This is a genomic window from Lentzea sp., from assembly GCF_036380075.1.
Lineage (GTDB): Bacteria > Actinomycetota > Actinomycetes > Mycobacteriales > Pseudonocardiaceae > Lentzea.
Map to the genome: position 1 here is coordinate 1 of NZ_DASVFL010000170.1, position 52051 is coordinate 52051.

Consider the following 52051-nt stretch of genomic DNA (forward strand, 5'->3'; position numbering starts at 1 on the left):
TCGAATGGAGCAGCGAATAACCCGGCGTAACGGCCGTCGGACAGCCACTCCACGTAATCGAAACCGGCTCGTTCCGCCGATTCAGTGATTTCGTGACGAGTATTTTTCCGATGCCGTTCCTTGTCCACGACGCGGCACCGCGGCCGTCAGATCAGCTCCTCGACCCCCACCGAGGTCCGCAGCTTCGCCAGGGCGCGGTGCTGGGCCACCCGCACGGCACCCGGCGTCGAGCCGGTCGCCTCCGCCGTCTCCTCGGCCGTCAGCCCGGCGACGACCCGCAGCAGCAGGATCTCGCGCTGCTTGTCCGGCAGCACCCGCAGCAGCTGCCCCAGCCGCACCGAGAGGGAGCCGAGCAGGGCGCTCTCCTCGGGGTCGATGGCCAGCGACGGGCCGTCCGGCACCTCGGCGACCGGTTCGGACCGGTTGCGCGCCGACACCCGGTGGGCGTCCGCCACCTTGTGCGCGGCGATGCCGTAGACGAACGCGAGGAACGGTCTGCCCTGCTCGCGGTAGGTCGGCAACGCGGTCAGCACCGCCAGACAGACCTCCTGCGCCACGTCGTCCGCGGACGCGTACGCGCGTTCATGACGGCCAACGCGCGCACGGCAGTACCGCGCCACGAGCGGACGCACGGACGCCAGCAGCCGTTCCACGGCATGCCGGTCACCCGCGACGGCCTCGTTGACCAGGGAGGCCAGCAGGTCGGAACTTTCCATCTCGTCGGTTTCCCTCTTCGGCAGCGGAAACATCATCATTCGCCACCGAGTCGTCCGGGACCACCACTCGAGAAGGGGAATCTCGAATGTGAACGCTGTCAGGCGGTACGGCGGGCCAGCACGTGCAGGCGGGCGGCGACGTCGCGCAGCGGTGACCGCGTGGCGGCAGCCAGCTCCAGTTCGGCGAGCGCCTCCGCGGCACCGGGGTTGGCGTCGAGCACCACACCGGGCACCAGGTCAGAAACTACGCCGTGACCTTGCAGGATCTCGACAGCCAGACCGGATTCGAGGACGAGTTTCTCGAGACCCGCGACGTCGAACCGGCGCTGCAACGGGTCGCGCGTGCCCGCCAGCTGACCCGCGTCGTCGTCGAGGAGCCTGCGCGCGTCGACGATCCGGCCCGCGATCGCGCGGTGCAGGATCGCGGCGAACCGGTTCGCGACCAGCACCGACACCGCGCCGCCGGGCGTCGCGGCCGCGGCCAGCGCGGACAGCGCGGCCGGTGCGTCGTCCACCACTTCGAGCAGGCCGTGGGCCAGCACCAGGTCGGCCTCGCCCGCGTGCGCGCCCAGCGAGTCCGTGTCGCCCTGGACCGCGTCGATCGTCACGCCGGCCTCACGCGCACGGGTGTGCAGCGTGGCCAGTGCGTTCGGTGAGGGGTCCACGACCGTGACGGCGCATCCGGCCGCCGCGAGGGGCACCGCCCAGACGCCACTGCCCCCGCCGACGTCGAGCACGCGAGGCGGTTCGCCGCCTCTGCGCTCCCGCGCGGCGGCCAGTTCGGCGTCGAGCACCCGTTGTACGGCGTCCGGTCGCATGGCTTACAGAGTAGGAGACCCTAGAGTAGGTCTGTGCATACGGTGTCCGTGCTCAGCCTCAAGGGAGGCGTCGGCAAGACGACGGTGGTGCTCGGCCTCGCCTCGGCCGCCCTCCGTCGCGGCGTCCGCACGCTGGTGATCGATCTCGATCCGCAGTGCAACGCCACGTCGACGCTGGAACCCGAGGAGTCCAAGGCGAGCATCTACGACGTCCTGCAGGACCCGTCGGAGGAGAACCTGGAACAGGCGATCCGTCCGAGCAGGTGGGGTGACGGCATCGACGTGCTGTCCGGGTCCGAGGACGCCGAGCTGCTCAACCACCCGGATCCGAACGAGTCGCGGCTGCACCGCCTGAAAGACGCGTTGCGCACGCTGCGCGACATGTACGACGAGTTCCCCTACCAGCTCGTCCTGCTCGACTGCCCGCCGTCGCTGGGCCAGCTGACCCGGTCCGCGCTGGTGGCGGCGGACCGCGCGCTGCTGGTCACCGAGCCGACGATGTTCGCGGTGGCGGGCGTGCAGCGCGCGTTCGAGGCGGTGCAGAACGAGCGCGAGGCCAACAACGCCGACCTCCAGCCGCTGGGCGTCGTGGTGAACCGGGTGCGGCCGCGGTCGCACGAGCACCAGTTCCGCATCGAGGAGCTGCGCGACATCTTCGGCCCGCTGGTGATGCCGGTGGCGCTGCCGGACCGGCTCGCCGTGCAGCAGGCCCAGGGCGCGTGCATGCCGATCCACGAGTGGGGCACGCCGGGCGCGCGCGAGGTGGCGCTGGCGTTCAACCTGCTGCTCGCGCGCATCCAGCGGATCTCCCGCAGCCGGCGCCGCGCCGTGCACCGCGACTTCGACGACGACGAGATCCAGGAAGCGGTGGATGCCTGAGGGCGACACCGTCTTCCTGGCGGGCAGGCGCATGCACGACGCCCTCGCCGGGAAGACGCTGCTGAAGGGCGAGCTGCGCCACCCCAGGCTGGCCGAGATCGACCTCGCCGGCTTGGACGTGCTCGGCGTGCGCACGTACGGCAAGCACATGTTCACGCACTTCTCCGACGGCACCAGCCTGCGCAGCCACTTCCGGATGGACGGCTCGTGGCACCTCTACCGGCCCGGTGAGCGGTGGCGCCGGCCCGCGCACCAGGCCCGCGCGGTGTTCGAGGTGGACGACCGGCAGGCCATCGGGTTCGCGCTGCACGACATGGAGATCGTGCCGACCGCCCGCGAAGACGAGCTCATCTCGCATCTCGGTCCTGATCTTCTCGCCGAGGACTTCGACGCCGCTGAGGCCGTTCGGCGGTTGACCGCCGATCCTTCCCGGCCCATCGGGATCGCATTGTTGGACCAGCGCGTCATGGCCGGTGTCGGCAATCTCTACCGCGCGGAGGTTTGTTTCCTGTTGCGCGTTCTGCCGACTGCGCCGGTGTCGTCCGTGGACGCCGGTCGCGCGGTCGCGCTGTCCCGAAAGCTGTTGCAGGCCAACCAGTGGCGGCCCGAGCAGTCGACGACGGGCGACCTGCGCATCCAGCACTACGTATTCGAGCGCACCGGCAGAGCGTGTTTGCGATGCCGCACAAGAGTCCGATCGGACGAGATCGAAGGCAGATTCGTGTACTTCTGCCCAAAATGCCAATCCGGTTGAACCGAGACGCTGCTGCGGCCGTGTCCTTCGATATGGCGGTAAATCTGGATGCGCTGCGCCCGGGCTTCACCGACGACCCGTACTCGGTGTTGAAGAGCCTGCGCGAGTCAGGTCCCGTGCACCGGGTCGAGACCCTCGGTGTGCCGATGTGGCTCGTGACCCGGTACCCCGACGTGCGCGCGGCACTGGACAACCCGCTGCTGTCCTCGCACGGCTCCGCGCTCGCCGAACCCCTCCGCGGCCACCCGCACTTCGCGTCGTGGTGGTTCGGCGACCTGTCGGACCACATGATGAACAGCGACGCCCCCGACCACACGCGGCTGCGGCGCGCGGTGTCGAGCGTGCTCACGCCGCGCCGCATCGCCGCCCTGCGCCCGCGGGTCGAGCAGCTCGCCGCCTCGCTGGCCGACGGGTTCGCGGACTCCGGCGGCTGCGACCTGATCGCGGACTTCGCGGCCCCGCTGCCGATCACCGTGATCATGGAGCTGCTCGGCGTCCCCGCGGTCGACCAGGAGAACTTCCGCTACTGGGCCGACGTCGTCACGGGCCTGGCCGACGGTGACGCCGCCTCGGCGCGGGAGGAGACCTCCGGCTACCTGCGCGACCTCGTGGCGCACAAGCGGACGTCCGGCGACGACGACCTGATCGGCGGCCTGGCCCGCGCGACCGGTGAGACGGCGCTGACCGACGACGAGCTGGCGTCGCTGTCGTTCCTGCTGCTCGTCGCGGGCTACACGACCGCCGTCGACCTGGTCGGCAACGGCACGCTCGCGCTGCTGCGCAACCCGGAGCAGCTCGAACTGCTGCAGCGCTCGTCGTCGCTGCTGCCGGGCGCGATCGAGGAGTTCCTGCGGTTCGACGGACCGACCTCGCACGTGCTGCGGTTCGCCGCGCAGCCGCTGACGATCGGCGGTGTGCAGATCCCCGCCGGTGACGTGGTGCTGCTGTCGCTGGCCTCCGCCGAGCACGACGACGCGCGCTACCCGCGGGCCGACCAGCTCAACATCGAGCGGGCGGACCGGCAGCACCTCGCGTTCGGGCACGGCATGCACTTCTGCCTCGGCGCTCCGCTGGCCCGGCTGGAGGGCGACGTGGCGTTCCGGACGCTGCTGGAGCGGTGCGCCGGGCTCGCGCTCGACCCCTCGCAGCCGCTGGGCTGGCGGGTGTCGCTGGGCAGCCGCGGGTTGCGGGCGTTGCCGGTGACGTTCCGGACCAAGCTCAGGATGCCGTTGGACGAGCAGGCGACCATCAAGGTGCCCAAGCCCATGTAATGACGCCCTGAACTGGCGTTATAGGGTGGGCGCGTGGTCTACAAGCAGGTGGTTCGCAGGGCGTTGTTCGGAATGCACGGCGGCGACGCGGAGCGGGTCCACGAGACCACGCTCGCCGTCATGGCCCGGCTGAGCCCGCTGGCGCGGTTCGCCCGCGGCCAGGACAACCCGCGCACGGTCTTCGGCGTCCGCTTCCCCAACCCCGTCGGGCTCGCGGCCGGCCTGGACAAGGACGGGCGCGCGCTGCCGGCGTGGGCCGCGCTCGGGTTCGGGTTCGTCGAGGTCGGCACGGTCACCTGGCACGCCCAGCCCGGCAACCCGAAGCCGCGGCTGTTCCGGCTGCGCGAGGACGAGGCGATCATCAACCGGATGGGCTTCAACAACGCCGGTGCGCAAGCGCTTGCCGCCAAGCTGGACCGGACGCCGTTGAAGGCCCCGCTGGGCATCAGCCTCGGCAAGTCGAAGATCACGCCGGTCGAGGACGCCGTCCAGGACTACCTGAACTCGCTGAACGCCCTGAAGGACCACGGCGACTACTACGCGATCAACGTCAGCTCCCCCAACACCCCCGGCCTGCGCAGCCTGCAGGACAAGGGCGCGCTGACCGAGCTCGTCCAGGCGCTGACGCGGGCCACGACCAAGCCGATGCTGGTCAAGATCGCGCCGGACCTCACCGACGACGCCATCGCCGAGGTCATCGGGGTGTGCGTCGACAACGGCGTCAAGGGCCTCATCGCCACGAACACCACCCTCAGCCGCGAGGGCCTGAAGGGCGCCCATCGGGACGAGACCGGCGGTCTGAGCGGCAGGCCGCTGACTCAGCGCGCGAACGACGTGGTCCGCTTCATCACCAAGAACAGCGACCTGCCCGTCATCGGCGTCGGCGGCATCGCGACCGCCGACGACGCCAAGCGCATGATCGACGCGGGCGCGAGCCTCGTGCAGATCTACACCGGGTTCATCTACGAGGGACCGGGGCTGGTCTCGCGGATCAACCGGGCACTGAGGTGAGCGTGCGCTCGACGTGCTCCCAGCGGCCGACGGGCCGATAGCCGCGCAGCACCGTGAACAACGACCGAAGCACCGCCACGAAGTCCACGAACACGATCACCATCAGCAGCGGGTACGCCAACGGCGCCAAGGCCAGCAACGGCGCCTTGGCGCGCCACGACTCGGTGAGATCGCCGACGATCGTGAACACCGCCACACCCGTGTAGACCGAGCACAGCAGCACGATGCCGGTGAACCAGCCCGTCCGGAACGTCGCGCTGATGACGACGTAGATGAAGAGCGGTTCGAACAGCACCAGCACCTCCCCCGCCGCCGTGTACGGCAGGTGCACCCACGAGAGCAGACGCGAGCACGTCGAGCCGAAGAACAGCGAACGGTGCTTGTAGAACGCCTGCAGCCGGCCGAACTTCCACCGGAACCGCTGCCGCAGCAGGCCCTTGAACGACGGCACCGCCTGCGTGTAGGCGATGGCGTCGGCCGCGAAGATGATCCGCCAGTCGAAGTTGCCGCGCTGGGAGAGGATCTTCATCGAGAAGTCGATGTCCTCGGTCATCGTGTCGGTGTCGAAGTAGCCGCACGCCCGCACGATCGACGTGCGGAACATGGACCCGACACCGCCGATGACGTACTCGCAGTTGAACACCGTGTAGCCCTGCTTGAGGCGGTGCACCACCGCGTACTCCAGGCGCTGCACCCACCCCAGCACGCCGCGCTGCCCGGCGACCTTCACGTTGGCCGCCGCGGCGAGCACCACCGGGTCCGCGAAGTGCGCGACCATCTTCGCGACGGCCGTGCGAGACAACGTCGAGTCGGCGTCCAGCACCATCACGAGCCCGTCGCCGACGAGCCGCATGCCGGTGTTGATCGCCGCCGCCTTGCCCGCGTTCTCCTGCGAGACCACGTGGACGCGGTCACCGAACCCGGCCAGCGCTTCGAGAGTTCCGTCGGTCGAACCGTCGTCGACCACGACCACGGAGACGTCCGGATAGGAGCTGTCCACAACGGACTGCACCGCGCGGGCCACGCACAGTTCCTCGTTGTAGGCCGGGATGACGACCCACACCGGCGGCTCGTACGGCAGCGGACTGGACCTGTGCAACGAGAGGTCGTAGACATCAGCCGCCACGAGGACGACGCACACGCGCACGATGCCGATCATGGCGAGCGGCACCATCAACCACACCAGGGTCGTCATCGGCGGTGACGCAGCAACCGGATGCGGGACGCGACCAGGCTGCCCGTGATGACAGCGCAGGCGAAGAAGAGCACCACGTAGTACGCGGCGACCATGACGAGACTCCCTCCGAGGACCGGATGCAGGATCGGTCCGATGTGGAGGGACGAAAACCACTCGATGGAGTGGGCGCTAGTTACGCCTCGCAGCCCTGAGCCAGCGCATGACCGGGTGCAGGATCACGACGAGCAGCGAGCCCCACACCATGCCGCCCATCTCCAGGTCGCCGATCCCGATGGTCAGGTCGCCGACGCCGGCCACCAGCGCCGCGCCGCCCACCATGGCGTTCGCCGGGTTCGACAGGTCGACGCCGCGGTCCATCCAGATCCGCACGCCGATCAGCACGATCAGGCCGTAGAGGATCAGCGTGCAGCCGCCGAGCACGCCCGGCGGGATGGTGCCGAACAGCGCGATGGCCTTCGGGGAGAACGCCAGCGCCGCCGCGAAGACGCCGGCGAACGCGAACGCCGCCGTCGTGTAGACGCGGGTCACGGCCATCACGCCGATGTTCTCGGAGTACGTGGTCGTCCCGACGCCACCGCCGAGGCCGGACAGGGCCGTCGACAGCCCGTTGGCGATGATCGCGTCGCCGGCGCTGCCGTCGAGGTTGCGGCCCGTCAGCGCGGCCACCGCCTTCACGTGCCCGACGACCTCCGCGACCAGCACGATCACGACGGGCAGCATCAGCAGCACGACGGACGGCCGCAGCTCGGGCTGGTGCAGTTGCGGCAGCCCCACCCAGGCCGCCTCGCGCAGCTCGGTGAACCTGGCCCCGGGCACCGCGCCCGTCAGCACGCCGCCCACCCAGACGGCGACGAAGCCCAGCAGGATCGAGAACCGGAACAGCAGCCCGCGGCCGAGCACGCCGGCCAGCAGGATCACCGCGGTCGTGACGGCCGCGAGCAGGGGCTGCTCGGCGAAGTTCGAGGTGGCCTGGTGCGAGAGGTTCAGGCCGATGATGATCACGACCGCGCCGGAGACGACCGGCGGCATGACCGACTCCAGCAGCCGCACGCCGAGCGCCTTGACCGCGATGCCGACGACGATCACCAGCAGACCGGCGGCGACGACCCCGCCGAGCTGGGCGGCCGTGCCCTGTTCGCGGGCAGCCACCAGCGGCGCCACGAAGGCGAAGGACGAGCCCAGGTAGCTCGGGACGCGGTTCTTGGTGATGACGAGGAACAGCAGCGTGCCCAGGCCGGAGAACAGCAGCGTGGTGGCGACGGGGAGGCCGGTGGCGGTGGGGACGAGCACCGTCGCGCCGAACATGGCGACCAGGTGCTGCACTCCGAACCCGATGGTGAGCGGCCAGCTCACCCGCTCCTGGGGTGCGACGGTTTCACTGTCGGTGATCCGACCGTCCCCGTGCACGGTCCACAACGCCAACGCACTGCCTCCCGGCGTTTCAGCCGGTCTTCCCGCAGACCGACCCCGGAATCCTGCCACGCCATGTAGTGGCTACGGCTAGATAACGGTCTGATAATCACACGATCGCCCTAAAGATCTCCAGAGAGAACCGCCGAATAGGCGCATGTGACTACAGAGAGTTACGTTTCAGTGCGCTGAATAGCCTGAGACGTCCCGCATAGCGGACGCCAGCCCGGCCAGGTGGTCCGTCGCGTCGTCGAGCACCGCGCGCGGGTCCTGGAACTGCGTGCTCGCCGCCAGGGCCTTGCCGGCCTCGGCCACCAACGCGCAGTAGCGGTCCACGCCGTCCGCCAGCTGGATGCGCAGCACCCGCACGCCCTCGACCAGCTGGGCACGCTCCAGGTGCGGCGCCGTGTCCCGGGCGCGCTCCACGGCCTGCAGCTGCCCGGACACCGCGCGGATGGCCCAGGAGGCCTCCTGGGCGGTCTGGCGGGCGTGCTGGACGGACTCGGTGGGCATCGTGGTGAGCGCGGGCGAGTCGAGCTGGCGCAGCAGCTCGGTCATCGCGTCCTCGGCGCTGTGCAGCTTCTCCATCGGCACCCGCGCCGACGAGATGTGCGCGGGCAGCGGCGGCCGGGGCGGCGGTGGCGGCGACAACGCCAGCCGCTGCCGGGCGGCGGTCAGCTCGCGCAGCTTGAACCCGCTGCGCACGGCGAGCAGACCGGGCACGGCCGCGCCGATCGTGCCGCCGACCGCGGCCCACGTGCCGAGCACGCCGGTGAAGCCGAAGACGGCGAGCGTGCCGAAGATGGTGATCAGGATCAGCCAGAACGTGAGCACGGCGTTCGTGCGCTTGCGCTTGCGTTCGAGCTTCGCGACCGGGTCGTTCCACTTCTGCATGCGGTAGCGCGCCTGCTCGGCCAGCGGGTGGCCCTGGAGCGACGCACCCAACTCGCCGACGACCTTGCGGACGATCTCGTTGTTGGGACGGTTTCTCCAGGGCTCCATGATCACCTGCTGACTCCTCCTGCCCCGCTCAGTTCTGAGCCGGCGGGACCTGGTGCTGCGTGGTCTTCTGCTCCTGCTGGACGCGCTGGGCGATCTCGGCCTGGATCTGCGCCGCGGCGCTGTTGCCCGCCGTGACCTGCTGCGGCGTGCCGGCCTGGCCGCCGTGCATGGACGCGCGGATCTGCTCCAGGCGCGACGAGCCGGCGAGCTGGGTGGTCGAGGCCTGCACCTCGAGCATCCGGCCCTGCACCGAGTTCTGGGCGAGCTCGGCGGACCCGAGGGCCGTGGAGTAGCGCTTCTCGATCTTGTCGCGGACCTCTTCGAGCGACGGCACGTTGCCGGGAGCGGCGAGCTCGCTCATCTGGTTGAGCGACGCGGAGACCTGCTCCTGCATCTTCGCCTGCTCCAGCTGGCTGAGGAGCTTGGTGCGCTCGGCCAGCTTCTGCTGCAGCATCATCGAGTTGCGCTCGACGGCCTGCTTCGCCTGCGCGGCGGCCTGCAGCGACTGGTCGTGCAGCGTCTTGAGGTCCTCGATGCCCTGCTCGGCGGTGACGAGCTGGGTGGCGAAGCCCTGCGCGGCGTTCTCGAACTGCGTCGCCTTCTGCTCGTCGCCCTTCGAGCGCGCCTCGTCGGCCAGCACGAGCGCCTGACGGGCGGAGGCCTGCAGCTTCTCCACGTCGCCCAGCTGGCGGTTCAGCTTCATCTCCAGCTGCCGCTGGTTGCCGATGACGGCAGCGGCCTGCTGAGAGAGCGCCTGGTGCTGACGCTGCGCCTCCTCGATGGCCTGCTGGATCTGCACCTTCGGGTCAGCGTGCTCGTCGATCTTCGTCGAGAACGATGCCATCAGGTACTTCCAGAACTTCACGAACGGACTGGCCATCTCCTACGCCTGCCTTCTCGGTGCCGGTGTTGGATCCATCGTCTCAATTGTGCGTCGGCGTATCCACCGACACGGGGAGATATCCGGGAACACCCTGACCCACCCCGGGACTTAGGAGTACACGTCCGACGACGTGCCAATCCTGCCCGCACCCGCGTCCGGGGACGCGGTGACCCAGCGCGCTGTGGCCAAGCCGTTGCCTGGCGTCCGGCACGCTGCCGTCGTTGTCAGTTGAACGTACGACGGGCCGTTCTTGTTGCAGACGGTCACGTGGCCCGGACCACAGACCCCCCGGACGCAGGCGGCCCCGCACGCCTGGTGGCGTGCGGGGCCGGGACGACGGGGTGGTCAAGCAGCAACTACCGCTTTGGGCGTCTCGCCGATCTTGCTGGTGAGCCGGTGGCTCAGCATGGGCTGCAGGCGCAGGTCGGACAGGTCGTCCGACAGCGTGGACGGCAGCACGCGGCCGCCCTCCAGCTTGCCGCGCTCCGGACGTCCGTCCGGGACGGTGTCCGGCACCGTGTCCGGCGTCTGCTGGACGGCGCCGATGTCGGAGGCGACGTGGTGCAGCAGTTCGGACAGCGGCAGTTCCAGTGCTTCGCAGATGGCCGCGAGGAGCTCGCTGGACGCCTCTTTGCGGCCGCGCTCCACCTCGGACAGGTACCCCAGGCTCACGCGGGCGGTCCGAGAGACCTCGCGCAGCGTGCGGCGTTGGTTGGTGCGGGCATGGCGAAGCCGATCACCGATCGCCTCGCGCAGCAGCACGGTCATCGCGCGCCTCCTTCCGGCCGGCCGTGTCCCTACGTTACCGATCGACACCGACAACGGGCAGTGACTTCCGAACACGTCCGCCCAGGGCGAACGAACGGCCGGTCATCGTTTGTTCCCGTCCGGCGTGATCAGCAAGTATTCCGAGAGCAGGACCAGCGCTTTTTCCACGGCTGTGAAACGCACCGCTTTTCTGTCACCACTCACGGTGATCGTCCGCACTGTGGACACTCCAGGCCCGCTCAAGCCGATGTGGACCGTGCCTGGAGCGACTCCGTCCTGCGGGTCGGGTCCGGCGACGCCGGTGAGCCCGATTCCCCAGTCCGATCCGCACCGCGTCCGAGCGCCGTCGGCCAGCTGGACCGCGACGTCCGGGTGCACGGCACCGTGCTCGTCGAGCAACCGCTGATCCACGCCCGCGAGCTCGTGCTTGAGCTCGGTCGCGTAGACGATCAACCCACCGCGGACCACGGCACTCGCCCCCGGTGTGTCGACGATCGTCGCGCACAGCAGACCCGCGGTCAGCGACTCGGCCGTGGCGACGGTCTGCCCGCGCGCTTTGAGCAGCTCGACGACGTCCGTCACAGAACCGCCCTGCCCGCGCGGGCCTTCAACTTGAACGCCCGGATGACGTAGTCGATTCCCGTGACGACCGTCAGGACGAGCGCGACCGCCATGATCACCCAGGCGATGAGCTGGAGCACGTCGTTCTGCGGGAGCACGAACAGCCCGATCGCGATGACCTGGGCCAGCGTCTTGGCCTTGCCGCCGCGGCTGGCGGGGATGACGCCGTAGCGGATCACCCAGAACCGCAGCAGCGTGATGCCGATCTCGCGCACGGCGATGGTGATGGTGATCCACCACGGCAGCACGTCGAGGATGCTCAGGCCGACCAGCGCGGACCCGGTCAGCGCCTTGTCCGCGATCGGGTCGGCGATCTTGCCGAAGTCGGTGATGAGGCCGTGCTTGCGGGCGAGCGTGCCGTCGATGTGGTCGGTGAAGCTCGCGATCGCGAAGACGGCGAACGCGATGAGCCGCCACGTCGTGTCGAAGCCGCCCGCTTCGAACAGGGAGAACAGGAAGACCGGAACGAGTGCCAGCCGCGCCATCGTGAGGACGTTGGCGACGTTGAGCAGCGGGACCTTCCTGGCCTCTGTCATGTCGGGATTACCTCGACGATCAGGTCGACGCCCTCGGAGTCGACCACGCGGCACCGCACGAAGTCGCCGCGCTTGAGCCCCTCCGCCTCCAGCACGATGCACTCGCCGTCGACCTCGGGAGCCTGGTGCTCGGCGCGGCCGACGCAGTCGCTCTCGTCGTCCTCCTCGGTCTCGATCAGCACCGTGACCTCGGTGCCGACCCGGTCCTCGGCGCGCTGGCTGGTGAGCTCCTCGACGAGGTTGCCGATGCGCTGGACGCGTTCGGCGACGGTGTCCGCGTCGAGCTTGCCCTCGAGGCCCTCGGCCTCGGTGCCGTCCTCGTCGGAGTAGCCGAAGATGCCGACGGCGTCGAGGCGGGCCTCGGTGAGGAACCGCTCCAGCTCGGCCAGGTCCTCCTCGGTCTCACCGGGGAAGCCGACGATGAAGTTGCTGCGGATGCCGGCCTCGGGCGCGTGCTCGCGGATCTGCCAGACGAGCTTGAGGAAGCTGTCGGTGTCGCCGAACCGGCGCATGCGGCGCAGCACGTTCTCGCTGGAGTGCTGGAACGACATGTCGAAGTAGTTCGCGACCTTGTCGGTCTTCGCGATGGCGGCGACGAGGCTGGGCTTGGTCTCGGCGGGCTGCAGGTAGCTCACGCGCACCCGTTCGACGCCCGGGATGGACGCCAAGCGCGGCAGCAGCTGCTCCAGCGCGCCCTGCTCGCGCGGCAGGTCCTTGCCGTAGCTGGTGGAGTTCTCGCTGACGAGGAACAGCTCCTTGACGCCGTTCTCGGCGAGCCACATGGCCTCGGACACGACCTCGTCCGGGTGCCGCGACACGAACGCGCCGCGGAAGCTCGGGATGGCGCAGAAGCTGCACCTGCGGTCACACCCGGACGCGATCTTCAACGGCGCCACGGGGGCGTCGTCCAGGCGCTTGCGGGGCGTCTTCGTGGGACCCCAGCCGTGGCCGGGCACCTGGACCGCGTCCTTGGCGTCCTGGCGCTTCACCGGCGTGATGGGCAGCAGCGTGCGGCGGTCCACCGGCACGTGCGACTCGACGGGCTTGCCGTGCAGCACGTCCTGCAGCCGCTCGGCGAGGTCGTTGTACTGGTCGAAGCCGAGGACCGCGGCCGCCTCGGGGAGGCTGTCCGCGAGCTCCTTGCCGTAGCGCTCCGCCATGCACCCGACCGCGACGACCTTGGCGCCGGTGTCGGACGCGGCGAGCAGCGTGTCGACCGAGTCCTTCTTCGCCTGCTCGACGAAACCGCACGTGTTGACGACGACGACGTCCGCGCCCTCGTCCACCAGCTCCCAGCCGCCTTCGCCGAGCCGCCCGGCGAGCTCTTCGGAGTCGACCTCGTTGCGGGCGCAGCCCAGGGTCAGCAGCGACACGCGTCGCGGAGTGGTGGGAGAAGACACGGCGCTCAGAGTAACCGGCTCCGGTCCCCGGGTCTGAACCGCGCCGCGACCTCTGCCCGCAGGCCTCGCCGGGGCCCCGCCCATACTTGATCCTCGTGACCAGTGGGGTAGTCGTGCGGCGCGCCCGCACCAGTGACGTGCGCGCCATGAAGGCGTTGATCGACGGGTACGCGGGCAAGGTCCTGCTGGCGAAACCGCTGGTCACGCTGTACGAGGCCGTGCAGGAGTTCTGGGTGGCGGAGGAGGACGGCGAGCTGCTCGGCTGCGGTGCCCTGCACGTGATGTGGGAGGACCTGGCCGAGATCCGCAGCGTCGCGGTCTCCCCCGTGGCGCTGGGCAAGGGCGTCGGGCACCGGATCGTGGCGCAGCTCATCGCGACGGCGCGGGAGCTGGAGCTCGCGCGCATCTTCTGCCTCACGTTCGAGACGCGGTTCTTCAGCAAGCACGGGTTCGTGGAGATCGACGGCACGCCGGTGAGCCCCGAGGTCTACGAGGAGATCATGCGGTCGGTCGACGAGGGCGTCGCCGAGTTCCTCGACCTCAGCTACGTGAAGCCCAACACCCTCGGCAACAGCCGGATGCTCCTGGAGTTGTAACTCTTCGAGTGATCACTCGAAGAGTCTTGACTCGACGAACCGACCAGCGCCAGGATCGGTCCGTGTCCGAATCGCTGACCGTCGACGAGCTCGCCGCCCGGATCGGCCTGCCCAGCAGCACCATTCGCATGTACCAGACGAAGGGTGTGCTGCACGCGCCGAGACGGCAGGGGCGCGTGGCGTACTACGACGCCTCGCACGTCGAGCGGTTGACGCTGGTCCAGCGGTTGCAGCAGCGGGGGTTCTCGCTGCCCGCGATCGCGGAGCTGATCTCGGCGCGCGAGAAGGGCGAGTCGGTCGCCGCGGTGCTCGGCATGGGCGAGACCGAGGGGCCCGACGACTGGGTCCGGATCAAGGTGCGCGACATCCGCCACCTCGTTCCGATGGGAGACGTCCAACCGCGACTCCTCCTCCGGGCCATGCGGTTGGGCTTGGTGCGGTGGAAGTACGGCTGGCCGCACGCGCGTCGCTGGGCACTCGAGGCGGGCGGCAGGCTCGCCGGTCTCCGGGTGCCCAGCGATGACGTCATGGACAGCTTCACGCGCCTGCGCACGGCGACCGACGCGGTGGCGGCGGACTTCGTGCAGTTGTTCGAGCGGCAGTTCTGGCCGGAGCTCGCCCGCAAGGCCGGGGACGAGAACCAGCTGGAGAACGTGCGGGCGTTGCTCGTCGAGCTGACGTACACGGCGGAGACCGCGGTGGTGGGAACGCTGCGGGAGTCGATCAGGGACGCCGCCGAGGAGTTCGCGTCGCGGCACGGGTTGCTGCCCAGCGACGACTTCCAGCCCGCGTGGGCCGAGCAGCCGCTGCCGCCGATCGCCGAGAACATCGTGGACCCGGCGGGGGACCTGCCGAGCGAGCAGGAGATCGAGAACTTCCTGAAGCGGGGGGACGAGGACGAGCCTGGCCGCTGATCCCGCCGGCACGTGGCCCAGCTGAGGACTCGGGTGGCGCCGGGAAGTGGTGTCACAGCTCCACCCCCTTGCCGCGCAGTCTGTCCGATGTGGACTCCGAAGGCCGGGCGGCAGCAGCAGAACCGTTCGCGACCGGTGGCACGTCGAAGGTCGTGGCGATCGCCGAGGCACTGGGACGGCACGCGGTCGGGTAGCGCTCGGCCCCGGATCACCGCTACCGCAAGGGATGCGTCGACACCCGCTGCACGACCGCGCGGACGTTGCCCGACGGCGTCCGGGCGTTCGACCTCACGCCCGCCTACAGCCCGCATCAAGGGGCCTCCGCGACCGCCTGCGGCCACGTGATCACCTGACGTTCACCGGATCGTGTCTACCGGCGGTGATCGACCACCGGCTACAACTGGGCGAGACCCTGCCCGCACACCGAGGAGCTCGCCATGTCGAAGACCCTGCGCTCGGCGTTCGTCGGTGTCGCCGCCACCGTGGCCCTGATCTTCACCGGCACCCCGGCGCACGCCGTGGACGCCGTCGCGGTGACCGACGACTACCTGTTCTCGAAGTCCCTCAGCCAGTTCACGACACTGCGGGCCCAGCAGCCCTACGCCGACCAGCTCGACTGGTCGTCCGACGGCTGCTCGTACTCGCCGGACAACCCCTTCGGCTTCAAGTTCCTGCCGGCCTGCCACCGCCACGACTTCGGCTACCGCAACTTCAAGCGGCAGGCGCGGTTCAGCGAGACGAACCGGCTGCGCATCGACAACAACTTCAAGTCCGACATGTACAACCAGTGCGGCAGCAACTGGGCGTGCAAGCGCACGGCGGACATCTACTACGCGGCGGTGCGCCAGTTCGGTGGCAGCGGGTCGTCCACGGCGGCGATCATCCAGCAGGCGGGCGTGAGGTAGGCGCTCACTATCCTGCGTCGATGACGGTGACTGCCGACGACCTCGACGCGGTCGTCTCCTGCCTGGCCGACACGCTCGGCCAGGCAACCGGCCGGGACTGGACCGCCCCGCCGGGCACCGGCGAGTGGAACTGCCGCGACACGGCCGAGCACGTCGGCGACTGCCTGCTGTCCTATGCGGCGCAGCTCGTCGCCCGGCCCGACGGCCGCTACGTGCGCTTCCTCGCCGTCGCCGACAAGGAGGCGAGCCCGGCCGAGCTGCTGGAGTTCGCGGTGGCCGGCGGCCGCATCCTCGCCTCGGTCGTGCGGACGACTCCGCCGACCGTGCGCGCCTACCACCCCACCGGCACGGCCGACCCGGCGCACTTCGCCGGCATGGGCTGCGTCGAGGTGCTGGTGCACGGCGAGGACATCGCCCGCGGCCTCGGCCTGGCGCTCGACCCGCCGCGCGACGTCTGCGCCCGCGTGCTCGCGCGGATGTTCCGGCACGACGACCTCGGCGTGGATCCGTGGACCGGCCTGCTGTGGGCGACCGACCGCGTCGCGCTGCCGGGCCGCGAGCAGCAGACCGGCTGGCGCTGGCAGGGGCCGCCGGACTGAGCCGAGCGGCTCGGGCCGCTACTCCTCGCCGCCCGGACCGCCGCCGCGCATCAGGTAGACCACCGACTCCAGCTCGTCCGGCTTGATCAGCACCTCGCGCGCCTTCGAGCCCTCGGACGGGCCGACGACGCCGCGCGTCTCCAGCAGGTCCATCAGGCGGCCTGCCTTCGCGAAGCCGACGCGGAGCTTGCGCTGCAGCATCGACGTCGAGCCGAACTGCGACGTCACGATCAGCTCGGTCGCCTGCACCAGCAGCTCCAGGTCGTCGCCGATGTCGGCGTCGATCTCCTTCTTCTCGCCGGCCTTCTGCGACGTGACGCCGTCGGTGTACTCGGGCTGCGCCTGGTTCTTGGTGAAGTCGACGATCTGCGAGATCTCCTCGTCGCCGACGAACGCGCCCTGGATGCGCACCGGCTTCCCGGCGCCCATCGGCAGGTACAGGCCGTCGCCCATGCCGATCAGCTTCTCGGCGCCCGGCTGGTCCAGGATGACCCGCGAGTCGGTCAGCGACGAGGTCGCGAACGCCAGCCGCGACGGCACGTTGGTCTTGATCAGGCCGGTGACGACGTCGACGGACGGGCGCTGCGTCGCGAGCACCAGGTGGATGCCGGCGGCACGGGCCTTCTGCGTGATGCGGACGATCGCGTCCTCGACGTCGCGCGGCGCGGTCATCATCAGGTCGGCCAGCTCGTCGACGATCGCCATGATGTACGGGTACGGGCGGTACTCGCGCTCGGAGCCGGGCGGCGCGGTGATCTCGCCCGACTTCACCTTGCGGTTGAAGTCGTCGATGTGGCGCACCCGGTTGACCTGCATGTCCTGGTAGCGCTGCTCCATCTCCTCCACGAGCCACGCGAGCGCCGCCGCCGCCTTCTTCGGCTGCGTGATGATCGGCGTGATCAGGTGCGGGATGCCCTCGTACGGGGTGAGCTCGACCATCTTCGGGTCGATCAGGATCATCCGGACCTCGTCCGGCGTCGCACGGGCCAGCAGCGACACCAGCATCGAGTTCACGAACGACGACTTGCCGGAACCCGTGGAGCCCGCGACCAGCAGGTGAGGCATCTTCGTCAGGTTCGCGGTGACCATGTGGCCCTCGATGTCCTTGCCGAGGCCCACCACCATCGGGTGCGTGTCGTTCAGCGTGGACGGCGCGCGCAGCACGTCGCCCAGGCGCACCATCTCGCGGTCGCTGTTCGGCACCTCGATGCCCACGGCCGACTTGCCGGGGATCGGGGCGAGGAGGCGGACGTTGTCGGTGGCGACGGCGTAGGCGATGTTCTTGGTCAGCGCGGTGATCTTCTCGACCTTCACGCCGGGGCCGAGCTCGACCTCGTAGCGCGTCACCGTCGGGCCGCGGGTGAAGCCGGTGACCTGGGCGTCGATCGAGAACTGGTCCAGCACGCCGGTGATGGCCTCGATCATCTGGTCGTTGGCCTTGCTGCGGGCCTTCGGCGCGTCGCCGTCCTTCAGGATCCCCGGCGGCGGCAGCTGGTAGTCGCCCTCGACGGCGCGCACGGCCATCGTCTGGGTGGGAGCGGCCGCCGCGGCGGCGGCCTTCTTCGACGGCGCGGGAGCGGGCTTCGGGACGACGGGCTCGGGCTCGTCCAGCGGGAGCTCGGCCTGCGGCTCGTCCTCGACGGGCTCGGCGGCCTGGCGGCGGCGCGACGGACGGCGCAGGCGCACCGGCTTCGGCTCCTCCTCCAGCGGCTCCTCGTCGCCGAAGGGCGGGGCGGTGGGCTCGCGGTGCACGAGAGCGCGAAGTCGTTGCGGCACCTCGCGAACCGGCCAGTGCAGCACGCAGAGCAGGCCGAAGACGAAGATCAGCAGGAGCAGCGGGCCGGCGACCCACGAGGTGAGGCCCTGGGCGAGGAACCCGCCGGCGAGGTACCCCAGCGCCCCGCCCGCGTCGCGCCGGGCGACCGGGTCCATCGGCAGACCGCCGATCAGGTGGAACATGCCCAGCACGCCGATGGTCATCAGCACACCGCCGACGACGAGCCGGAACCGCTCCTCGGGCTTCGAGTCCGTGCGCATCAGCGTGACGCCGATGCCGAGCAGCACGACCGGGACGATCACCGCGGGGAACCCGACGGAGCTGCGCACGGCGCCGTCGACCCACTGGCCGACCGGGCCGCCCGCCTGCCACCACACGCCCGCGCCCGTGATGAACGCGAGCGCGATCAGGAACAGGCCGACGCCGTCACGCCGGTGTTCGGGTTCGAGACCTTTCGTGCCGGTGATCGCGCGGACCACACTGCCGACCCCACGCCCCAAAGCACCCCACACGGTGCTGATCGCACCGCCGCCCTTGCGCGGTGCGGGCTTTCTGGACGCGGTGGATCGCGCCCGCGGCTTCGCTGGTGCTTTGCCGCGTGACGTGGTCTTTCTCGAAGTCCCTGTACGCCCGGCCATGTCTACAAGGTAGTCCCTTGCGTCTCACCAGCCCCATTTGCAACCGAGACGCGTGCGAAACCCCATGGTTCCCCCGATCGTGCACGGTGTCCGCGCGACACGCCGTACGCTGCCCCGCGTGTCCACACCGCTCTTCTGGCGCGTGCTCATGGTGGTCGACCGTGGCCTGATCGCGCTGACCGGCAAGCTCGAGGTCTCGGGCGACATCCCGCCGGAGCTCGTCGGCAAGCCGTTGCTGCTGGCGTCCAACCACATCGGCAACCTCGACCCGATGGTGCTCATCGCGGCGTGCCGCGAGGTGGGCGTCAACCCGCGGTTCATGCTCGCCGGCGGCCTGCTCGACGCGCCGGTCCTCGGCCCGGCCCTGAAGGCGTGCGGCCACCTGCGCGTCGACCGGCGGTCGGCGAACGTCGGCGAGGCGATGCACCGCGCCGTCGAGGCGTTGAGCGGGGGCGGCGACCCGATCGCGGTCTACCCCGAGGGCAAGATCACGCTGGACCCCGGCATGTGGCCCGAGCGCGGCAAGACCGGTGTGGCGCGCATGGCGCTCGGCGGCGGCATTCCGGTGATCCCGATCAGCCAGTGGGGTGCGCACGAGGCCGTCTACTGGGGCAACCTCAGCGTCGGCGGCTGGAAGGACGTGCTGCCGTACCTGACGTCGTGGCTGCGCGCGGTGCGCAGGCGGCCGACGTTCAAGGTCCACTTCGGCAAGCCCGTGGAGCTGTCGGACCTCAGGGCCGACACGATGGGCGACGCCCGCCGCGCCCACGAGCGGATCATGCTCGCCATCACCGAGGGCCTGGTGCCGTTGCGCCTCGACGAGCCGGACGTGCCGAAGTTCCACGACCCGACGCGACCGACGACCGGTTCCTCCCCCTGGCGGCCCGCGTGACCGCGTAGGCGATCACCGTGACGAGCATGAACAACGGCCTGGGCCCGCCGCTGTAGAGGCTGACCGCGAAGTCCGCGGCCGGAACCACCAGCGCCACCACGAACATCGTCGTGCTCGCCGTGGGCAGCTTGACCTTCGGGTCCGCCCACGGCGTGCGGCCCCACGGCTTGGCCACGCTCATCCACGCCTGGAACGCGATCGCGCCGATCATGAGCGACGTGCCCACCGGCATCCACACCGTCACGTGCCCCTGCGCGGCCGCTTCGAGGTTGCCGCTCAGGATGAAGATGCCGACGTAGAGCTGCACCACGGTGATCACGAACTTCGCGAGCACCCACCAGTGCCGGAAGAAGCCCCACGGCGTCAGCGCGCTCAGCATCATGCCGCTGAACGCGCTGATGTTCGCCATGACCGCGAGCACCCGGTGGTCGAGGAAGCGCGCCATCTCGAACGCGCTGACGTCGCCCGTCCTCATGCCGTACAGCAGCAACGCCAGCAGCGCGACGGCCTGGCTCATCCAGCCGACGGACGTGATGACGTGCAACCACACCAACAGGGTTCGTGCTCGCTTCTGCATGACATGTAGCTTGCCTACCTATTGCGGCGCGCACATCCGGGATGCCCCCTAGGAGAGCTCGTGGAGCCTCGCCCGCACCTCCGGCATGAGCGGGTGGTCGTAGTCCTCGTAGATCGTCAGCGCTTCCAGCAGGTGCGTCCGCGCTACCTCCGGCTGGCCCGCGCTGGACTCCCCCACGCCGTGCAACGCCTCCGCGAGGCTCTTGCGGTCGCCGAGCACGCGCAGGAACCCCACCGCCTCACGGAACGAGTCGCGCGCCTCGACTCGTTGACCGAGCTTCAGGCGTGCCCAGCCGATGCTCACCAACGCCATCGCTTTGGCGTGCACGGCCTGATGCGCGTCCATCACCTCGTACGCCCTGCGTGCCGACGCCAGCGACTCCTCGTGCTGGCCGGCCAGCCGCAGGATGTCGCTCAGGAACAGCCTCGTGCCGCCCTCGCCGAACCACGAGCCGACCTCCGCGTGCCGGTCCAGGGCCTCGCCGAACCGGTCGACGGCCAGGTCGAACTGGCGCAGGCCGCCGTAGGCCATGCCCAGGCCGGTGAGGCTCCACGCGGCCCCGACGCGGTCGCCGATCTCGCGCCGGATCGCCAGCGCGCGGTCGAACAGTTCCAGCGCGTCGGCGAAACGCTGCCCGCGGAACGCCGCGAGTCCTTGACCGTGCACCGCCCACGCGCGGGCGGCCTGGTTGCCGTCACGCGCGGCCATGCGTTCCGCGACGCGATACGTGTGAGTCCACTCGTCGAGTGCGCTCGACACGATGAAGTAGTTCCACAGCGCCACCGGGATCTGCCACGCCGCCGGCGAGTGCTCGTCCTCGGCGAGCTTCGTGACGGCCAGCAGGTTCGCGGACTCCGCGCGGCACCAGCCGAAGGCCTCGTCGTGCGAGCGGAAGTCCTGAGTGGACAGAGGGGGCAGCAGGAACGCCGGGTGGTCCGGTGGCCCGATCGTCGCCCCGGCGGCGTTCGCGGTGTCGAGGTACCACCGCAGCAGGCGTTGCACGGCCTCGTCGCGGCCGTCGGACGACTCCTCGGTGGCGCTGAGCTCGGTCGCGTACAGGCGCAGCAGGTCGTGCAGGCGGAACCGGCCCCGTGCGAACTCCTCCAGCATGTGTCCGCCCGCCAGCACGTCGAGCAGGATCCGCGCCCTCGACGCCGGCACGCCCGCCAGCGCGGCGACGGCGTCCAGGCTGATCTCCCCGCCGGGGTGCAGGCCGATGAGCCGGAACGCCCTGGCCGCGTCGGGTTTCAGCGCCAGGTACGACCACGAGAACGCCGCGCGCACGGCCGTGTCCTCGTCGTCGCCCGTGGCCAGCACGTTCAACCGGTCGCGCTCGTCGGCGAGGTCACCGGCGAGGTCGGCCAGCGTGAGGTGCGGGCGCGTCACGACGCGTTCGGCCGCGATCCGCACCGCCAGCGGCAGGTGCCCGCACAGCTCGACGAGCTTGGCCGCTGCGGCGGGTTCGGCGGTGACGCGCTCCGTTCCGACCGCGGACGTCAGCAGCGCCAGCCCCTCGTCGCGGGTGAGCGTCGACAGCGTCACCGAGTGCGCGCCGTCCCGCGCGACGAGCCCGCCGAGGTGGTTGCGCGAGGTCACGAGGACCATCGACGACGACCGGCCCGGCAGCAGCGGGCGGACCTGCTCGGCCAGCCGCGCGTTGTCGAGCAGCACCAGCACCCGTTTGCCCGCCAGGACACTGCGGTAGAGCGCGGACTTCGCCGCCAGGTCCTCCGGAACGCGTTCGGGCGGCACCCCGAGGCTCTGCAGCAGCTGCAGCAACGCGGCGGCGGGCTGCACCGGCGGCGACGACGCGTCGAACCCGCGCAGGTCGACGTGCAGCTGACCGTCCGGGAAGCGGGACGCCACCTGGTGCGCGAAGCGGACCGCGAGGGCGGTCTTGCCGACGCCACCGGTGCCCGCGATCACGACGAGCGCCGGGGAGTGGTCGTGCGGGACGACCTCGGCGAGCTTCGCGAGCTCCTTCTCCCGCCCGGTGAAGTCGCGAACCCCGTGCGGCAGCTGCACGGGAACCAGCACGGGCTCGGCGGGGTCGGGCTGCGGTTCGTGGCGACCGGCGAGCAGCTGCTCGTGCAGCCGCCGGAGCTCGGGACCGGGCTCGATGCCCAGTTCCTCGACCAGCAGCCGGCGCAGGTCGCTGAAGACGGCGAGGGCCTCCGCCTGTCTGCCGCCGCTGTACAGCGCGGACATCAGCAGCCCGTGCAGCCTCTCCCGCAACGGATGCGCGCTCACCAACGTCGTCAGCTCCGCCGCCACCTCCGCCTCGCGCCCGACGGACAGCATCAGCGCCGCACGCTGCTCCACGGCCGTGAGCCGCAGTTCGGCCAGGCGCGCGCGTTCGACCGCGGCGAACGGACCGGGCACGCCGTCCAGCGCGATTCCCCGCCACAGCCCCAGTGCTCGGTCGAACGCGGAGAGCGCCTCCGCCGGGTCGTCGCGCAGCCGCCCCGCCTCGTCCAGGTAGGTGCGGAACAGGGCCGCGTCGGAGCTGCCGGGTGGAAGCCGCAGCAGGTAGCCGGAGTCGGTCGACAGCAGCACGGAGCTCGGTGCGCGCGAAGCCCTTCCCGGTTCGAAGAGCCGCCGCAGCCCGGCGACGTAGGTGTGGATGCCGTTGTCCGCGCTGGCGGGCGGGTCGTCCCCCCAGACCGCGTCGATCAGCTCGCTGCGGGACACGACGTGGTTGGCCCGCAACGCGAGGACGGCCAGCACAGCCCTCTGCCGCGGCGGACCCAGCGTGAGCTCCTGGCCGTCGAGCGTCGCGGCGAGCGCGCCCAGCAGGCTGACGCGCACCTCGTTCTGCACTTCTCGTCTCACTTCGTCGCTGTCCGCAGTCGTGTAGCAACCTACCGTCAGGAATCGTCCAGAAGCCATCCAGAAGGCGTGCAGAGGGCTTCTCCACACTTCACTCAGGTGGATTGGGCCGAAATGAGGGGGCGGAGATGAACGCGGCCGAGGTCTTCGACACGCTCGGACTGGAGTACCAGCGGGCGTGGTCGCACCAGCCCGCCCTGCACGGCACCCTGGCGTGGTTCTCGGCCACCCGGCCCTCGGGCTCGCGCGTGCTCGACATCGGTTGCGGCACCGGCGTTCCCGTGGCGCGCACGCTCGCCAAGGCCGGCATGAGGGTCACGGGCATCGACGTCTCCCCGGTGATGGTCGACCTCGCGGCGACCCAGGTCCCCGACGCCACGTTCCACAAGATCGACGTCCGCGACTTCGAGTCGCCGGCCGGTTCGTGGGACGTCGTGTGCGCCGTCTTCTCCTTGTTGCAGATGCCGCAGGCCGAGATCATCAAGACCCTCGGCCAGGTCTCCGCGTGGCTGCGGCCGGGCGGGCACTTCTTCCTCGCGACCGTGCCGATCGACGTGGAACAGGTGACGGTTCCCTGGATGGGCCAGGAGATCCAGGTGTCGTCGTTCTCCGAGGAGAACTACGAGAAGCACCTCGGCGACGTCGGCCTGCGGGTCGTGCGCCGGAGCCGGCCGGTGTTCACCCCGTCCTTCCCCGGCGCCACGCCCGAGGAGTCGCTGCACCTGGTGTGCCAGCGCCCCTAGAACCGTTGCGGCCCAGAGCAGATGCGGCTCAGTGCTGCTCGGCCAGCGCGCGGCCGATGAAGTGCGCCGACAGCAGGGCGAAGATGTAGGCCTGCAACACCTGCACCAGAGCCTCCAGGAAGAACAGCGCGATCGCGAGCGCGAACCCGATGGCGGACACCGGTTTCAGGTAGATCGGCGCGTTGAGGAGCAGGAACTCGCTGCCGAGCGTGAACACCAGGATCAGCAGGTGGCCCGCGAACATCGCGGCGAACACCCGGATCGCGAGGTTCACCGGGTCGAAGAAGAACTTCAGGATGACCTCGGTCGGGATCAGCAGACCCCACAGGACGGGCTTCGGCACGTCCGGGATGACGAACTGGTTGCGCAGGTAGCCCCGCAGGCCGAACTTCCTGATACCCACGAAGTGGTAGAGCGGGAAGATGACCAGCAACGCCACGGCGAACGGGAACCCGCTGTGCGTGAACGTCGGGAACTGCACGAACGGGATGATCCCGTAGAGGTTGTTCACCAGCACGAAGCAGAAGATGCTGACGATCAACGGCACGTACGGCGCGAACTCCTTCGCGCCGATCTGCTCGCGCGCGATGGTGTTGCGGCCGAAGTCGTAGACCGACTCGGCGGCGAACTGCCACCGCGACGGCACGACCTTCAGGTTCCTGGTGACGACCAGGAAGAACGTCAGGACGATCAGCACCGACAGGACCAGCAGCGCCTGCGGCTTGGTCACCGAGAGGTCGAACGGCAGTCCGAACGGCTCGTGCCAGGTGAGGATCGGTGGAAGGAGGATGTCTTCCTTGCCCGGTGGGGAGAAGACGTCGGAACCGGCCATTGGGCGAACCCCCTCGTCCATGGTCTGGGACCAAACCTTAGCGGACGAGAGCGACGCAGGTCACAGCAGGGTCACGAGAACGGCCTGCTGTCACCCGGAGGTGTCAGCAGGCCGTCCTGAGGAAGATCAGACGGGGATGACCGTCGGCACGATCATCGGCCGGCGGCGGTAGGTCTCCGCCACCCAGCGCCCGACGACCCGGCGCACGGCCTGCGCCACGCGGTGCGTGTCGGTGATGCCCTCGGCCTCGGTGCGCGCCAGCTCCATCTCCACCAGCGGCACGACCTGGTCCAGCGCCTTCGGGTCGTCGGAGAACCCGCGCCCGGAGATCGTCGGCGACGACACGGGACGGCCCGTGGCGGTGTCGATGGCGACGGAGATCGAGATGAACCCGCCCTCGCCCAGCACCAGGCGGTCGGACAGCGTGGACTCGCCGACGTCGCCGACGGACAGGCCGTCGACGTAGACGTGGCCCACCTCGACGCGGCCGGACACCGACGCCTTGCCGTCCACCAGGTCGACGACGACGCCGTCCTCGGCGATCACGACGTGGTCCTCGGCGACACCGGTGGCCACGGCCAGTGCGGCGTTCGCGCGCAGGTGGCGCCATTCGCCGTGCACCGGCATGACGTTGGACGGGCGGACGGCGTTGTAGAGGAACAGCAGCTCGCCCGCCGGCGAGTGGCCGGAGACGTGGACCTTGGCGTTGCCCTGGTGCACGACGGTCGCGCCGAGCTTGGCCAGGCCGTTGACGACGTTGAAGACCGCGTTCTCGTTGCCGGGGATCAGCGACGACGCGAGGATGACCGTGTCGCCCTCGCGGATCGAGATCTGCCGGTGCTCGCCGCGGGCCATGCGCGACAGCGCCGACAGCGGCTCGCCCTGCGACCCGGTGGAGACGAAGATGACCTCGTCCTCCTCCATCCGCATCGCGACGTCGAGGTCGACGAACAGGCCGTCGGGCACGTTCAGGAAGCCCAGCTCGGACGCGATGCCCATGTTGCGCACCATCGAACGGCCGACGAACGCGATCTTCCGCTTGTACTGCACGGCCACGTCCAGCACCTGCTGCACGCGGTGCACGTGCGAGGCGAAGCAGGCGACGATGACCCGCTGGTCGGCCTTGCGGATCACGTTCTCGAGCACCGGGCCGATCTCGCGCTCGGGCACCACGAAACCGGGCACCTCGGCGTTGGTCGAGTCGACCAGGAACAGGTCCACGCCCTCGTCGCCCAGGCGGGAGAACCCGGCCAGGTCTGTCAGGCGGCCGTCGAGCGGCAGCTGGTCCAGCTTGATGTCGCCGGTGTGCAGCACGAGCCCGGCGGAGGTGCGGATGGCCACGGCCAGCGCGTCCGGGATCGAGTGGTTGACGGCGAAGAACTCGAGGTCGAACGGCCCGTGAGAGCGCCGTTCGCCTTCCTTCACCTCCACCAGCCGCGGGGTCTGGCGGTGCTCGCGGCACTTGGCGGCGAGCAGCGCCAGCGTGAAGCGGGAGCCCACGACCGGCACGTCGGGGCGCAGCTTCAGCAGGAACGGGACCGCGCCGATGTGGTCCTCGTGGCCGTGCGTCAGGACGATGGCGTCGATGTCGTCGAGCCGGTCCTCGATGGCGCGGAAGTCGGGCAGGATCAGGTCCACGCCCGGTTGGTCGTCTTCGGGGAAGAGAACGCCGCAGTCGACGACGAGCAGCCGTCCGGCGTGCTCGAAGACGGTCATGTTGCGGCCGACCTCGCCGATTCCGCCGAGTGCGACGACGCGGAGGCCGCCTTCCGGCAGTGCGGGTGGCAGTTCGGTCGATTGGGTCACGCGTTGACTCCCAGTTCGGCCGCGATGGCCTCGATGTCCTCGGCGGCGGCCGGCACCAGCGGCAGACGGGGTTCCCCCACGTCCAGTCCGCGCAGGCGCAGCGCAGCCTTCGTGTACGTCACGCCGGGAACCCGGCGGAAGGGTCGCAACAACGGCAGCAGCGACTCGTGGATCTCCTTCGCGCGCACCACGTCACCCGACTCGAAGGCGTCGGCCATGTCGCGGAGGCGGTCCGCGGCGAGGTGGCCGATGACGCTCACGAACCCGACGGCGCCCACGGACAGCCACGGCAGGTTCAGCGGGTCGTCACCCGAGTAGTAGGCGAGGTCGGTGCTCGCGATCACCCGGCTGCCCGCGTGCAGGTCGCCCTTGGCGTCCTTCACGGCCAGGATCCGCGGGTGTTCTGCCAGGCGCAGCAGGGTGTCGACCTCGATCGGCACGACCGCGCGCGGCGGGATGTCGTAGAGCATCACCGGCAGCTCGGAGGCGTCGGCGACGGCGGTGAAGTGCGCCAGCAGGCCGTCCTGCGGCGGGCGCGAGTAGTACGGGGTCACGACGAGCACGCCGTGCGCGCCGGCCTTCGACGCCTGCTGCACCAGGTGGATGCTGTGCGCGGTGTCGTACGTGCCCGCACCGGCGATGACGGTCGCACGGTCGCCCACGGCCTCCACGACGGCCGTGATCAGCGCGGCCTTCTCGCGGTCGGTCGTCGTGGGGCTCTCCCCGGTCGTGCCGTTGACGACCAGTCCGTCGTTGCCCAGGTCCACCAGGTGTTTCGCCAGTTCCTGCGCCTTGGCGAGGTCGATCTCGCCTCGGGTGTCGAACGGCGTGACCATGGCGGTGAGAACGCGGCCGAACGGGCGGTTCGGCGCTGCGTACGGGCTTGCGGGCATGCGCAGAAACTACCCGAGTTCACACACTTCGGTTCAACGACCGCACCCGTTGCACCGCGTCGGCGTCGCCGCTGTACTCGACCCGGGCTTCATCGCGGCCGAAAGCCAGCATCACGAGCTCGGGCACCTCACCCGTGACCACCACGCCGTTCGCCCCCTGCTTGGCGACCACGTGCTCGCCGTCGGGCCGCACCAGCGTCACCCCGACAGGCGACGACTTGTACGTCATGCGGGCGGTGACGGGCAGCGACTTCCACAGCACGGCGTCCCGGCGGCCGTCGTGCGGCCGCGGCTCCCAGCCGGCCTGCGCGCGGCGCACGTCCTCGTGGTGCACGAAGAACTCGACGGGGTTCATGAGGTCGTCGATCGGCTTGATCCAGAACGGCGGCGTGCGCACGAGGTCGAGGAGCTCGCTCCACGCCTTGTGCGCGTAGTCGGCCTGGACCTTGTCCGTCCACCCCGCGAGCGGCGGCAGGAAGATGCCGGGCACGGAGTCCGGCCGCCGTTCGCGGATCGCGAGGTGGGCGGCGAGGTCCTTGACCAGCCACGTGCCGCACAACGTGGGCGCGTCGGGGCCGAGCTCGGTCATGAGGTCGACGAGCGCCTTGCGCTCGTCAAGGGCGAAACTCACGGCCCCATTCCACCACAGCAGCCGGCCGTCAGGCTTCGTTCGGCTTGTAGCAGCTGGTGAACCCGTTCGGCTTGGACGAGCTGTCGGCCAGCAGCTTGACCACCTGGTCGCGCTTGAGGTTCTCCGGGTAGCCCGGCCAGTCCGGTTCCTGACCGTTGACGTGCAGCTCGTCGAGCCAGTAGCCCGACTGCCCGGAGACCTTGGCCATCTCCAGGTCGCAGCCCTTCACCCGGACCACCACCTCGATGATCTTCTCCGAGGACTTGACCGTGCGCTTGCCGATCTTCTTGGACTTCTTCTCCGTCTCCGTGCTCGGGTCGCCGGGGTTGCTGAACCCGGCGGCCTTGAGCTCGGTGACGAACTTGTCCTCGTTGCTGGCGCACGCCGTGAGGGCGGCCATGCTGCCGAGGACCAACAACGCGGAGATGATCCGTCGCTTCACGTTCAGCTGTCCTTCTTCGCACTGATGGTGCCGTCGAGCTTGCTGCCGTCCTTGGCCGAGGCGATGCACCAGATCTTGCGTTCGGCGCTGCCGCTCTTGTCCTTGCGCCACGCGTTCTCGCCGGGGACGAGCGTGGTGAGCTTGAGCTTCGACCCGTCCTTGACGAACTCGGAGTTCAGCGTCATCTCGCAGCGGGAGACGCCGAGGTTCGTCAGCGACTCGACGCCGGGGTAGGCGGCATCGGGGTAGTTCGAGGCGACGGGCAGCGTGTCGATCACGTCGAACACCTCGAAGTCGTGCGGCTTGTCGCACTCCTCGCGGCTGTCCGTGTTGAGCAGCTTGGCCGGCGCGACCTCGCCGATGCCGCAGGTGTTCTCGTACATGGCGAACACCGGGACCTGGCCGCCCTCGCCGTAGGTCAGCGCCTGGCTGTCGCCGCCGCCGGGAGCGGTGAACGCCCGGTGGGCGAAGATGCCGCCGGTGAACGCGGCCGCGGCGATGACGACGGCGGCGACGAGCGCGAGCACGCGGTTGCGCTTCTTCTTCGCCGGGTCGGCCGCGGGCGCCTGCCGGTACTGCTGGGTCTGCGCGGGAGCGATGCCGGTCGGCGGCGTCGGCTGGTTGCCGATGCTGGCGAGCATGGCGCGGGCCTGCGGGCCGGACAGCCGGGCGTTCGGGTCGGCGATCAGCAGACCCGTGATGACGGCGCCGAGGACACCGGTCGCGCGGGTCAGCCGCGGGGTCTCGCTCATGATCGCGTGCAGCGTCGAGGCCGTGGAGGAGCGTTCGAACGGGCTCCAGCCCTCGACGGCGTAGCAGAGGGTCGCGCCCAACGCCCACAGGTCGGACGCGGGACCGGCCTCGTGGCCGTGGATGCGCTCCGGCGACATGTAGGCGGGCGAGCCGATGAGGCTGCCGCTGGTCGTGAGGCGCGGGTCGTCGACGGCCTGGGCGATGCCGAAGTCGGTGAGCTTGACCTTGCCGTCCGGGCGGACCATCAGGTTGCCGGGCTTCACGTCGCGGTGCACGATCCCGGCCGCGTGCGCGGTCTCCAGCGCCGACAACGCCTGCAGCGCGATCGACACGACCTGGTTGGGCGGCATCGGGCCGTGCGTGCTGATCAACGTCGACAGCGTCGCCGCCTCGACCAGCTCCATGACGATGTACGTCGTGCCGTTCTCGTTGATCGCGTCGTAGACCGTCACGACGGCGGGGTCGTTGAGCTTGCCCGCCGTGCGCGCCTCGCGCAGGGCGCGCTCTTCGAGGATCCGGCGTTCCTCGTGCGCGATGCCGTCCGGCAGGTGCAGTTCCTTGATCGCGACGAAGCGCCCGATGTGCCGGTCCTGGGCACGCCAGACGATGCCCATGCCGCCGCGGCCGAGCTCGGCCACCAGGGCGTACCTGCCCGCGATGACGCGCGGTTCGACTGCCTGTCCGTGCACCTGCACTCCTACAACCTGGGAACCGAGGGCTGACGGTACTTGAGACCCGCCACCTGGAGGATCGGTTCCTAGACTTCCGGCGCTACAACCAGTTCGTGACCTGCGGCACGCAGGGCCGCCACGGCCCGATCGAGGTCGGTCTGCTTCACGAGCAGGTGGTCGGTGTCGTAAGTGGACAGCGCGAACAGCGAGACGCCCGCGGCGGCCAGTTCCCCCGCCAGCGCGGCCATGATGCCGGTGAGCGTGAACTCCAGCGGGCCGCGCACGGTGAGCAGCCGCCAGCCCTTCTCCGCGCTGTCCCCTCCGACGGGGAACGACGAGGGCGCGATGACCGACACCTCGTCCGGGGTCCTGGTGACCGACACGAGCACGTCGGTGAGGTCGAGCAGCCCGGCGGGGACTGCGGCGTCCGGCGCCAGGCGCGTGACCGTGTACTCGCCGGGACGGACGTCGACGATGAGCCGCTTCATGGCCTCAGCCTTCAACCACCAGTGGGCTGGAGGCAACTTCCGTGCCGTCCGGGAGTGTCGAAACGACGAAGTCCGCGAACGCGTTCGGCGCCGCCTTCACCAGCTCGCGCAGGCACGCTACGGCGAGCTCGCGCAGCTCGACGTTGATGTGCTCGGTCGCGCGCATCGCGATGAAGTGCCGCCACGAGCGGTAGTTGCCCGTCACGACGATCTCGGTGCCCGTGGCGTTGGGCAGCACGGACCGGGCGATCTGCCGCGCGCGCCGGCCGTTGACGGTCTTCTCCAGGCTGTGCACGAGGTCCTCGTAGGCCTTCAGGCTCGCCTCGGTCGCGGCGACGAACCGGGCGTGCAGCTCCGGGTCCTGCGCGATCAGCGACGGCTCGACGACGTCGGTCGGGTCGGTGCGCTGGGAGAGCTGCGAGTACGAGAAGTGCCGGTGCCGGATCAGCTCGTGGGTGAGCGAGCGGGGCAGCTCGGTCAGGTAGAGCGTCGCGCTGCCGTGCTCGAACGCGGCGAGGTGGCCGACGTCGAGCAGGTGGTGCAGGAACGTCGCGTTGGTGTTGGTCATGGGGTTCGAGCGGTCCCACGACTGGTAGCAGGCGCGGCCGGCGAACTCGACGAGCGCGGCGCCGCCGTCCGCGTCGGTCGTCCACGGCACGTCGTCCGGCGCGATGAACTCCGTCTTGGCCACCAAACGCACTCTCGGCATGGCTCGACAGTAGCTCTGGCGTCAGCCGGTGGTTGCACGATGTCAGAAGTGACGTCATAGTGGTGTCATGGATCTATCGCCGTACATCGCGTCACTGCGCGAGGACTTGGCGACGGCCGCGTCGGCGGGGGACGAGAACACCCGCCGGACGGCCGCCGCGTTGTCCGCAGCGCTCGAGCCAGCCGCGCGACTGGCGATCATGAACGCACTGTCCGACCTGGCCGCGGAGGTCACTGCCTCCCTGGACGGCCAGGTCGTGGACGTTCGCCTGTCCGGTCGTGACGTCCAGGTGGTCGTCACGGGATCGGCCGAACCGGAGCCGGAGCCCGCACCGCGGCACGAGACGCCGTCGTTCGGCGCCGGTGACGCCACGGGTGACATCAGCCGCATCACGCTGCGCATGATCAACGAGCTCAAGTCGAAGGCCGAGGCCGCCGCGGCGGCTCAGGGCGTGTCGCTGAACTCGTTCATCCAGCAGGCCGTGGGCGGTGCGGTGCAGGGCAAGCACAAGCACCACGGGCACAAGGGGTGGAGCGGGAACGCCGGCTCGGGGTCGCGCGTCCGCGGATGGGTGCAGGGGTGAGCGAGATGACCGAACCGACGGAACAGCCGGGCGTGGTGCGTCAGCAGAGCTTCGAGCTCACGGGTGTCGCGGAGATCGACATCTCGCTGCTCAGCGGCCGGGTGCAGGTGAACCTGACGAACGAGCCGGGTGTGCACGTCGAGGTGCGGCACGACCCGGCGGCGGGCAGCTCGTGGACGGAGGGCCTGTCGAGCGTGCTGAGCTGGGTCAGCGGCCAGTTCGGCGACAAGGCGGCCCCCGCGGCCGCCGGTCCCGGGGAGGCCGTGCGCGAGGCCCGCGTCGAACTGCTGGGCAATCGTTTGCGCATCGAGTCGTCGAAGGCGCTGCCGTTGCGCGCGGTGCCGTTGTCCGTGGTGGTGTCGGCGCCCATCGGGTCGCACGTGTCGTCGCGGACCGGCGCGGCCGACGTCGTCGTCACCGGTGGCGCGGGCCGGCTCGACCTGAACACCGGCACCGGCAGCGTGTCCGCGGACAGGGCGACCGGCGAGGCGAAGGTGAACTCGGGCGCGGGCACCGTCCGGCTCGGCACGATGCTGGGCGCGCTGAAGGCCAAGACCGGCAGCGGTGACGTCGAGGTGTCGTCGATCGGCGGCACGAGCACGCTGGTCACCGGGACCGGCGACGTGTGGCTGGGCGCCGTGCAGGGCAACGTCCAGGTGCGCACCGGCAGCGGTGACCTGACCGTGGCCGACGCCGCCTCGGGCGAGATCCAGCTCGGCACGGGCTCGGGGCACATCCGCGTCGGCGTCCGCCAGGGCACGCTCGCGCGCATCGACCTGGTGTCCACGTCCGGCACCGCCCGCAGCGACTTCGACGTCTCGGCGGAGCTGCTGGGCGACGCGCCGCTGACGGTCACGGGCCGCACGGGCAGCGGCAACGCGCTGGTGACCGCCGCCGCGAGCTGACCGGGGGGTCGGAGGAGACGACGTCCCCGGTCAGGGCTCCTGGAACGGCTTGGAGCCGCCGGGGACGTCGTCCGGGAAGATCGGGCACCGGATCTCGCCGGTGAGGAACTTCCGGACGAAGCTCGAGAACGTCCCGTCGTAGGACCAGCTCTGCCGCAGGTCGGTGATCACCACGGTCCACTCGTCCGGCTCGCCGCGGGTGTACCAGAGGCAGTGGTCGCCGTTGACCGTGACGCCCCACGGCAGCAGCCCCGGCGACTCGGGGTGCACGCGCAGCCCCGGCTGGCGGCGCAGGGCCCGCAGGACCTTGGGCGCCTGCGTCATCCAGTTCAGGAACCCGGCCCGCGCGGTCGGGTGCAGGATCCGGACGTACCCGCCGACGATCAGCGGTGGGTACGCCTCGGCGAGGTGGACGTAGTCGGTGGGCAGCGCTGTGCCCGCGCGTGCTCTGACCGCGTCCCAGTCCACCGGGTCGGGACGCCGTTCCGGCGCTCCCAGCAGGTCGATCCACTCGTCAGGCGGCACCGCTCACCTCCGTGACCCTCAAGCATCGCCTGTGGCACTCGGAACTCGGTTGTACCGCAGTCCATCGACGACCAGTGAGACAACCGCGTCGAACTCGTCCTCGACGTGGGGACTTCCCCACTGCCGGGCGTGAGCCGGGTGGTGGAACATCTGCGTCGCGTCCCACACCGCCTGCGCCGTCCTGGCGGCGTCGTCCGTCGAGAACTCCTGGGTTTCCACTCCCGCGGAGATGATGCTTGTGAGCTGCCCCACCAGGTGTTCGAGGTGGTACTCGACGACGCCGCTGCTCTCGTTGACGAGCGTCTTGTACGTCGTGAACAGCTCCAGGTCCTCGGAGTGCGAGCGCCGCTTGTTCTCGAAGAGCTTGCGCAGCCAGGCCCTGAGCGTCTCGGCGGCGGTGAGGCCCTCGTCGAACGCGGGCGTCATCTCCTCGTGGATCGCGGAGAGCCAGCGCCGGGTCACGGCCTCCCGCAGAGCGGCCTTGGTCGCGAAGTGGCGGTAGACGCTGCCGTGGCTGACCCCGAGCGCCTTGGCGACGTCGACCACCGTCGCCTTGGCGGGCCCGTACCTGCGCAGCACCTCTTCGGTCGCCACGAGGATCGCCTCCGCGGTCAACGCCTCCGCCACTGCACTCACCTCTCGCTGTCGAGCATCGCCATCTGCTGCTCCGGGTACCGCGTGCCCGCGGCGGCCCCGACCGGGACGAGGGCCTCGATCTCCCGCAGCTCCTGCTCGGTGAACGTCACGTCGACGGCACCGACGGCCTCCGCAAGCCTCGCACGCTTGGTCGTGCCGACCAGAGGCACCACGTCCTCCCCGCGCGAAGCCACCCACGCGATCGCGAGCTGGGCGACCGTGACGCCCTTGTCCTCCGCGATCCGGCCGAGCCCGTCGACGAGCTCCTGGTTGCGGGTCAGGTTCTCGCCCTGGAACCGGGGCGTGTGGCCGCGGTAGTCGCCGGCCTCGATGGTGAGCGGCGTGGCCGAGATCAGGCCGCGCGACAGCACGCCGTACGCGGTGATGCTGATGCCGAGCTCGCGGGTGGTCTGCAGGATCTCCCGCTCGACGTTGCGCTCCAGCAGGCCGTACTCGATCTGGAGGTCCGCGATCGGGTGGACGGCGTGCGCCCTTCGGATGGTCTCGGCGCCGACCTCGCTCAGGCCGATGTGCCGGACGCGGCCCTTCTCGACCTGCTCGGCGATGGCGCCGATGGTGTCCTCGATGGGGACGTTCGGGTCGAGCCGCGCGGGCCGGTAGACGTCCACGTGGTCGGTGCCGAGGCGCTGCAGCGAGTACGCGAGGAAGTTGGCCACCGCGACCGGGCGCGTGTCGAACCCGATGAACGCGCCGTCGGCGTCGCGCATGCCACCGAACTTGACGCTGAGCTGCACCTCGTCGCGCCGGCCCTTGATCGCCTCCGCGACGAGCAGCTCGTTGTGGCCCTGGCCGTAGAAGTCACCGGTGTCGAGGAGCGTGACGCCCGCGTCGAGGGCGGCGTGGACCGTCGCGATGCTCTCGTCGCGGTCCGCCGGGCCGTAGGCGTTGGACATGCCCATGCAGCCCAGGCCGATGGCGGACACGACCGGACCGGTGGCGCCGAGCTGACGCTTCTGCATTTCGAACCCCTTCGTCGACTTCGTTGACCCCAGCCTGCCCGATGGACTGACAGATTTCAATATCTGTCAGTCCACTAGTTGTCAGCACTATTGACAAAAAAGTTTTGAACGTTCAAAGTGTTTTTTGCGATGAGAGACGTCATCTACCTGGACCGGATGGAGCAGGCCGAGACCCTGCTCAAGCCGCAGCGCGTGGAGGTGCTGCGGCAACTCGCTGCGCCGCGTTCGTGCACCGAGGTCGCCGAGGTGCTCGACCAGACGCCGCAACGCGTGCATTACCACGTCAAACAGCTGGTCAAGGCCGGTCTGGCCGCCCAGGTCGCCGAGCGCAGGGTGCGCGGCGTCCAGGAGGGCCTCTACCAGGCCGTGGCGCGGTCGTACTGGCTGTCGCCGCGGCTCGTCGGCCGGATCGGGTCGCGCGACGAGCTCGCGCTGGGCCACCTCGTCGACCTCGCCGAGCAGGTGCAGGCGGACGTGGCGGCGCTGGACCGGTCGAGCGAGCTGCCGTCCGTGGGCGTGTCCGGCGAGATCCGGGTGCGTCCCGAGGACCGCGCGGAGTTCCTGGCCAAGCTGCAGAACACCCTGCAGGACCTGTTCACCAGATATGGCGGCGCGGAAGGGGATGCGTTCCGCATCGCGCTCGCCTGCTACCCCAAGGGAGACAACCGATGAGCACCGGAACCGTCCGAGTTCGCACGTCCGCGCCCGCCGCCAGGGTCTACCGGGCGCTGACCACCGCCGACGACCTGCGCGTCTGGCTCGCCGAGCAGGCGCACGTCGACCTGGAGGGCGGTGAGTACGAGTTCTGGGGGCGCCACACCCCGGAAGGCGAACGCGGCCGGCAGAAGCTGCTGGGGGTGACCCCGTCCTCGGTGCGCTTCTCGTGGTTCCTGTTCGGCACCGAGTACGCGGTCGAGCTCGGCGTCGAGGAGCGCGACGGCGAGACGCTCATCGCGGCGACGCAGTCCCCGTACCCGACCTGGGGCCAGGGCGAGGACCAGTCGGAGGTCCTCCAGACGTTCTGGCCGCTCGTGCTGGGCAACCTCGTCGAGCACGTCGAGGGCCGGCCGGCGCTGGGGCTCCCCGACTTCACGACGCCCGAGCAGCGGTTCGAGTTCGACGTCGCGGCGCCGCCGGCGGCGATCGTCGACGCGCTGACCGACCCCGACAAGTTCGCGCGGTGGTTCGGCGCCCGCATGGAGATCGAGCCGCACGTCGGCGGCCGGTGGGCGATGGGCAGCCTCGACACCGAGGAGAACCCCGCGAAGGTCGTCGCGCTCGACGAGGAGCACTTCGCGCTGGAGTTCCCCGGCGGCATGGTGACGTCGTGGGAGCTGAAGGGCTCGGAGGGCAAGACGCGGCTGACGTTCGTGCAGAGCGGCTTCGACCCGGCGGACCCGCCCTACGGCCCGTGGCTGGGCTGGCTGTCCGGGTTCGCGGACCTGCGCCGGATGCTGGAGCTGCCGGACTGGCGGCCGATGTGGCACTCCTACGACCTCCCCGGCCTGCCCGACGGGGTGCTCGTCCTCGAATGATCGGGCGCCGACCCGCGGGTGAGAGCCAGATCATCCGGCTCTCACCCGTTCGCGCCTGGCTTCCGCCGGCGGAGGGTCGCTATCTTCGGCGCCGTGCTCGAGTCAGCGCGTGTAGCGGTAGCCGCGGTACTGATCGCCTTCTCCGTGACGATCGCGGCGTTCTTCAACTACTAGAACCACGCCATCACGATGGCCGGTGACGCCGCGAGGACGCTGAACCTCGCGAAGCGCCCGATCATGCCGGTGGCGACGAACATCGCGGTGGACATGCCCGCGAGCCCGGCGAGCACGCTCGTCGCCATGAACGGCGGCACGCCGACCAGCGCGCTCACGCCGTGCGTGCCGGCCATCCAGTTGGGGTGCGCCCGGCACTTGTCGTGGATCCACGCGCCCCACCGGTGCATCCGCGTGCCGGGCCCGAACCAGCGGTCCAGTCGCGACGGCTTCCCGCTCGGCTTGCGGCGCAGGAACTTCGGCAGGTGGATGTCGCCGCGCGCGGCGTAGAAGTAGAGCAGCTTGCCCAGCACCTGGCCGACCGCGACCGAGAGGCCGACGATCCAGAACGACGTGTCCGGCCAGCGCGCGCAGAGTCCCAGGACGAACATCTCGATGCTGATCAAGGGAACGATCGCCGAGCCGAGTGCGACCCCGAAGGTGAGGCCGATCAAGGCGAGCACCCGGCCGAGGCTACACACATCTCACTGCTCGAGGCGGACCTCGAGCGCGCCGGACACCCGGACCTCACGCAACGGACGCCCGCCTGCGTCCAAAGTGCGCACCGTGCCGTCACCCGTCCAGCCGAGTCGTTCGTAGAAGTTCCGCGACGCCTTGTCTGCTTCCGGCACCCACGCGATGCCCCGCGTCGCGCCGCTGTCCTTCAGCTCCCGCATGGCTTCGGCGACGAGCCGCGTGCCGTGCCCGCGCCGGCCCCACCGCGGTTCGACGAGGACGCTGAGGAGCGCGGTGGTGTCCGCGTCCTCCGGCAGCGAACCGTCCGCTTTGGCCACTTCGTCGTCAGGAGCCTTGCTGGCCACGACGAACCCGACCGTCCACTCCCCCTCGGTGGCGGCGAGGACCGCTCCCTGCCGCACGGCGAGCGCCCACGCCTCGTCGGTGTCGAGCGCGTCCAGCACCTCCTCCGGCAGCAGCTCGGCATAGGCGAGCCGCCACGTCTCCCGGTGGATGCGGACGATCTCCGAAAGGTCAGCAGCGGTGGCGAGGTGCACGCCGGCGTCGGCCATGAGCGCACCCTATCGACGCCGCGTCGCGGAAATGTCAGGGGTGCGTGGCAGCATCGCGGTCGTGCAGACGATGAGTGCGGACGTGGCCCGTCGAATCGCCCTGGGTGCCCAGGGTTTCACCGACCCGAGGCCGGCGGCGCCCACCCGCAGGCACCTGCAACGCGTCCTGTCCCGCGTGCAGCTGCTCCAGATCGACTCGGTGAACGTGGCCGTGCGCGCGCACTACATGCCGCTGTTCTCCCGCCTGGGCTCCTACGCGCCGTCGCTGCTGGACGAGGCCGCGTGGACGCACTCGTCGCGAAAACCACGCATGCTCGTGGAGACGTGGGCGCACGAGGCGTCCCTGGTGCCCGTCCCCGACTGGCCGCTGTTCCACTCGGGCGCGAAGAAGCGCGGCTGGTGGCAGAACTACCAGACGATCCTCGACCGCTCCCCGCAACTGGTCGACGACGTCCTGGCCGCCGTGAAGGAGCTGGGCCCGGTCGGCGCCGGTGCCCTGGAGAAGGCCCTGATGGGCGACTCGGGCCGCGCGAAGGGCCCGTGGTGGGACTGGTCGGAGGTCAAGCGGATCTGCGAGGTCCTGTTCGGCGTCGGCATCCTGACCACCGGCACCCGCCGCTCGTTCGAACGCCTCTACGACCTGACCGAACGCGTCATCCCGGCCGACGTGCTGGCCCAGAGGTGGGACCCGGACTCGGGCGCCCGCGAACTGGTCCAGCGCTCGGCCGTCGCCCTGGGCGTCGCCACCGAACCCGACCTGCGCGACTACTACCGCCTCGACCCGCGCCGCTCGCAGGCCGCGGTGGCGGCACTGGTCGAGCAGGGCGTCCTGGAACCGGTGGCCGTCGAGGGCTGGCGTGCCGTCGGCTACCGGCACCGCGATGCCGCGGCTCCGCGCCGAGTGCGGGGCCGGGCGCTGCTCTGCCCGTTCGACCCGCTGATCTGGGAACGGGCGCGCACCGAGCGGATCTTCGGCTTCCGGTACCGCATCGAGATCTACGTGCCGGAGCCCCGGCGGGTGCACGGGTACTACGTGTTCCCGTTCCTGCTGGACGGTCAGCTGGTGGGCCGCGTCGACCTGAAGGCGGACCGCGCCGCCGGGGTACTGCGCGTGCAGTCGGCGTGGGCCGAGGAGGGCGTGGACCGGCCGCGGGTGGCGGCCGAGCTGGCGGGCGAGCTGAAGCACATGGCCGAGTGGCTCGGGCTGGAGGACGTGCTGGTGGTGGAGAAGGGCGACCTGGCGGCCGAGCTGATCGCGGCCGTGCTCACCGGCTAGCCGCGTGCAGCTCGATCGCCTTCCGCATCGTCTCCCGGGCCCGGCCGCGGTCCCCCGCCACGTCGTAGGCGTAGGCGAGCCGGAACCAGGTCCGCCAGTCGTCCGGTGAAGCCTCGACCTCGGCGCGCCGCTCCTCGAACCACGAGTCCGCGGCGTCCCGGTCCACCCGCCCCGACGGACGGCGCGGCAGGGCCGAGACGTCCGGCAGCAGCCCGTCCGCGTCGAGCTCGCGGGCCATCTTCTCGGTCTCCCACCCGAACCGCAGGTTCGAGTACACGAGCCACACCCCGAGCAGCGGCAGGATCAGCACCCCGACGCCCAGCAGCACGCCGACCACCTCGCCGGTCCGCAGCAACGCGACCGCGCGACCGGCGAGCAGGACGAAGTAGACCGCGAGCGCCGCGATCAGCACCCCGACGGTGACGCGGACCTTCACAGGTCGAGGTACTTGTCGAGACCGACGGCCAGGCCGGGGCGGGACACGATCTCCCGCACGCCCAGCACGACGCCCGGCATGAACGACGTGCGGTGCAACGAGTCCTGGCGGATCGTCAGCGTCTCGCTCTCCCCGCCGAACACGACCTCCTGGTGCGCGATCATGCCGGAGATCCGCAGCGAGTGGACGCGCACGCCGTCGACCGAGGCACCGCGCGCACCCGGCTCCTCGACCGTGGTCGCGTCGGGCATCGGATCCATGCCTTCGCGCGCCGCCGCGATCAGGCGAGCGGTGTGGGCGGCGGTGCCCGAGGGGGCGTCCGCCTTGCGCGGGTGGTGCAGCTCGATGATCTCGGCCGACTCGTAGTAGCGGGCCGCGATCTCCGAGAAGCGCATCAGCAGCACGGCGCCGATGCCGAAGTTCGGCGCCACGAGCACACCGACGTCCGAACGGCCTTCGAGCAACGCCTCGACGGCGGCCAGCTTGTCCGCGTCGAAGCCGGAAGTGCCGACCACGCAGTGGATTCCGGCGTTGACGCAGAACTCCAGGTTCCCCATCACCACGTCGGGGTGCGTGAAGTCGACGACCACCTGCGCACCCGCGTCGACGAGGGCGGACAACGGGTCGTCGGCGTCGATGGCCGCCACGACCTCCATGTCCTTCGCGGCCTCGACCGCGCGGACCACCTCGGAACCCATGCGGCCCCGCGCGCCGAGAACTCCGACGCGAATCATGCAATCACCTCGTGTACCTGGTCCGGCAGATCGTCGGCGTGATCGTAAGGTCCCACCACCGCCGCGGCGACGGGCCTGCGCAGCAGCTCACGTGCGAGCAGCGCCACTTCGTCCGCGGAGACGGCGTCGATCCGCGCGAGGGTGGCTTCCACGCTCAGGTGGTCGCCGTAGTTCAGCTCGGACTTGCCGATGCGCGACATGCGGGAACTGGTGTCCTCCAGGCCCAGCACCAGCGCGCCGCGCAGCTGTCCCTTGCCGCGCGCCACCTCGGCGTCCGAGAGCCCGCCGCGGGCGACGTCCACGAGCACCTCGCGGATCACGCCGGCGGTCTCGCCGAGCCGGTCCGGCTGGCAGCCCGCGTAGACGGCGAACGTGCCGGTGTCCGCGTAGAGGCCGACCGACGAGTACACCTGGTAGGCCAGGCCCCGCCGCTCACGCACCTCCTGGAACAGCCGCGAGCTCATGCCGCCGCCGATCGCCGCGTTCAGGACGTTCAACGCGAACCGGCGCTCGTCGTGGCGGTCGAGGCCCTTCATGCCGAGCATCAGGTGCGCCTGCTCGGTGTCGTCGGTGTGCAGCACCAGCTTGCGGGCGTCGGCGATGCGCGCGCGACCCGCCCGCGGCGCCACCGCGCTGCCCTCCCGCGACAGCCGGTCGCCGATCGCCTTGCGCACCAGGCGCATCACGGTCGCGTGCTCGATGTTGCCCGCGACGGCGAACACCATGCGCGGCAACGTGTAGCGCTTCTTGTAGAACGAGAACAGGTTGTCGCGCTGCATGTCCTGAATGGACTTCTCGGTGCCGAGAACGGGACGCCCCAGCGCGTGTCCGCCGAACAACGCCTCGATGAACGCGTCGTGCAGCAGGTCCTCGGGGTCGTCGTCGCGCATCGCGATCTCCTCGAGCACGACACCGCGTTCGGTCTCGAAGTCGCGCGGACCGCAGATCGCCTCGAACACGACGTCCGCGACCAGGTCGACCGCCAACGGCAGGTCCTCGTCGAGGACGTGCGCGTAGTAGCAGGTGTGCTCCTTGGCCGTGAACGCGTTCAGCTCGCCGCCGACCGCGTCGATCTCCTCCGCGATGGCCGCGGCGGACCGGCGCGAGGTCCCCTTGAACAGCAGGTGTTCCAGGTAGTGCGCGGCACCCGCGACCTCGGGCCGTTCGTCGCGCGACCCGACCTGCACCCACAGGCCGACCGACGCGGATCGCACGCCCGGGATGCGCTCGGTGATGACCCGCAGCCCCGACGGCAGCATGCTGCGCCGCACCTCGGAGCCCGCGGACGTCTCGAGCACCCGCGTGCTGCCGGGCTTCTGCAGGTGCCCCGGCGTCGCAGTACGCGGACGGCCGCGGGTGGGTGCACCCGCGGCCGTCACGTTGTTGCTGGTCGCACTCACTGCGCGGGAGCCGCCTCGGCAGCAGCGTCCTCGGTGGCGGCCGGGGCGTCGGCCGGCTTCGCGGCGTCTTCCTCGGACACCACGACGAGGCTGATCTTGCCGCGCTGGTCGATGTCGGCGATCTCGACGCGGAGCTTGTCGCCGACCTTGACGACGTCCTCCACCTTCGCGATGCGCTTGCCGTTGCCCAGCTTCGAGATGTGGACGAGGCCGTCCTTGCCGGGCAGCAGCGAGACGAACGCGCCGAACGCGGCCGTCTTCACCACGGTGCCCAGGAAGCGCTCGCCGACCTTCGGCAGCTGCGGGTTCGCGATCGCGTTGATCAGGCCGATCGCGGCTTCGGCCGAGGGGCCGTCCGCCGCGCCGACGTAGATCGTGCCGTCGTCCTCGATGGAGATGTCGGCACCGGTCTGCTCGGTGATCGAGTTGATCATCTTGCCCTTCGGGCCGATGACCTCGCCGATCTTGTCGGTCGGGATCTTGACCGACGTCACGCGCGGCGCGTAGGCGCTCATCTCGTCCGGGTCGGAGATGGCCTCGGCCATGACCTCCAGGATGGCGTAGCGCGCGTCGCGGGCCTGGCCCAGCGCCGACGCCAGCACCTCGGACGGGATGCCGTCGAGCTTCGTGTCGAGCTGCAGCGCCGTCACGAACTCCTTGGTGCCCGCGACCTTGAAGTCCATGTCGCCGAACGCGTCCTCGGCACCGAGGATGTCGGTCAGCGCCACGTAGCGGGTCTCGCCGTCGACCTCGTCGGAGACCAGACCCATCGCGATGCCGGAGACCGGCGCCTTCAGCGGGACACCCGCGTTGAGCAGCGACAGGGTCGACGCGCAGACCGAGCCCATGGACGTCGAGCCGTTGGAGCCCAGCGCCTCGGACACCTGGCGGATCGCGTACGGGAACTCGTCGCGCTTCGGCAGGACCGGCATCAGGGCGCGCTCGGCGAGCGCGCCGTGGCCGATCTCGCGGCGCTTCGGCGAACCCACGCGGCCGGTCTCACCGGTCGAGTAGGGCGGGAAGTTGTAGTGGTGCAGGTAGCGCTTGTGCGTCTCCGGGGAGAGCGAGTCGATCTGCTGCTCCATGCGGAGCATGTTCAGCGTGGTGACACCCAGGATCTGGGTCTCGCCGCGCTCGAACAGCGCCGAGCCGTGCGTCCTGGGGATCACGGCCACCTCGGCACCCAGGTCGCGGATGTCGGTGAGACCGCGGCCGTCGATGCGGACCTTGTCGCGCAGGATCCGCTGGCGCACGAGCTTCTTGGTCAGCGAGCGGAACGCGGCGCCGACCTCCTTCTCGCGACCCTCGAACTGCTCGGCCAGCTTGTCGAGCGTGGCGGCCTTGATCTCGTCGAGCGTGCTCTCGCGCTCCTGCTTGCCCGCGATGGTCAGCGCCTGGGCGAGTTCGGCGGAGGCGGCGGACTCGACAGCCTCGAACGCGTCGGCCTGGTAGGCCGGGAACGTCGGGTAGTCGCCGGTCTCCTTGGCGGCGACCTGCGCGAGCTGCGCCTGCGCCTCGCAGAGGACCTTGATGAACGGCTTCGCGGCCTCGAGGCCCGCGGCCACGACCTCCTCGGTGGGGGCGACGGCGCCCTCGCCGACCAGGTCGATCACGTTCTCGGTGGCCTCGGCCTCGACCATCATGATCGCGACGTCGCCGGAGTCGACCACGCGGCCCGCGACGACCATGTCGAACACGGCCTTCTCGAGCTGCTCGTGCGTCGGGAACGCCACCCACTGGCCCTCGATCAGAGCGACGCGGACGCCGCCGATCGGGCCGGAGAACGGCAGGCCGGCGAGCTGCGTCGACGCGGACGCGGCGTTGATCGCCACGACGTCGTACAGGTCGGCCGGGTTGAGGCTCATGACCGTGATGACGACCTGGATCTCGTTGCGCAGACCGTCCACGAAGGACGGGCGCAGCGGACGGTCGATCAGGCGGCAGGTGAGGATTGCGTCCGTGCTCGGACGGCCCTCGCGCCGGAAGAAGGAGCCGGGGATGCGGCCCGCGGCGTACATACGCTCCTCGACGTCCACCGTGAGGGGGAAGAAGTCGAAGTGGTCCTTCGGGTGCTTCGACGCCGTGGTGGCGCTCAGAAGCATCGTGTCGTCGTCCAGGTACGCCACCACGCTGCCGGCGGCCTGGCGCGCGAGGCGCCCGGTCTCGAAGCGGATGGAGCGCGAGCCGAACTTGCCGTTGTCGATTACGGCAGTCGCCTCGTGGACTTCAGTGTCCGTCATTTACTTGTTGCTCCTCGTCTTTCGGACACCGCTCACGCGTTCTGACGAGGCCGGTCTTCGATCGAAGTCCTCTGGGGCGTTTCCACCAGAGGGCCACTACCGAGGACCGGCGCGGAAACTGCTTCGCGCGACGCGGGTCCTGTGTTTCGTTCCTCTTTGCAACCAGGGATCTGTATACACCCGGTTGTGCGCCGAGGGGGAGTGACCGGCCGGTCACTCCCCCTCGGCGAAGATCACCTGCGCAGACCGAGGCGCTGGATCAGCGCGCGGTAGCGGTTGATGTCCACCTTGGTCAGGTAGTTCAGCAGACGGCGGCGACGGCCGACCATCAGCAGAAGACCACGGCGGGAGTGGTGGTCGTGCTTGTGCTGCTTGAGGTGCTCGGTGAGGTCGGCGATGCGCTTGCTCAGCAAAGCGACCTGCGCCTCGGTCGAGCCCGTGTCCGAGTCGTGCAGACCGTACTCACCGAGGATGGACTTCTTCTGGTCCGTGGACAGTGCCACTGGGTGGTTCTCCTACTTGTTCAGGTCCGTGCGGCCCCGCGCCCGCCGAATTGCTGGCCGGGGTAGCCGGTGCTGGCCGCCACGGACCGCAGCCAGACCCAACTGCGAAGGCTATCAGGCACTGTGCTCAGCGGCGCGCTGACGTGCGCAACCCCACCCGCGACACGGGTGTGTAGACGCCTCCGGCACTGCTCACGAGCACCGCCTCGGACGGTTGCCACGGGCTGCTCAGGAAGTCCGGCATCGCCTGGCCCCCGTACCCGTAGGCCACCGTCAGGTGCGCGAACCAAGTGTCGTCGGCACCCGCTGCCCTTGCCAACTCATTTAGGCGGCCGTCGATTCCCGCCCAGAGCACCTTTCCGCGGAAGACGCCGAAGTTCCGGAGCCGGATCTCGGGCACCTCGTGGCCCTCGAGAGCTTCAAACCGCCGGTGATCTGCGATTTCACCGTGGAAGCACAGCGTGATGTGCCACTTCTCCGGCTTCGTCCACTCCAGGCCGACGTCCGGGTCGAGCACCGCCCGCAGCTCCTCGACCACCCGCGGCGGCGGGAAGAGCGCGGTGAAGAACCTCACCTGCCGGCGGCCCTGATGACCCGGCGGAACAGGTCGGCGATCGCGGGGAAGTCGTCGGCGAGCAGGTCGGCGGCCTGCTGGAGCTCGGCGCGGTCCGCGACGCGGCGCAGCACGGGGTACGCGGCGCTCTCGTCGCCGTTGACCGGCAACGAGTCGCGGGACACCGTCGGCTTCGACTCGCGCACGTCGTCGAGCGCGCGTTGCAACGCCTCCGGCGCCCCGGTCGCCACGTCCGGCGTGAGGACCTTGCGCTCCAGCATGATCATGCGGGCGAGCACGGACGGGTTGCCGATCTTGGCGCGCCGCCCGCTCATCACCTGGCTGAGCATCGGCGCGCTGATCCCCAGCACGTCCGCGAGCTGTGCCTGCGACACGTTGAAGGCCACGACCAGACGGCGCACCCGGTCACCCAAGGGCTCCCCGTACCACTCCCGCTGAAGCGCGAGGTTGCGCTGCACGATCTTGTGGTCCTCCACCGTTGGCCTCTCCCGTAGCCCGCACACTGCCCCGCATCCTGCCAGCACAGCGGCTCTCAGATGCCCATTTCGCCTGATCTGACGGTCACGACCCCGCGAGCAGTTCCCTCGTCCGGTCGACATCGCGGTGCATCTGCTCGAGCAGTGCCTCGACGGAGTCGTACTTCTCCATCTCGCGCAGCCTCTCGACGAAGTCGACGGCGACCCGCTGGCCGTAGTAGTCCTCGTCGACGTCCAGCACGAACGCCTCGACGCGGCGCTCCCGGCCGGAGAACGTCGGGTTGGTCCCCACGCTCACGGCGGCCTTGAGCTTCTGCCCCTTGGCGTCGGTGAACCAGCACGCGTAGATGCCGTCGGCCGGCACCGCGGCGAACTTGGGCGTCGACAGGTTGGCGGTCGGGAACCCCAGGTCCTTGCCCCGCCCGTCGCCCTTGACGACGATCCCTTCGAGACGGTGCGGGCGCCCCAGCGCCTCGGCCGCCGCCTTCACGTCCCCCGCGTCGATGCACGCGCGGATGTAGGTGGACGAGTACGTCACCTCTTCTGCGGACACCAGATCAGCCCCCTCGGTCGCGAATCCGAACCGCTGCCCGAGCTGGCGCAGCAAGGCGACGGTACCGGCCGCCTTGTGCCCGAAGGTGAAGTTCTCGCCGACGACCACCGCCGCGGCGTGGAGCTTCTCGACCAGGACCTCGTGCACGAACTCGTCGGCGGGCATCCGCGAGGTCTCGAGGCTGAACGGCACGACGACGAAGTGGTCGATGCCGAGCTCCTCGACCAGCGCGGCCCTGCGGCGCAGCGTGGTGAGCTGCGCCGGGTGGCTGCCGGGGCGCACGACCTCGGACGGGTGCGGGTCGAACGTCATCAGCACGGACGGCAGGCCGCGCTCCCGCGCGAGCTCGACGGCCCTGCCGATGAGCGCCTGGTGCCCTTTGTGGACACCGTCGAACACACCGATGGTGACCACGCAGCGGCCCCAGCCGCCGGGGAGGTGGTCGAGACCGCGCCAGCGTTGCACGGTGATCAGCCTACGTCGGGAGGCCGGACCGCTGCTCGACACCTGTCTCAGCCCGCGGGGCTGAGCACGACCACGGGCTTGCAGGCGGTGCCCTCGTCCTTGGCCAGGGCGATGACGTGCCCGTCCGGCCCGAACACGCCGTAGGTGCCGTCGATCCCGCCCGCGCGCAGCCGCTGCCCGTGCGAGAGGGCCGAGGCCTCGGCCGGGTCGATCTCGCGGCGCGGGAACGCCGTGGCGACGGCCGCGTCGAGGTCGAGCGACAGGCCGGGCGTGTCCTCCAGCTGCTGGAGCGTGCGCGCCACGCGCAGGTCGAACGGGCCGACCCTGGTGCGGCGCAACGCCCCCAGGTGGCCGCCGACGCCGAGCGCGGAGCCGAGGTCGCGGGCCAGTGCGCGCACGTAGGTGCCGGAGGAGCACTCGACCATCACGTCGAGCAGGACCGTCTTGTCCTCACGGCGCGTGAACAGGACGTCGAAGCGGTGCACGGTGACCGGCCGTGCGGGGATCTCGACCTGTTCACCCGCACGCACCCGTGCGTACGCGCGCTTGCCGTCGATCTTCACCGCGGACACGGCCGACGGCACCTGCTGGATGGGTCCGGTCAGCTTCGCCACCTCGGCGGCGACCGCCTCGTCGGTCACGTCGGAGGCGTCCACAGTGGACAGGACCTCGCCCTCGGCGTCGTCCGTGGTGGTGGCCGCGCCGAGCACGATCGTCGCGAGGTAGGCCTTGCTGTCGAGCGCGAGGTGGCCGAGGAGCTTGGTGGCGCGCTCGATGCCGAGCACGAGCACGCCGGTGGCCATCGGGTCGAGCGTGCCGGCGTGCCCGACCTTGCGGGTGCCGAGGATCCTGCGCACACGCGCCACCACGTCGTGCGAGGTCATGCCGTCCGGCTTGTCGACGACGACCAGGCCCGGCGCAACAGAGGGTTTCACGGCGGAGAAGCTTAAGCGACGCGCAGGGCGTCCCAGCGACGACGCCGGATCTGCACCGGCACGGTCTCGCCGCGCTCCTCGGCCTCGAACACCGCGGCACGCGCGCGCCGCCACCACACGAGCATCCGCCAGCCGCCCACCACGAGCACCAAGACGCAGAAGCTCAACGCCACGCGGAACGCCGTCGCGGGCGCGAGAACGCCCTCGACGAGGTCCAGCAGCACGCCGACGCCGAGTGCGGTCACCGTGACCGCGAGGAAGCCGCCGACGTTGACCAGACCGCTCGCCGTGGACTGGCGGTGCGACGGGTTGTAGTCCCGCGCCAACGCGAACGCCACGCCCGAGATCGGCCCGCCGACGGTCAGCACGAGGAACACGACGGCGATGACCGGCGCCGGCACGCGCCCGCCCGGCCACAGCAGCAGCACGGCCCACCCGGCCAGCGCGAACGCCAGGAACCCGACCGAGATCGGCATGCGCCACTCGGGGTTGCGCGAGAACAGGCCGCCGATGATCGGGCTCGCCACGATCGCGCCGATGACGAGCAGGCCGAGCGTCGAGGACGCGGCCTTGGCCGACATGCCCTGCGCCTGCACGAGGTACGGGTAGCCCCACAGCAGGCCGATGACGGCCGGCGTGGACATCGTGCTGAAGTGCGCCCAGAAACCCAGCCGGGTGCCCGGCACGCTCCACGCCTGCCGCACCTTCGGCCAGATCCTGCGGAACGGCACGACTTCCGGCTTGGGCGCGACGAACCCGGCCGGCACGTCGCGCACCCGCAGGAACGCCACGGCCGAGTACAGCGCGGTGAGGCCGCCCGCGATGAGGAACGCCCACGTCCACCCGATCGAGCCGAGCATCAGCGTCAGCGGCACGGTGGCGACGAGGTTGCCGACCCCGCCGATCGCGGCCGTGACGGCGACGACGAGCGAGTACTGCCGCGGCGGGAAGTGCGTCGCGACGAGGCGGATCACGCTGATGAACGTCATCGCGTCACCCATGCCCAGCACGGCTCGCGCGGTGAGTCCCAGCGCGTAGGAGTCGGCGACGGCGAAGAGCACCTGACCGGTGCCCATGAGCAGCGCGGCGACGGTGAGGATCCGGCGCGGCCCGTAGCGGTCCACGAGCAGGCCGGTGGGGATCTGCATGAGGGCGTAGACACCGATCTGCAGCACGGTGAACACACCGAGCTGCGCGGGTCCGAGCCCGAAGCGTTCGCTCGCCTCCAGTCCGGCCACGCCGAGCGTGGTCCGGTGGAACAGGGCGGCGAAGTAGACGAGTACGGCGGTGGTCCAGATCAGCCACGAGGTCCGGGTGGCGCGATCGACCGACGGCAAGACGGCACTCTCCCAGGTTGAGGGTGGGCAACATTAGTTACATCGCCTAAACAACCTTTTTGGTCACGGTCTCATGCCGTGAGGTCGACCACAGCGGCCGATCGGGGCGCCTGGTCGTGGGCCTGCTCACACCTACCGGACCGCGCCCTCCACGGCCCACTCCCCCGACCGCGTCCGCCACACCACCGCCACGAGCCGCAGCACCATGAACGCCGACAGCCCGGTCCAGATGCCGGCCAGCCCCCACCCGAACGCGTACGAGGCCCACACGAGCGGCAGGAACCCGACCACCGCCGACCCGAGCGTCGCCGTGCGCATGAACTTCACGTCGCCGGCGCCGAGCAGCACCCCGTCCAACGCGAACACCACACCCGCGATCGGTTGCAGCGCAACGAAGAACCACCAGGCGTGCGGGATCTCGCCGAGCACCCCGGCGTCCGAGGTGAACGCGCGCGGCAGCACGGTGAACAGCGCCGCGAACAGCACCCCGAGCCCGATGCCGAACACCAGCCCGTACCGCGTGACCTGCCACGCGAGCTTCTCCGCCTGCTTGCGCCTCGACGCCCCCAGCGCCGCGCCGACGAGCGACTGAGCCGCGATCGCCAGCGAGTCGAGCACCAGCGCGAGGAACGTCCACAGCTGCAACACGACCTGATGCGCACCCAACGCACCGACGGACGTCCGTGCCGCGACGGAAGCCGCACTGATGAAGCACGCCTGGAACGCCAGGCTCCGCAGAACCAGATCACGCCCCATGCCGAGCTGCGCGCGCATGGCGGTCCACTGCGGCCGCATCGACACGTGCTCCGCGAAGAGCGCCTTGAAGAAGAGCCCGGCGGAGAGCACCTGCGCGACGACGTTGGCGACGGCGGAGCCCTCCAGCCCCCAGCCCGCGCCGTAGACGAGCGCGGGACACAGCACCGCGCTGATGCCGTTGCCGATCAGGATGTACTTGAGCGGCCTCTTCGTGTCCTGGACCCCGCGCATCCACCCGTTGCCGGCCATCGTGACGAGGATGAACGGCGCCCCGAACAACGCGATGCGCACCCACTCCACCGCCGCGTCCGCGACGGCCCCGCCACCCGCCAGCAGCTCGGCCAGCGGCCGCGCGAACACCTGCCCCAGCAGCACGACGAGCACCCCGGCGGCCAGCGCGAGCCACGTCGCCTGCACGCCCTCCTCGACGGCCTCCTGACGCCGCCCGGCCCCGTGCAACCGGGCCGTGCGCGCCGTCGTGCCGTACGAGAGGAACGTCAGCTGCGTCGACACCTGCGTGAGCAGCACTCCGCCGAGCGCCAGCCCGGCCAGCGGCAACGCCCCCAGGTGCCCGACCACCGCCGTGTCGACGAGCACGTACAACGGCTCGGCCGCCAGCACCCCCAGGGCGGGCACCGCCAGCCCGATGACCCGCCGAGCGGGAACCCGATCCTCCACCCGTCGAACCTAGGCTCTGACGAGCGCTCCCGTCCGGTGACGACGAACACTCACCCGACTGCGCCTCACAGACCCTGCGGCAGCCCGAACACCCGCTCCCGCGCCACCGCGAGCGCCGAGTGCAGCGCCCCCGCCCGCACCGGGTTCGCCGTGACCTGCGCGAGGTGCACCGGAGTCCGCGGCACCACGATCTTCCGCAGCTCCACCGAGACCAGCTCGCACAGCGTCTCGCCGCCGGTCTGCGCCACCGCGCCCGAGAGCAGCACCAGCTCCGGGTCGAGCACGCACACCACGTTCGCCAGCCCCAACGCGATCCTGCGAGCGAGGTCCGTCAGGAACGCGCGCCCCTCGGTCCCCGCCGTCAGGGCGTGCGCGACGGCCTCCAGCCCGGACTCCTCCGTGATCCCGTGCGTCGCCGCCAGTGCCACGATCGCGTCGCTGTCGACGAGGTCGCCGTACCGGCCGCCGGGGATCTGCATGGAGTCGATCTCGCCCGCGCCGCCCGTGACGCCGCGCAGCAGCACGCCGTTGACGACGACGGCCGACCCGATCTCGTCCGCCGGCCAGAACAGCACGAAGTTCCGCACGCCGGCGGCCCGCCCGGAGCTCATCTCCTCCAGCGCGGCGAGGTTGATGTCGTTCTCGATCGACACCGACGTGCCCAGCAGGTCGCGCAACGTCGAGGGCAGGTCGACGTCCACGAGCCCCGGCAGGTGCGGCGCGAACCCGAGGTGCCCGGTCGACGGGTCCACCGCGCCCGGCGTCCCGACGACGACGTGCGCCAGCGAGTCGAGCCGCAGCCCCGCCAGCGCCGCCGCCTTCTGCACCGTCTCGCGGAACGCCCGCAGCGTGTGCTCCTTGGGCATCGGCGCGCTGTGCTCGGCCAGCAACGCCCCGGTGATGTCCGCGACGACCACGTCGATCAGCTCGGGCGACAACGCCACCGCCGCCACGTACCCGACACCGCCGTTGACGGCCCACATCTGCGCCCGTGGCCCACGCCCGCCCCCGCGCAACCCGGTGCGGACGACCATCCCGTCCTCTTCGAGCCGGGCCAGCAGCTGGGCCGTGGCGGGCTTGGACAGCCCGATGACCTCCTCCAGCTCGGCACGCGTCATCGCACCGCTGCGCAACAACGTCTCGATCGCGGCGCGGTCGTTGATCTCCCGCAGCAGCCGCGGACTACCAGTCCGTGTCATGACCCCACCTGCTCCAACGCGCCCTTCAGCGCGGCGACGACCTGCTCGGCGCCTCCGTCGAACGTGAACCCGGCAGCCAGCCGGTGCCCACCGCCCCCGAGGACCTGCGCCACCTCACGAACATCGACCCGGCTGACCGCCCGCAACGACACGGACCAGTACCCGGGCCGCAACTCCTTCAGCACAGCCGCCACCTCGGCCTCGGAAGCAGAGCGCACGACGTCGATCACGCTCTCCACCTCCTCGCTGCGAACCTCCCGCGCGTCCTCGAGGCTCACGACCGCGTGCACCAGCCCCAGCCCACCCGCGGCAGCCGGATCGAGCTCGGCCTTCGCCAGCACCCGCGACAACATCCCGAGATACGCGAACGGATGCGCGTCCATCAACGGCCGCGTGACGCTGTACGCGTCCACCCCGGTCTTCAACAACCGAGCCGCCGTCTCGTGAGCAGTGGGCCCGGCCTTCCGGAATCCCCCGGTGTCGGTGACGAGCCCCGCGTAAAGACACCGCGCGATCGGCTCGTCGAGCTCGACGTCCATCTCGTCGAGCAACTTCAACGCGATGAGAGCAGTCGCCTCAGCGTGCTCGTCAATGCAATGCACAGTCCCGTACCGCGTGTTGGAGACGTGGTGGTCGACGACGATGACGGGCCCACGGGCATTGGCCACCCGATCCCCCAACGGCCCGAGCCGCTGCACGCTGCCGGTGTCCATGACCACGAGCAACTCAGGCGCCAACGGCACCTCGTCCCGGTGGACGAGCAACCCGGCGGTGTCCAACGCCTTGAGGCTCTCCGGCACGACCTCGGGCTCCCCGAAAGCGACGCGCACGACGACCCCGCGCCGGTGCAGAGCGAGCCCCACGGCCAAAGCACTCCCGAGCGTGTCAGCGTCGGGGTTGATGTGACTGAGCAGCGTCACGTCACGGGCGCCGGCCAGCAACCGCGCGGCCTCGGCAATGGTGGTGCTCAGGTCGTCTGCCACAGGGAGACGTTAGCCGCTGACCGCCCGAATGTGCTGTCCGGCACCCTCGGACAAGACAGTTTCCAGCCGACAAGCGAAGCCGAAGGCGAGCACGCGAAGGCGAAGGCGAAGGCGAAGCCGAGCACGCTTCTACCGGCAG

54 protein-coding genes are annotated in these 52051 nt (G+C 70.3%); 15 read left to right on the forward strand and 39 right to left on the reverse strand.

Annotated features, from left to right (window positions below; translation table 11 throughout):
- Positions 1–146: 146 nt before the first annotated feature.
- Positions 147–716, reverse strand: a complete 570-nt coding sequence (locus VF330_RS19290; RefSeq protein ID WP_330853020.1) for a sigma-70 family RNA polymerase sigma factor — start codon at positions 714–716, stop codon at positions 147–149.
- 98 nt (positions 717–814) lie between these two features.
- Entirely contained in the window at positions 815–1534 is a 720-nt protein-coding gene (locus VF330_RS19295) for a class I SAM-dependent methyltransferase (RefSeq protein WP_330853021.1), read from the reverse strand.
- A gap of 33 nt (positions 1535–1567) precedes the next feature.
- Between VF330_RS19295 and VF330_RS19300 the strand changes: the two genes are divergently transcribed.
- The 4 genes from VF330_RS19300 to VF330_RS19315 are packed head-to-tail and all read left to right on the forward strand — an operon-like array spanning position 1568 to position 5449.
- On the forward strand, positions 1568–2413 hold the full coding sequence (locus VF330_RS19300; RefSeq protein WP_330853022.1) for a ParA family protein: 846 nt from the start codon (positions 1568–1570) through the stop codon (positions 2411–2413).
- The gene (locus tag VF330_RS19305; RefSeq protein ID WP_330853023.1) at positions 2406–3167 is read left to right on the forward strand and encodes an Fpg/Nei family DNA glycosylase; all 762 of its coding nucleotides are present in this window, start codon (positions 2406–2408) and stop codon (positions 3165–3167) included. The genes VF330_RS19300 and VF330_RS19305 overlap by 8 nt, the downstream gene beginning before the upstream one ends.
- Positions 3168–3199: 32 nt before the next feature.
- Positions 3200–4438 carry a cytochrome P450 gene (locus VF330_RS19310; protein WP_330853024.1) on the forward strand — a complete coding sequence of 413 codons (1239 nt, stop codon included), beginning with the start codon at positions 3200–3202 and terminating at the stop codon, positions 4436–4438.
- 33 nt (positions 4439–4471) lie between these two features.
- Positions 4472–5449, forward strand: coding sequence for a quinone-dependent dihydroorotate dehydrogenase (locus VF330_RS19315; protein WP_330853025.1), 978 nt, complete (start codon positions 4472–4474; stop codon positions 5447–5449).
- Here the strand turns inward: VF330_RS19315 and VF330_RS19320 are convergent.
- From VF330_RS19320 to rimO, 8 genes are all read right to left on the reverse strand, one after another.
- Positions 5430–6644: a glycosyltransferase gene (locus tag VF330_RS19320; protein ID WP_330853026.1), complete on the reverse strand. Its 1215-nt coding sequence runs from the start codon at positions 6642–6644 to the stop codon at positions 5430–5432. The two genes, VF330_RS19315 and VF330_RS19320, sit on opposite strands and share 20 nt — an antisense overlap.
- A gap of 171 nt (positions 6645–6815) precedes the next feature.
- On the reverse strand, positions 6816–8000 hold the full coding sequence (locus VF330_RS19325; RefSeq protein ID WP_330853027.1) for a uracil-xanthine permease family protein: 1185 nt from the start codon (positions 7998–8000) through the stop codon (positions 6816–6818).
- Positions 8001–8237: 237 nt separating this feature from the next.
- Entirely contained in the window at positions 8238–9059 is an 822-nt protein-coding gene (gene pspM / locus VF330_RS19330; protein WP_330853028.1) for a phage shock envelope stress response protein PspM, read from the reverse strand.
- Positions 9060–9087: 28 nt separating this feature from the next.
- Entirely contained in the window at positions 9088–9939 is an 852-nt protein-coding gene (locus VF330_RS19335; RefSeq protein ID WP_330853029.1) for a PspA/IM30 family protein, read from the reverse strand.
- A gap of 348 nt (positions 9940–10287) precedes the next feature.
- A complete protein-coding gene (locus tag VF330_RS19340) occupies positions 10288–10710 on the reverse strand; it encodes a helix-turn-helix domain-containing protein (RefSeq protein WP_090050735.1) in 423 nt (140 codons plus the stop codon).
- Between the two features lie 102 nt (positions 10711–10812).
- On the reverse strand, positions 10813–11292 hold the full coding sequence (locus VF330_RS19345; protein WP_330853030.1) for a CinA family protein: 480 nt from the start codon (positions 11290–11292) through the stop codon (positions 10813–10815).
- Entirely contained in the window at positions 11289–11867 is a 579-nt protein-coding gene (gene pgsA / locus VF330_RS19350) for a CDP-diacylglycerol--glycerol-3-phosphate 3-phosphatidyltransferase (protein ID WP_330853031.1), read from the reverse strand. The genes VF330_RS19345 and pgsA overlap by 4 nt, the downstream gene beginning before the upstream one ends.
- Complete coding sequence (gene rimO / locus VF330_RS19355) at positions 11864–13267, reverse strand: 30S ribosomal protein S12 methylthiotransferase RimO (protein WP_330853032.1); 1404 nt, start codon at positions 13265–13267, stop codon at positions 11864–11866. The genes pgsA and rimO overlap by 4 nt, the downstream gene beginning before the upstream one ends.
- A gap of 95 nt (positions 13268–13362) precedes the next feature.
- On the opposite strand from rimO, the gene VF330_RS19360 reads away from it, so the two are divergent.
- The 4 genes from VF330_RS19360 to VF330_RS19375 all read left to right on the forward strand — a co-directional run bounded on the left by VF330_RS19360 (position 13363) and on the right by VF330_RS19375 (position 16281).
- Complete coding sequence (locus tag VF330_RS19360) at positions 13363–13863, forward strand: amino-acid N-acetyltransferase (protein ID WP_330853033.1); 501 nt, start codon at positions 13363–13365, stop codon at positions 13861–13863.
- Positions 13864–13925: 62 nt separating this feature from the next.
- Entirely contained in the window at positions 13926–14777 is an 852-nt protein-coding gene (locus tag VF330_RS19365; RefSeq protein ID WP_330853034.1) for a MerR family transcriptional regulator, read from the forward strand.
- Positions 14778–15214: 437 nt separating this feature from the next.
- Positions 15215–15682, forward strand: coding sequence for a phospholipase (locus tag VF330_RS19370; RefSeq protein ID WP_330853035.1), 468 nt, complete (start codon positions 15215–15217; stop codon positions 15680–15682).
- Positions 15683–15702: 20 nt separating this feature from the next.
- A complete protein-coding gene (locus VF330_RS19375) occupies positions 15703–16281 on the forward strand; it encodes a maleylpyruvate isomerase family mycothiol-dependent enzyme (RefSeq protein WP_330853036.1) in 579 nt (192 codons plus the stop codon).
- Between the two features lie 18 nt (positions 16282–16299).
- Here VF330_RS19375 and VF330_RS19380 read toward each other — a convergent pair whose 3' ends face one another.
- Entirely contained in the window at positions 16300–18696 is a 2397-nt protein-coding gene (locus VF330_RS19380; RefSeq protein WP_330853037.1) for an FtsK/SpoIIIE family DNA translocase, read from the reverse strand.
- Positions 18697–18844: 148 nt separating this feature from the next.
- On the opposite strand from VF330_RS19380, the gene VF330_RS19385 reads away from it, so the two are divergent.
- Positions 18845–19588 carry a lysophospholipid acyltransferase family protein gene (locus VF330_RS19385; protein WP_330853069.1) on the forward strand — a complete coding sequence of 248 codons (744 nt, stop codon included), beginning with the start codon at positions 18845–18847 and terminating at the stop codon, positions 19586–19588.
- Here VF330_RS19385 and VF330_RS19390 read toward each other — a convergent pair.
- Together VF330_RS19390 and VF330_RS19395 are read right to left on the reverse strand one after the other, a co-directional pair.
- Complete coding sequence (locus VF330_RS19390) at positions 19485–20165, reverse strand: hypothetical protein (RefSeq protein WP_330853038.1); 681 nt, start codon at positions 20163–20165, stop codon at positions 19485–19487. The genes VF330_RS19385 and VF330_RS19390 overlap by 104 nt on opposite strands.
- 48 nt (positions 20166–20213) lie before the next feature.
- Positions 20214–22997 carry an AfsR/SARP family transcriptional regulator gene (locus tag VF330_RS19395; protein ID WP_330853039.1) on the reverse strand — a complete coding sequence of 928 codons (2784 nt, stop codon included), beginning with the start codon at positions 22995–22997 and terminating at the stop codon, positions 20214–20216.
- Between the two features lie 125 nt (positions 22998–23122).
- Here VF330_RS19395 and VF330_RS19400 point away from each other — a divergent pair, with 125 nt between their 5' ends.
- Entirely contained in the window at positions 23123–23737 is a 615-nt protein-coding gene (locus VF330_RS19400; RefSeq protein ID WP_330853040.1) for a class I SAM-dependent methyltransferase, read from the forward strand.
- Positions 23738–23765: 28 nt separating this feature from the next.
- On the opposite strand, the gene atpB is transcribed toward VF330_RS19400, so the two are convergent.
- From atpB to thyX, 8 genes are all read right to left on the reverse strand, one after another.
- On the reverse strand, positions 23766–24569 hold the full coding sequence (atpB, locus tag VF330_RS19405) for a F0F1 ATP synthase subunit A (protein WP_330853041.1): 804 nt from the start codon (positions 24567–24569) through the stop codon (positions 23766–23768).
- 126 nt (positions 24570–24695) lie between these two features.
- Positions 24696–26375, reverse strand: coding sequence for a ribonuclease J (locus tag VF330_RS19410; protein ID WP_330853042.1), 1680 nt, complete (start codon positions 26373–26375; stop codon positions 24696–24698).
- Positions 26372–27268, reverse strand: coding sequence for a 4-hydroxy-tetrahydrodipicolinate synthase (gene dapA, locus VF330_RS19415; RefSeq protein ID WP_330853043.1), 897 nt, complete (start codon positions 27266–27268; stop codon positions 26372–26374). The genes VF330_RS19410 and dapA overlap by 4 nt, the downstream gene beginning before the upstream one ends.
- A 19-nt stretch (positions 27269–27287) precedes the next feature.
- Positions 27288–27899 (reverse strand): TIGR03085 family metal-binding protein, encoded by a 612-nt coding sequence (locus VF330_RS19420; protein ID WP_330853044.1) that lies wholly within the window; start codon positions 27897–27899, stop codon positions 27288–27290.
- A gap of 28 nt (positions 27900–27927) precedes the next feature.
- Positions 27928–28341, reverse strand: a complete 414-nt coding sequence (locus VF330_RS19425; RefSeq protein ID WP_330853045.1) for a hypothetical protein — start codon at positions 28339–28341, stop codon at positions 27928–27930.
- A gap of 2 nt (positions 28342–28343) precedes the next feature.
- Positions 28344–29783 (reverse strand): serine/threonine-protein kinase, encoded by a 1440-nt coding sequence (locus VF330_RS19430; RefSeq protein WP_330853046.1) that lies wholly within the window; start codon positions 29781–29783, stop codon positions 28344–28346.
- A 68-nt stretch (positions 29784–29851) separates the two neighbouring features.
- Complete coding sequence (locus VF330_RS19435; RefSeq protein WP_330853047.1) at positions 29852–30253, reverse strand: ACT domain-containing protein; 402 nt, start codon at positions 30251–30253, stop codon at positions 29852–29854.
- Positions 30254–30257: 4 nt separating this feature from the next.
- Positions 30258–30962 (reverse strand): FAD-dependent thymidylate synthase, encoded by a 705-nt coding sequence (thyX, locus tag VF330_RS19440; RefSeq protein WP_330853048.1) that lies wholly within the window; start codon positions 30960–30962, stop codon positions 30258–30260.
- Positions 30963–31029: 67 nt separating this feature from the next.
- On the opposite strand from thyX, the gene VF330_RS19445 reads away from it, so the two are divergent.
- Entirely contained in the window at positions 31030–31545 is a 516-nt protein-coding gene (locus tag VF330_RS19445; RefSeq protein WP_330853049.1) for a toxin-antitoxin system HicB family antitoxin, read from the forward strand.
- Between the two features lie 5 nt (positions 31546–31550).
- Positions 31551–32450 carry a DUF4097 family beta strand repeat-containing protein gene (locus VF330_RS19450; RefSeq protein ID WP_330853050.1) on the forward strand — a complete coding sequence of 300 codons (900 nt, stop codon included), beginning with the start codon at positions 31551–31553 and terminating at the stop codon, positions 32448–32450.
- Between the two features lie 30 nt (positions 32451–32480).
- On the opposite strand, the gene VF330_RS19455 is transcribed toward VF330_RS19450, so the two are convergent.
- The 3 genes from VF330_RS19455 to VF330_RS19465 are packed head-to-tail and all read right to left on the reverse strand — an operon-like array spanning position 32481 to position 34591.
- A complete protein-coding gene (locus VF330_RS19455; RefSeq protein WP_330853051.1) occupies positions 32481–32975 on the reverse strand; it encodes a hypothetical protein in 495 nt (164 codons plus the stop codon).
- 18 nt (positions 32976–32993) lie between these two features.
- Entirely contained in the window at positions 32994–33602 is a 609-nt protein-coding gene (locus VF330_RS19460; RefSeq protein WP_330853052.1) for a TetR family transcriptional regulator, read from the reverse strand.
- A gap of 5 nt (positions 33603–33607) precedes the next feature.
- Positions 33608–34591, reverse strand: coding sequence for an aldo/keto reductase (locus VF330_RS19465; RefSeq protein WP_330853053.1), 984 nt, complete (start codon positions 34589–34591; stop codon positions 33608–33610).
- Positions 34592–34720: 129 nt separating this feature from the next.
- Here VF330_RS19465 and VF330_RS19470 point away from each other — a divergent pair, with 129 nt between their 5' ends.
- Positions 34721–35263, forward strand: coding sequence for a helix-turn-helix domain-containing protein (locus tag VF330_RS19470; protein WP_330853054.1), 543 nt, complete (start codon positions 34721–34723; stop codon positions 35261–35263).
- On the forward strand, positions 35260–36126 hold the full coding sequence (locus VF330_RS19475) for an SRPBCC family protein (protein WP_330853055.1): 867 nt from the start codon (positions 35260–35262) through the stop codon (positions 36124–36126). The genes VF330_RS19470 and VF330_RS19475 overlap by 4 nt, the downstream gene beginning before the upstream one ends.
- 170 nt (positions 36127–36296) lie before the next feature.
- Here VF330_RS19475 and VF330_RS19480 read toward each other — a convergent pair whose 3' ends face one another.
- Both VF330_RS19480 and VF330_RS19485 read right to left on the reverse strand, forming a co-directional pair.
- Positions 36297–36803 (reverse strand): hypothetical protein, encoded by a 507-nt coding sequence (locus VF330_RS19480; protein ID WP_330853056.1) that lies wholly within the window; start codon positions 36801–36803, stop codon positions 36297–36299.
- 21 nt (positions 36804–36824) lie between these two features.
- Positions 36825–37367 carry a GNAT family N-acetyltransferase gene (locus VF330_RS19485; protein WP_330853057.1) on the reverse strand — a complete coding sequence of 181 codons (543 nt, stop codon included), beginning with the start codon at positions 37365–37367 and terminating at the stop codon, positions 36825–36827.
- A gap of 70 nt (positions 37368–37437) precedes the next feature.
- Here VF330_RS19485 and VF330_RS19490 point away from each other — a divergent pair, with 70 nt between their 5' ends.
- Positions 37438–38643, forward strand: coding sequence for a winged helix-turn-helix domain-containing protein (locus VF330_RS19490; RefSeq protein WP_330853070.1), 1206 nt, complete (start codon positions 37438–37440; stop codon positions 38641–38643).
- On the opposite strand, the gene VF330_RS19495 is transcribed toward VF330_RS19490, so the two are convergent.
- The 13 genes from VF330_RS19495 to VF330_RS19555 form a co-directional block, all read right to left on the reverse strand.
- A complete protein-coding gene (locus tag VF330_RS19495) occupies positions 38633–39079 on the reverse strand; it encodes a hypothetical protein (protein ID WP_330853058.1) in 447 nt (148 codons plus the stop codon). The two genes, VF330_RS19490 and VF330_RS19495, sit on opposite strands and share 11 nt — an antisense overlap.
- Entirely contained in the window at positions 39076–39813 is a 738-nt protein-coding gene (gene dapB / locus VF330_RS19500) for a 4-hydroxy-tetrahydrodipicolinate reductase (protein WP_330853059.1), read from the reverse strand. The genes VF330_RS19495 and dapB overlap by 4 nt, the downstream gene beginning before the upstream one ends.
- On the reverse strand, positions 39810–41192 hold the full coding sequence (locus VF330_RS19505; protein WP_330853071.1) for a pitrilysin family protein: 1383 nt from the start codon (positions 41190–41192) through the stop codon (positions 39810–39812). The genes dapB and VF330_RS19505 overlap by 4 nt, the downstream gene beginning before the upstream one ends.
- A gap of 17 nt (positions 41193–41209) precedes the next feature.
- Positions 41210–43453: a polyribonucleotide nucleotidyltransferase gene (locus VF330_RS19510; protein WP_330853060.1), complete on the reverse strand. Its 2244-nt coding sequence runs from the start codon at positions 43451–43453 to the stop codon at positions 41210–41212.
- Positions 43454–43686: 233 nt separating this feature from the next.
- Positions 43687–43956, reverse strand: coding sequence for a 30S ribosomal protein S15 (gene rpsO / locus VF330_RS19515; RefSeq protein WP_045318466.1), 270 nt, complete (start codon positions 43954–43956; stop codon positions 43687–43689).
- Between the two features lie 127 nt (positions 43957–44083).
- Positions 44084–44530: a 2'-5' RNA ligase family protein gene (locus VF330_RS19520; protein WP_330853061.1), complete on the reverse strand. Its 447-nt coding sequence runs from the start codon at positions 44528–44530 to the stop codon at positions 44084–44086.
- Positions 44527–45006 carry a helix-turn-helix transcriptional regulator gene (locus tag VF330_RS19525; protein ID WP_330853062.1) on the reverse strand — a complete coding sequence of 160 codons (480 nt, stop codon included), beginning with the start codon at positions 45004–45006 and terminating at the stop codon, positions 44527–44529. The genes VF330_RS19520 and VF330_RS19525 overlap by 4 nt, the downstream gene beginning before the upstream one ends.
- Positions 45007–45091: 85 nt before the next feature.
- The gene (locus VF330_RS19530; RefSeq protein WP_330853063.1) at positions 45092–46024 is read right to left on the reverse strand and encodes a bifunctional riboflavin kinase/FAD synthetase; all 933 of its coding nucleotides are present in this window, start codon (positions 46022–46024) and stop codon (positions 45092–45094) included.
- 47 nt (positions 46025–46071) lie between these two features.
- Complete coding sequence (truB, locus tag VF330_RS19535; RefSeq protein WP_330853064.1) at positions 46072–46959, reverse strand: tRNA pseudouridine(55) synthase TruB; 888 nt, start codon at positions 46957–46959, stop codon at positions 46072–46074.
- Positions 46960–46970: 11 nt separating this feature from the next.
- The gene (locus VF330_RS19540) at positions 46971–48296 is read right to left on the reverse strand and encodes an MFS transporter (protein ID WP_330853065.1); all 1326 of its coding nucleotides are present in this window, start codon (positions 48294–48296) and stop codon (positions 46971–46973) included.
- Positions 48297–48428: 132 nt separating this feature from the next.
- On the reverse strand, positions 48429–49730 hold the full coding sequence (locus tag VF330_RS19545; protein WP_330853066.1) for an MATE family efflux transporter: 1302 nt from the start codon (positions 49728–49730) through the stop codon (positions 48429–48431).
- Between the two features lie 65 nt (positions 49731–49795).
- The gene (locus VF330_RS19550) at positions 49796–50929 is read right to left on the reverse strand and encodes an ROK family transcriptional regulator (RefSeq protein ID WP_330853067.1); all 1134 of its coding nucleotides are present in this window, start codon (positions 50927–50929) and stop codon (positions 49796–49798) included.
- Positions 50926–51912 carry a bifunctional oligoribonuclease/PAP phosphatase NrnA gene (locus VF330_RS19555; RefSeq protein ID WP_330853068.1) on the reverse strand — a complete coding sequence of 329 codons (987 nt, stop codon included), beginning with the start codon at positions 51910–51912 and terminating at the stop codon, positions 50926–50928. Before VF330_RS19555 ends, VF330_RS19550 begins: the two co-directional genes overlap by 4 nt.
- Positions 51913–52051 lie beyond the last annotated feature (139 nt).

What these genes read in the sequence shown, in the direction of transcription:
- VF330_RS19290 (WP_330853020.1), bottom strand. Translation starts at nt 716, where the DNA reads ATGGAAAGTTCCGACCTGCTGGCCTCCCTGGTCAACGAGGCCGTCGCG.
- VF330_RS19295 (WP_330853021.1), bottom strand. Translation starts at nt 1,534, where the DNA reads ATGCGACCGGACGCCGTACAACGGGTGCTCGACGCCGAACTGGCCGCC.
- VF330_RS19305 (WP_330853023.1), top strand. Translation starts at nt 2,406, where the DNA reads ATGCCTGAGGGCGACACCGTCTTCCTGGCGGGCAGGCGCATGCACGAC.
- VF330_RS19310 (WP_330853024.1), top strand. Translation starts at nt 3,200, where the DNA reads ATGGCGGTAAATCTGGATGCGCTGCGCCCGGGCTTCACCGACGACCCG.
- VF330_RS19320 (WP_330853026.1), bottom strand. Translation starts at nt 6,644, where the DNA reads ATGACGACCCTGGTGTGGTTGATGGTGCCGCTCGCCATGATCGGCATC.
- pspM (WP_330853028.1), bottom strand. Translation starts at nt 9,059, where the DNA reads ATGGAGCCCTGGAGAAACCGTCCCAACAACGAGATCGTCCGCAAGGTC.
- VF330_RS19335 (WP_330853029.1), bottom strand. Translation starts at nt 9,939, where the DNA reads ATGGCCAGTCCGTTCGTGAAGTTCTGGAAGTACCTGATGGCATCGTTC.
- VF330_RS19340 (WP_090050735.1), bottom strand. Translation starts at nt 10,710, where the DNA reads ATGACCGTGCTGCTGCGCGAGGCGATCGGTGATCGGCTTCGCCATGCC.
- pgsA (WP_330853031.1), bottom strand. Translation starts at nt 11,867, where the DNA reads ATGACAGAGGCCAGGAAGGTCCCGCTGCTCAACGTCGCCAACGTCCTC.
- VF330_RS19370 (WP_330853035.1), top strand. Translation starts at nt 15,215, where the DNA reads ATGTCGAAGACCCTGCGCTCGGCGTTCGTCGGTGTCGCCGCCACCGTG.
- VF330_RS19375 (WP_330853036.1), top strand. Translation starts at nt 15,703, where the DNA reads ATGACGGTGACTGCCGACGACCTCGACGCGGTCGTCTCCTGCCTGGCC.
- VF330_RS19380 (WP_330853037.1), bottom strand. Translation starts at nt 18,696, where the DNA reads ATGGCCGGGCGTACAGGGACTTCGAGAAAGACCACGTCACGCGGCAAA.
- VF330_RS19385 (WP_330853069.1), top strand. Translation starts at nt 18,845, where the DNA reads ATGGTGGTCGACCGTGGCCTGATCGCGCTGACCGGCAAGCTCGAGGTC.
- VF330_RS19390 (WP_330853038.1), bottom strand. Translation starts at nt 20,165, where the DNA reads ATGCAGAAGCGAGCACGAACCCTGTTGGTGTGGTTGCACGTCATCACG.
- VF330_RS19400 (WP_330853040.1), top strand. Translation starts at nt 23,123, where the DNA reads ATGAACGCGGCCGAGGTCTTCGACACGCTCGGACTGGAGTACCAGCGG.
- atpB (WP_330853041.1), bottom strand. Translation starts at nt 24,569, where the DNA reads ATGGCCGGTTCCGACGTCTTCTCCCCACCGGGCAAGGAAGACATCCTC.
- dapA (WP_330853043.1), bottom strand. Translation starts at nt 27,268, where the DNA reads ATGCCCGCAAGCCCGTACGCAGCGCCGAACCGCCCGTTCGGCCGCGTT.
- VF330_RS19435 (WP_330853047.1), bottom strand. Translation starts at nt 30,253, where the DNA reads ATGAAGCGGCTCATCGTCGACGTCCGTCCCGGCGAGTACACGGTCACG.
- thyX (WP_330853048.1), bottom strand. Translation starts at nt 30,962, where the DNA reads ATGCCGAGAGTGCGTTTGGTGGCCAAGACGGAGTTCATCGCGCCGGAC.
- VF330_RS19445 (WP_330853049.1), top strand. Translation starts at nt 31,030, where the DNA reads ATGGATCTATCGCCGTACATCGCGTCACTGCGCGAGGACTTGGCGACG.
- VF330_RS19450 (WP_330853050.1), top strand. Translation starts at nt 31,551, where the DNA reads ATGACCGAACCGACGGAACAGCCGGGCGTGGTGCGTCAGCAGAGCTTC.
- VF330_RS19465 (WP_330853053.1), bottom strand. Translation starts at nt 34,591, where the DNA reads ATGCAGAAGCGTCAGCTCGGCGCCACCGGTCCGGTCGTGTCCGCCATC.
- VF330_RS19470 (WP_330853054.1), top strand. Translation starts at nt 34,721, where the DNA reads ATGAGAGACGTCATCTACCTGGACCGGATGGAGCAGGCCGAGACCCTG.
- VF330_RS19475 (WP_330853055.1), top strand. Translation starts at nt 35,260, where the DNA reads ATGAGCACCGGAACCGTCCGAGTTCGCACGTCCGCGCCCGCCGCCAGG.
- VF330_RS19485 (WP_330853057.1), bottom strand. Translation starts at nt 37,367, where the DNA reads ATGGCCGACGCCGGCGTGCACCTCGCCACCGCTGCTGACCTTTCGGAG.
- VF330_RS19490 (WP_330853070.1), top strand. Translation starts at nt 37,438, where the DNA reads ATGAGTGCGGACGTGGCCCGTCGAATCGCCCTGGGTGCCCAGGGTTTC.
- dapB (WP_330853059.1), bottom strand. Translation starts at nt 39,813, where the DNA reads ATGATTCGCGTCGGAGTTCTCGGCGCGCGGGGCCGCATGGGTTCCGAG.
- VF330_RS19510 (WP_330853060.1), bottom strand. Translation starts at nt 43,453, where the DNA reads ATGACGGACACTGAAGTCCACGAGGCGACTGCCGTAATCGACAACGGC.
- VF330_RS19550 (WP_330853067.1), bottom strand. Translation starts at nt 50,929, where the DNA reads ATGACACGGACTGGTAGTCCGCGGCTGCTGCGGGAGATCAACGACCGC.